A 57,671-nucleotide genomic window follows, 5' to 3' on the forward strand; every position below is an offset into this window, starting at 1 on the left:
GTCTCGAGATAGGCGCAGACCGCGCCCTTGCGCTTGCCGCCCTGGTTGACAGCGATCGCGGTATCGTTGGCGACCTTGAGGAACGGAATGATGCCCTGGCTTTCGCCGTTGGTGCCCTTGATGTGGGCCCCTAACCCGCGCACCGGCGTCCAGTCGTTGCCGAGACCGCCGGAATATTTCGCAAGCAGGGCATTGTCCTTGATGGATTTGAAGATGCCGTCGAGCTCGTCCGAAACAGTGGTAAGGAAGCACGATGAAAGCTGCGGGCGCAGCGTGCCGGCGTTGAACAGCGTTGGCGTCGAGGCCATGAAGTCGAACGACGACAGCAAGCCGTAGAATTCGATCGCTTTCGCTTCGCGATCGATCTCCCGCAAGGCCAGCCCCATGGCGACGCGCATGAAGAACGCTTGCGGCAACTCGATGCGCTTGCCGCGGACATGCAGGAAATAGCGATCGTACAGCGTTTGCAGGCCGAGGAACTGGAATTTCAGATCGCGCTCCGGCTTCAGCGCCGCGGCGATCCGGCCGAGGTCGAAGCGGGCCAGTTCGGGATCGAGCAGTTCGGCGGCGATACCGGTCCTCACATATTCCGGAAAATAGTCGGCATAGCGCGTGGCCATGTCGGCCTGCGAGGCACTGGTCGATGTCTTGTGCACATAGGACAGAACTTCGCCGCGAAGCTTGTCGAGGAGCAGACGTGCGCTGACGTAAGCGTAGTTCGGCTCCTGCTCGACCAGCGTTCGCGCGGCCATGATCGAGGCTAGCGCCAATTCATCCTGGCTGATGCCGTCATAGAGATTGCGCTGAGTCTCGGTCAGGACCGGGGCAGGGGACACGCCGTCGAGACCGGCGCAAGCCTCGGTGACGATGAGTTCGAGCCGCTTGCTGTCGAGCCTGACGCGCGATCCGTCGGTCAAGGTGACGTGAATAGCCGACTGCGGGGCTTCGGATGCTTGTGCGATAGTTTCTTCCGCGCGTTTGCGGGCGCGGTCTTCGCGATAGAGCACGTAGGCGCGGGCGACCTTTTGGTTCTCGCTCCGCATCAGCGCGAGTTCGACCTGGTCCTGCACATCCTCGATGTGGAACGTGCGGCCCTCACCGGCGCGGCGCATCAATGCGGTGACGACGTCCGCCGTCAGCTGCTCGACGGTCTCATGAACGCGTCGCGAGGCACCTGCGGTGTTTCCTTCGACCGCAAGAAACGCCTTAGTCATGGCGACCGCGATCTTTCCCGAATCGAACGGCGTCACCTTGCCGTTGCGGCGGATGATCTGCATGGCGGGCTCGCTGGGAACGGCAGCGAGCGATTCCGGACGCAAGTGGATGATAGGAGCGGAAGCATTTTCCGCGTGCAGGTCTAAAGACATCAGATGGCCCCGAAGTTCGCGTGTTGGTTTTTGACGGGGCAACAAGGGGCGCTGCAGAATTGCCCGGCAGCGATGAGCCGGACAGCGCATGCAAGCGACCGCCGGACACCCCGTCCGTGGACGTTTTTTTGCTGTCGCGGCAGGTCTCCTGACTTGCAGGTCGCTGTTGTTCCCTTGGCCTTCCCGATGCGAAACCGCATCAGTGGCGTACGGATTGGGAACAACTCACTGCTTACAGTTGCGGGGGCAGTGCCGGATTTTCGCGCCCCAAACGCGATTCACCGGCTTCCCTCTTAGCCACCAGATATTGCGATCTGATGGACCGTGACACCCATATGTGGGGATATTCGTGGCGGAGTGTCAATGATTCCTTGGAGCGCGGCAACGGTTCATTGTGGAAGGTTGTGAATTGCGAGAGCGCCCCTGTCTGCGAAGGCCCCGTTGACGAAGGTATCCACTTGCAGATATTCGGCTTCTGTTTGGGTTCTCCGGGTCCTGCTTGATCCGGAGCTAAGAGGGAAGCCGGTGCAATGCCGACGCTGCCCCCGCAACTGTAAGCGGCGAGCCGCTGTCCAACTAGCGTCACTGAAGCCATGCGGCTTCGGGAAGGCCGGACAGTAGCGACGACCCGCGAGCCAGGAGACCTGCCCCGACAACATTGTTCGTCCACGGGCGGGGTGTCCCGGTGGTGCGCCAAGCAGATGTCGCATCACGCGACGTCCTCTGCACGCATCCGCCATGGCATTTGCCCCCAGATCAAGGGGTTGAAGCTATGTCTCTTCTCAAACTTCCTGTTGCTACGCTTGGTACGCCGCGCATCGGCCCGCGACGTGAACTGAAATTCGCGCTTGAAAGCTACTGGGCCGGAAAATCCACCGAAGCGCAGTTGCTCGAAGCCGCCGCCGGTTTACGCGCGGCCAATTGGGCGCGGCAGAAATCGCTTGGCGTGACGGTTATTCCCTCCAACGATTTCTCACTCTACGACCACGTGCTCGATACCAGCGCGATGGTCGGCGCCATTCCTGACATCTACGGCTGGAAGGGTGGCCCGGTTGCGCTCACGACCTACTTCGCGATGTCGCGCGGAGCGCAGAACCAAGACCATGGCGCGGATTGCGGTCACGCCCATCACGGGCATGGCGCGGCCGCGCAGGAGATGACCAAGTGGTTTGACACCAACTACCACTACATGGTGCCTGAATTTCACGACGGTCAGACCTTCACGCTCTCCTCGCGCAAGCCGATCGAAGAATATGAAGAAGCGAAGAGTCTCGGCTATCAGACGCGCCCGGTGCTGGTCGGTCCCGTGACGTTTCTGAAACTCGGCAAGAGCGCCAACGCCGGATTCGATCCGCTCTCGCTGCTGGACCGGCTGTTGCCGGTCTATATCGAGGTCCTTCGGGAGCTCGCCAGCCGCGGCGCCGAATGGGTTCAGCTCGACGAACCATGTCTGGTGCTCGACCTCGACGAAACAGCGCGTAGCGCGCTGCGCCGGGCTTACGGACGGTTCGCACTCGAAATGCCTGGTATCAAGATCATGCTCGCGAGCTATTTCGGGGCGATCGGCGATAATCTTGAAACCGCGTTGGCGCTTCCCGTTGCAGGCCTTCACGTCGACCTCGTCCGCGCTCCCGAACAGCTGGATCAGATAGCGTCCCGTGTGCGAAAGGATCTCGTGCTGTCGCTCGGCGTCGTCGACGGGCGCAATGTCTGGCGTTCCAATCTTCCTGCGTTGCTCGAACGGCTCGAGCCTGCCGTTGCGAGGCTAGGCAAGGATCGCGTTCAGCTCGCGCCCTCGTGCTCGATGCTGCATGTACCGATCGACCTCGATCTCGAGATCGATCTCGATTCCGAAGTGAAGGGCTGGCTGGCGTTTTCGGTCCAGAAGATGAAAGAGCTCGCCACGCTCGGCCAGGCACTGGGCGGCGACCGAGCCGGTGCGTCGGAGGTGCTCGCAGCGTCCGAACAGGCGGCGGCAAGCCGCAAGGCATCGCCGAAAATCCATCATGCGAACGTCGCCCGGCAAATGTCGGCCATCAATGAATCGATGCGTCGCCGCAGAAGCGGGTTCGCCCATCGCGCCAGGGTTCAGCGCGAGCGTTTTGCGCTTCCCAAATTCCCGACCACCACGATCGGGTCGTTTCCGCAAACCGCAGATGTTCGTGCCGCCCGCGCCGCCCATACCAGGGGGACATTAAGCGATGCGCAATATCGAACATTCCTGAAAGGGGAAACCGCACGTGCCGTGCGATGGCAGGAGGAGATCGGGCTTGATGTACTGGTTCACGGCGAATTCGAGCGTAACGACATGGTGCAATATTTCGGCGAGCAACTGTCCGGCTTCGCCTTCACCAGACATGGCTGGGTGCAATCCTATGGATCGCGCTATGTCCGTCCGCCGATCCTGTTCGGCGACGTCTCCCGGCCCAAACCGATGACGGTCGAGTGGTGGCGCTATGCCCAGTCGTTGACCAAAAAGCCGATGAAGGCGATGCTGACGGGACCCGTGACCATTCTCAACTGGTCGTTCGTCCGCGACGACATTCCACGGAGCGAGGCGTGTCGTCAGATCGCGTTGGCGATCCGGGATGAGGTGATGGATCTCGAAAGCGCCGGCGCCACCATGATTCAGATCGACGAAGCTGCGCTCCGGGAAGGGTTGCCGTTGCGCAAATCCGAATGGAAAGCGTATCTTGACTGGGCGGTGGACAGCTTCCGCGTTTCGTCGTCGGGGGTCGCCGACGAAACACAAATCCATACCCACATGTGCTATTCCGAATTCAACGACATCATCGATGCCATTGCGACGATGGACGCGGATGTTATTTCCATTGAGACATCCCGGTCGAAAATGGAACTGCTGGAAGCCTTCAAGAACTACAAATACCCCAACGAGATCGGGCCGGGAATCTACGACATTCATTCGCCGCGCGTACCCGAGACCGCGGAGATGAAAAATCTGATTTCCCTGGCACGGAAGCAACTTTCGGATTCGCAGCTCTGGATCAACCCTGATTGCGGGCTGAAGACGCGGCGCTGGGAGGAGGTGCGGCCCGCGCTGGTGAATATGGTGGCCGCCGCGCGAGAATTGCGGGCGGCACCCTGACATGAGATAGTCATCATCGCAGCTCAGTGTCGCCAGCAGGTATGCCGATGCGCTTTTGGATCAAATGCACCCGGTTTGACACGGGCGAAGCCTATCACGTGAACATTTCCCTCGTTGGCGGAATGCGGCGTGATGGGGCGAAGACGATCCTCGAGTTCGTCGGAAGCAATACGCAAACTATCGATGTCAGCGAAACCCCCGAGGAGATCCTTACGATCCACCTCGGGGCAACGGGGAGTTGAAGCCGTGGATATGGAGTTGGATTCCGCCGAAGCAGCCGAAACGAATATCAGCAGCGCACCAGTGGATTTGCGCCGGGTCGGCGCGCACCCGGATCACTGGTATCCGGTGGCTTGGTCGCATGAGGTCAAAAAAGGGCAAGTCGTCGCGTCTTCTTTTGCCGGCGAGCCGATCGCGATCGTGCGTCCACAACAGGGCGACGTCTATGCGCTGGAAGATCGATGCGCCCATCGCCAGGTGCCCTTGTCCAAGGGGAGCGTGAAAGATTGCAGGGTGCATTGCTGCTATCACGGCTGGAGCTATGACGCCTCGGGAAAGTGCGATGTTCCCTATATCGGCAAGGGTAAACAGCCCAACGGCGTGCGGGTATATCCGTCTGCCGAATGCGATGGCATCATCTTCATATGGCCAGGCAGCTTGCCGGCCGCGCCGCCGCCCGCAAGCCTCGGCGCCGCCGGTGACAAGGCCTACAAGACGCGAAGCTTCGGCCGGATCGTCAATTGCCATTATACGTTCATGCATGAAAACCTGATGGATATGAACCATCAGTTTCTGCACATTCGAACGACCGGAAAGGTCACGCCGCGCTATCTCGGCAGGCGGGCGGGCGAGGGCTGGATGGAGCTCGACTATACGTTCGCGCGGCCGGACTCGAAGCAACCGCTCGGCGAATCCCTGATCACCGGAGGTTTCCGGTCTGACGCGTCCAAGCCGCGCGACCTCATGACCATCCGCACCGAATATCCGCACCAGACGCTACGTTTCTTTGCTGGGGGTGGCGACGTACCGGCCCTGTACGTATGGCTTGGCTACACGCCGGTAGACGTCGAACAGCGGAAAAACAGGTCGTTCATTCACCTTTCGGTTCGCCGGCCAAAAATCCCAGGGGTGCTGGACCTGGCATGGCCCGTCTTGACCTGGTTCACCAATCGCGTGTTCGAGGAAGATCGGATAATCGTCGAGCTGGAGCAGGCCGCCTATGATGCGCAGGGCGCCGACTGGAATCAGGAAGTGTTTCCGCCGATCAGGGAGCTGCGTGACCTGCTTTCCAGGAATGGCCGCGTGATGGCCGCACGGCAGGCCTGACCGTGTCATTCAGGTGAGTTCAGCCAAAAGCTTCTGATCGCCATAAAGCTGCAGAAAGTGCAGCAGGTCGGAAAGACCGTCGCCGAGCAGCGTGACGTGCGAGCGCATGACTTGGCTTGCTTGCGTGGCGTCGCCGCGGAAGATCGCCTGCATGATCTGCTCGTGCTCGGGGATCGAGGATTCCATCCGGCCGGGCTGGAAGGTGATGGTCCTGCGATACGGCGAAATCTTTACCGTCAGCCGGCGCAATTCGTCGCGCAGAACGCGGTTGTGGCTGGCCGCAGCGATCATTTCATGAAATTCGAGGTTGGCCTCGTAGAAGCCATCGACGTCCCGAACGCCTGCGGCGGCCGCGCAGGCCTGATGCGCCGCCTCGAGGCTGTCCCGCTGGTTCGGCCGGATACGGCGAGCGGCTTGTGCTGAAGCAAGAGCCTCCATCTCGGCTGCGACGCTGAAGGCATCGAGAAGGTCGGCGAGCGATAGCTGCGCGACCTGCAACCCCTGACGCCCGCGCGAGACCACAAGCCCGCTCGCAGCCAGCCGCTGCAACGCTTCGCGCACGGGCGTGCGTGAAACGCCGAAATGATCGGCCAGTTGTCGCTCGTCGAGCCGATCGCCGGGCTTGCGCTGGCCTTTGAGTATCTCAAGCTCGAGGCGATGAACCACGCTCGCCGACAGCGACTCCGGCTCGCCGGACATTTCGGCTGCTTCAGCGGGAAGAGAAACGTCCGAGATTGCTTTCATGGGTTTTCTGCCGAGTAAAACCGGTTGGCGACGGATTCAGCGAGCGCCACCAGACCGTAAAGCAACAGGCCGCAGATGCAGAGCACCACGATCGCCGCCATCGATATCTCTGTGTCGGCGCGCGCGGTTGCGAAAATGATCAAGTAGCCGAGACCAGCCTGGGCGGTGATGAATTCACCGATGATGACGCCGATGATCGCGAGCGTGACGGCGATCTTCATGCCGCTGAAGATGTAGGGCAGCGCAGCCGGAAAGCGTACGCTAGAAAAAATCTGCCACTCGTTGGCGGTGAGCGCACGGCAGAGCCGGAGCATGCTCTTGTCCACACTGGCGAAGCCGGCTGCTGTCGATATCACGACAGGAAAGAATGCGATGAACACCGCGAAGGCGATGCGCGACTGCGAGCCGATGCCGAGCCAGATGATGAAGAGCGGCGCGAGTGCAATCTTCGGGATCAACTGGAAGAAGACGAGATTGGGATAGAGCGCCTCGCGCGCCACTTCCGAATAGGTGATGATGATCGCGAGCCCAATGCCGAGCAACGTGGCGATCGCAAATCCCGCTGCCGATTCCAGTGTCGTCGGAACGGCATGCATCAACAGAATATCGTATCGCTCGTAGATATATTTTCCGATCGAGATCGGCGAGGGCAGAATGACCGGCGGGATGTGACCCACTGTGACTGTGATCTGCCAGGCCACCAAAACAATTGCGGCCAGGCCAAGCGGCAGCCCCGCGCTCCGCAACCGGGTCAGTCCGGTATCCTTTGTGGCCCTGGGACCGGCGATGATCGCGCCGGTTTCAGTACCCATGCCTGTTGATGGCAATCCGCCTGGGGCCATCTTCGTTCTCACTCAACCGTGGCGCCGCGCGTTTCCGGCGGCCGGATTTGCGAAGACGCGCCACCATGCGCCTCCTCGATGGTTAGTCGCAGTTTGCGGCACACGGCCGTAAATTCCGGCGTCTCCTCGATCTCGAAGCGGCGCGGCCGTTCAAACGACATTTTCATATCGAGCACGATGGTCGAGGGGCGTCCGCCCATCACCACGACACGGTCCGACAAAAACGCCGCCTCGCGGATGGAGTGAGTGACGAAGACGACGGTCTTTTTGTAGGTCTCCAGAATTTCCGAGAGCGCCACGTTCATCTGGTCACGGGTAATGGCGTCGAGCGCGCTGAACGGCTCGTCCATCAGGAGGATATCCGGGTCGTGAATGAGTGCCCGGCAGATCGCCACGCGCTGCCGCATTCCTCCGGATAGCTGCGATGGCTTCTTGTTCTCGAAGTCCGACAGGCCAACCATGGCCAGCAGTTCTCGCGCGCGCCGGCGGTAGGGTTCGATCGGCAGCTTGAGAATACGGACCGGAAACAGCACGTTGTCGAGCGCGCTTTTCCAGGGCAACAGCGTTGCATCCTGGAAGATGATGCCAATCTCGCGCCGCGGCTCTTTAACCTCCGTGCCGCTGAGCACGATTGATCCGCCGGTCGGCCGCTCCAGCCCGGCAATCATCATCAGAAGCGTGCTCTTGCCGCATCCGCTGGGCCCGAGCAGGGAGACGAATTCGCCGCGCGCCACGTTGATGGACGCCGACGCCACGGCCTGCACCTGACCCTGTCGTGTGAAATAGGTTTTCTGGACGTTGGCGACTGACACCAGCGGTTCTGGGACCGCTGGGGCGTCAGGCGCGGTTTGGGCAGCGGGCATCGATTTGCGATCCGAACTCCGCAAAAACGTCAGCTGACATATTTGCGGAACGCAGCCGCGTTCTTTTCCGCGGCCGCCAGCTCATCGTTTTTCAGCGTGGTCTTTCCGACGAATTTGTTCGTGAACAGCGTTTCGACGTCGGGCCGCGTCGCGCCGTCGCCGGCGGCGTATTTGACCACGAGATCGGCCATGGTCGCGACCTTCTTCGGATCGGCGTAGCCGAAGCCATGTTCCTTCACTTCGGGCACGAGATTGGTCAGGTTGGTCAATCCGAGGCCGATCCGCGCATACTCCTTGCCGGTCGAGGACATCGCGACTTCGTTGTTGGCCTTCAGGAAGATGTCGATCGCCTCGTCGAAATTCGTCATGGTGAAACGAATGGCTTCCATCGCACCCTCGACAAGGGCCGCGCAGAGGTTCGGGTCCTTTTCCAGCCGCTGCGGCTGCGTGGTCAGCGATTGGCCGTAGAATTCGATGCCGGCATCGCGGAACAGCATGAAGCGCACGTCGGTGCCGAGCGGGGCGAGTGAGGGTATCGTACTCGTGGCGAAGGCGGAGGCGGCATCGACCTGCTTTTCCATCAGCGAGCGTTCGCGGACCTTGCCGTCGAGTTGCACCATCTGCACCTTGGCGAGATCGAAGCCGGCTTTCTCGGCATAGAGCGGCAGGAACGGATATTCACCCGACGTGACGCTCGCGCCGAGCTTCTTTCCCTCGAGATCCCTTGGATTCTTGATCGGCGACCCCGCCAGCAGGCCGATACCCATCAACGCATCGTAGTTGATCTGGCCGATGCAGGTGATCGGCAGCTTCTTGGCCGCTTGCACAATCACGGTCGGTGTTGCCGCCATGCCGAAATCGAAGGTGCCGGCGCTGACGGCTTGCGCCGCGGCTCCTGACCCCGATCCGCGCGCGACGCTAACGTCGAGGCCAGCCTTTTTCCAAAACCCTTTATCGCGCGCGACATAGGCGAACAGGTTCGGTCCTTCCGGAATCCACGAGGTGGTGAAGGTCACTTTGGTTGCGCCTTGCGAAAGGGCGGGTGTCGCCAACGGAAGCCCAACTGCACCGAGGCTCGTCGCGCTCATTCCCTTCAACACGTCCCGACGTGAAACCATCGTCTTCTCCCGCCATGCCCCTTTGATCGCCGCCTGTGTCGATCGCAGCATCATCTTGAACGCGGCGCGAGGCAAGCGTGATTATGCCAGAAATGCAAACTTGCATATTCTTTGGCCAAGATGCTCGCAATATTGTATGCCAAAGTATCATGCGCGGCGGTTGGCGGGACCGCTCGGGCACGCTGATACGAGAAGAGGCTGAGACATGGATTTGGGGCTGAAGGGCAAGACAGTGCTCGTGACGGGCGCTTCACAGGGCATCGGCGAGGGGGTTGCGCGGGGCTTCGCCGCCGAAGGCTGTCACCTCCATCTCGTCGCCCGCTCCGAAGATCGGCTCAAGTCCATCAAGTCAGACATCGAAAAATCCAGCGGGGTGAGGGTGGTGATCCACCCGCTCGACCTCACGGCGCCTGGAGAGATCGATCCCCTGGTCGAGGCGGTCGGCGATATCGACGTCCTCGTCAACAATGCCGGCGTCATTCCGAGCGGAAGCCTCTGGGACGTCGACGAAGCGAAATGGCGCGCCGGCTGGGAGCTGAAGGTGTTCGGCTATATCAACCTGACGCGCGCGGTCTATCCGAAACTGAAAGCACGCGGCGGCGGGGTGATCATCAACAATATCGGCAACGGCGGTGAAGTCTTCGATCCCCGATACGTGGCCGGGACGACGGGCAATGCCAGCCTGATGGCCTTCACCCGGGCGATGGGCGGGCATTCGCTGGACGACAATATCCGCGTCGTCGGTGTCAATCCCGGCCCCGTCGATACCGACCGTATCTACAACATGCTGAAAAAGCGCTCCAAGGATATGTTCGGCACCGAAGAACGCTACAAGGAGTTGCAGGCGAGCTATCCGCTGAAGCGGCCGGCCCATGTTCACGAGATCACCGATCTCATCGTGTTCCTCGCATCCTACCGTTCGGGATACACGTCGGGCACGATTTTCACCGTCGACGGCGGCATCGCGTCCCGCCGCTCTGTGATTTGAGGCGCGTTCGATGAGCTTTGCCAAGACCAGCGACGGCATCAATCTGTTCTACGAGCGCGTCGGCTCAGGTACGCCGATCATCTTCGTTCACGAGTTCGGCGGCAGCCACTGGAGCTGGGAGCCCCAACTCAACTTCTTCGCTCGCCGTCATCAGTGCTTCACCTTTGCCGCGCGCGGATATCCGCCCTCCGACATTCCGGCATCCATCGACGCCTATTCGCAAGGTCGCGCGGCCGATGACATTATCGACGTGTTGAATGCGGCGGGGATCGACAAGGCGCATGTCGTGGGCCTGTCGATGGGCGGTTTTGCGAGCCTTCACGCCGCGCTCCGTTATCCCAAACGGGTCTTGTCGGTGGTTGCGGCCGGCGCCGGCTACGGCGCCGAAAAAATCCACGAGGATTATTTCAGGGGCGTCTCGGCCCAGGTTGCCGACAATTTCGAGAAACGCGGCGCAAAGGCCTTTGCGCCGGTTTATGCGGAAGGCGCCTCCCGCGTTCAGTTCCAGGAGAAGGACCCGCGCGGCTGGCGGCTGTTTGCCGACCGCCTGGCGAAACATGATGCCCAGGGCGCCGCCAACACCATGCGCGGCGTGCAGATGCGGCGGCCTTCGCTCTATGACCTCAAAGCCGAGTTTCGCGCCATGCAGACGCCGGTGCTGGTGATGGTTGGCGACGAAGACGACCATTGTCTGCAGCCCGGCCTGTTCCTGAAGCGGACGATTTCGCGATCGGGGCTCGCCGTGTTTCCGAAGACCGGCCACACGCTGAACCTCGAAGAGCCCGAGTTGTTCAACCGCCACGTCGCCGAATTCATCGCGCAAGTGGAGGCGGGAAGATGGGCGCAGCGCGATCCGCGTGCCGACCCCGCGCAGGTGATGCGCACCGGTTGACGCGCCACCGAGCCTTAAAATCGCGCAATCGCCAGCTCATCGATATTTTGCCGATTTGAATTGGGTGCGATTCCGCTGATCGCGATCCCGTGAAGGAAAAAGCTTGTCGGCCAACGCCAGCGTTTGCAAAGGATTTGCTATTCGCTCCGGTACGGAGAGTAGCTGCATTGCTATTTCAGCGGCACGCTTGCCCCGTCGCTGCTCTCGCGCCAGCTTTTCAAGCACATGCATTAATCGCGGGAGATACGCATGAGCCTGATCGAGCGGAAGATCGAGTCGCTACCCTTCGTCGAAGCAGAACTGAACTACCTGGCGCCGACCGACGGCAAGCCGCGTACCTATGCGTTCGATCCGCCGTCGGGGCAGCCCAGGTCAACCGCATTGGCCGAGCCGCATCAGGTGCCGATATTCGACGGCCGTGCTGTCGCCGGCAGCTTCTCGCTCGATCGCGACGGCTTTGCGCTGGTCCGCCATCCCACGGCCGTGCGGGATTTCTACAACGAGAAGGAAGTGCGCGACGTCTACTATCCGGCCGCGGAGGCGTTCCTCAGGGCGACCTTGCGCGCGGATCGCGTTTTCATTTTTGATCATACGGTGCGCAGGCGTGTCGAGGGCGCAGATGACGTCCGCGGCGCAGGTCCAAGGCAGCCTGCAACGCGGGTCCATGTCGATCAGACCGACCTGTCCGGCGCCAATCGCGTGCGCGAGCACCTGCCGGCCGAAGCCGAAGAGCTTTTGAAAGGCCGCGTCCAGGTGATCAACCTGTGGCGTCCGATCCGCGGGCCGGTTCGCGATACGCCGCTCGCGCTTTGCGACGCGGCGAGTGTTGCCGCCGGCGATCTCGTCGCTTCAGACCTGATCTATCCGAACCGAAACGGCGAAACCTATTCGGTGAAGTTCAACCCCGGCCATCGCTGGTTCTATTTCCCGGAGATGACGCCCGATGAAGCGCTGTTGTTGAAGTGCTACGACTCGGCAACCGACGGCCGCGCGCGCTTTGCTCCGCACACCGCTTTCGTCGATCCGACCACGCCCAAGGATACGCCGCCACGCGAAAGCATCGAATTGCGAACGTTGGTGTTTCACCGGCAGTGAGGTCACCTGACCCGCGCGATCATCTCGGTTCCATGACCGTCGCGGGTTAGTCTAGCTGTTTATATTAACCTTTGCCGAGTTGCGGCTCCCCGGTGGAATCACTTAGCGTTTCGCCGGGGTAGGCAAATGAGAGCACCGCGATGGCTTCATCTGCCTTGGAAAATGCCCTTACCGCCACCTGTGTCCTAATCGCACTCGCTGTGGTCTGGTGGGGAATAAAGATCCTCGCTGCATAACGGAGCAAGTCGCTCCCTGGAGCGAGGAGGTCGTGAAGGGCGACGCCGGCAGAGTTCCTGACGCTCGCCGGCGTCTCCTCCACCTTCTCGCCGGTGGCGGTGCCTGCAAATGCGACTGCGATCCTCTGAAGCGCATTCCGACCGATAACGCGTCGGGTTTTGCCGGGCGATATCAACGGCCAATCCGAGCCTGCTATTGACCCGCCCCCGGCTGCCCCCTACACAGCGCCTCGAGCGAGCGCGTAGCTCAGATGGTAGAGCACGTGACTTTTAATCACGGGGTCCTGGGTTCGATCCCCAGCGCGCTCACCAAAAACCCCTTCAAAACCAACCAGTTCCAAAATCGTTGTAGCCCGCAATTAGCCCAAAAAGGCCTGTGGGCTACAAGCGGGCTACAAAAGCGTTCTTGGGGCGTTTTTAGAATGTTCTTCTAGCGTGCCGAGCCCAAAGTCCCGGCCGCGCGGGACCTGCCGGTGATCTTCGCCTTCACATGGGCGTCAATCTCTGTTTCGACCCAACCGACACGGGCGTCGCCAATCTGTACCCGCTTCGGAAACCGGTTCCTCGCTTCCAGCCGGTCGATCTGTCTCCGGCCCAGCAGAACCCCGTGCTCTCTCAACTCGCCGAACATCAACAACTTCACATCAACGAATTCATTGAGGACTCAAAGGCCTCCGGCCTAATGAATCAGATCATCGAAACATTGACTATGCAAGGAGTGCGGGTCGCTCCGCCCGGAAGCTTGTCTAAGTGAAGAGATGATGGGGCCCGACTGACCGTATCGCGCCCCAAATATGTCGCCTACTGGGCACTTAACGGACTTGGCCGACCTCGCTGACGATGTCCGCTTCTGAGGGTGAACCGGACCTCATTGTCACGCGAGCCGATGTCGCCTTTTGACCCTGGCTGTGTGAAAACGCATCGCCGCTGTTATGATTCTCCAGTGATTCTTGGAGAAATCGATGAGGCGCTTCGTTGAGGAGGCGGATCGTGGGCAATGGACGCTGTTGCCCGGATGCCTTGATGATTTTATTGACGAGAGCAACCCGGTTCGTGTGATCGACGTGTTTGTCGACGCGCTCGACTTGGCCGAGATGAGTTTCGAAGGGGTAGAGCCGGCAGCAACTGGTCGGCCGTCGTACCATCCCTCGGTTCTCCTGAAGCTGTACATCTACGGCTATTTGAACCGGCTGCAGTCGAGCCGGCGGCTGGAACGAGAGGCCGGCGCAATGTGGAGGTCATGTGGTTGCTGGGTCGGCTCGCGCCTGATCACAAGACGATCGCGGACTTCCGCAAAGACAATGGTCTGGCGCTTCGCAAGGTATGTGCGCGCTTTGTCGAACTCTGCCGTGAAATGGGCCTTCTCGCGACGACGAGCGTTGCCATTGATGGCAGCAAGTTCAAGGCCGTGAACAACCGGGACAGGAACTTCACAAAAGCGAAGGTGGAGCGGCGACGCGCTCAGCTAGAGGAGAGCGTCGCGCGCTATCTGAGCCAACTCGACACCGCCGACAGGCAGGAGCCGACTGAAGCGCTGGCCGCGAAGGTGACAAGGCTCACCGAGAAACTGACGAAACTGAAGGAGGAAATGGGCAAGCTTGCGGTTTACGAGAAGCGGATGCTGGCTTCGCCTGACCAGCAAATCTCTCTGACCGATCCCGACAGCCGTTCGATGGCAACGAGCGGGCGTGGGTCTGGCGTTGTCGGCTACAATGTGCAGGTCGCGGTCGATACCGATCATCACCTGATTATCGCGCACGAGGTAACGAACACCGGCTCGGACCGGGCACAACTCGCCAACATCGCGTCTCGTGCAAAGGATGGTTCAACCGTCGCCGCTGGCCTTCATCAAGACCGGCGCGCCATGTTTCGACGGCGTCGAGGTTCTGCAAGATGAGGAAGAGCCGGTAACGCTCCTGCGCGACGATGTCGGCGAGACCGTGCTCCTGCAGCCAAGCGCCCATGGCGGCGTTGTACTTGCTGCCGACCGGCTGATTTGTTCCTGCGATCTTCAGCGCAGCGGTTCGACCCACCGGGAGCGCGCGGGCGACGGAGAGCCAGTCGTTCCAGCTTGCTCGATCATGATCTCGGAGCCGCGACCACGCTGCGACGCCGATTGCAACTGCATCGATGACCGGTTCGGTCATCCGATGCCCGCCTGTAAGATCGTGGCGGTCACCTTGCCGCCCACGCTGCTCAACACGTTCATCGTCAGGCGGATCGCAGCGACCGGCGTCGAGAACGTCGCATAGGTCGCGGTCGAGGAACCGCTCATGCTGGAAAGAACTGTCGGTGCCGAAGCACCGAGCGTCGGATTCGGAGAGCTGCCGGTCGGATCATCGACGGTGTAGTCGATCTGCCATGCGCTCGTCGAATTGCCAGCGACACGACGCTGACGCCCGCGCCCTCCACCTTTTCCGCGCGCCAATATCGCGGTGTCAGTTACGTTGAGTTGATGTTTCCGCGCGTACGTTGCTTTTCCAAGGGGAGCCGTCCGGCCGGGTGGCTCGGCCAGCTCGGGCCGTCGTCGCGATAAATCTGATCCTAGCTCGTCTCGAACTGTCCAACTTTTTCCAATGAGGTTCCTCTTTTCCAGATGGGACCCGCAAACGGGTGGTCATTGCCCATTGGGGCGGGTACCGGCGCCGCCGTCGATGTGCTAAAAGCCTGAACAGTTGCTGTTGTGCAAGGGCATCGTCCTGTGTCGCGAGTATCCGCCGACCCGGAATTGCAGCAGTTGCTTGCGCGAGCCTTTGAGCGAGCGTGGGAGCAGTATTATCTGCCTGGTCGATCCACCATCGCCCCTGACGATGCTCGACCTGCATTAGCGAAACGGCTTGTCGCACTATCGAAGGACGGGGTCCTCGATGAGGAGCGCCTTGCTGTTGGCGGCCTGATCCATCTTCGGCTGCTCGCGATCAGGGCTGAAATAGCGCGCGGCTATTGACGCTGAAGGCGACAGCGTCCAACCGCCCAAGCGGAAGCATCGCCCGCGCTGCATGCAACGGGGGTCAAATCATTTCCGCGACGGTGGTGATGAGTTCGTAGATGATAATCGAGAGACCGCTGGTCAAAATCACGAGTTCAAATATCAATCGCGCTATCATGGCCGGTCTCTCCTCCGGTTTATGGCTCGACGGACCCCAGAAGGTTGAACCAGCTCTCAGACGCTTGTCTATGACGAAAATGCAAGTCTTATCCGCAAGCGGCGAAGGGCTAGTCCATCCGCATGCCTCTCAGGTCGCTGGCGTGGCGTGTGGTTGAGTTGCGACGTTGTCTGCTGATCTGGACGTGGGCGAGAGTGATTGAAGGCATCATCCGGCATTTGTGGGGTTCATTAATTCAGGTTTAACAATGTCGCGTCGCGGCTGCCCGCCTACGTCCGCCCTGGGAACGAACGTGAAAAATGCCTGCTAATGCCTTCTCTAGCGAGGAGATCGAAGTGATGAGGATATTCACTACGGCCGCCCTAACGCTTGGGGCCTTGGCGCTATGTACTGCAGACCATGCCGCAAACGCTGAAGTCAGGAAAGCAACCGCTGAAGTCAGGAAAGTCTGGATCATCCGTAACCCTCGCGGATCATGCGGGCCGCCCGACTACAATATCGTTCCCCGCTATTGCTATGACCCTAGGGATGACCGGGTGGATACTAGTCCGTATGCCAAGCCGGTAGCGCCCGTACACGGACTAGAGTACGGCGGACCTAGTGGCTGGTGATCACACGAGTAGAGGACATGTCCGGCCGCCCTCACGATCTTGAAAAGGGGTCCGGGGGTAAACCCCCTCGGGCCTTGGGCACGATCAACGTCCGTTTATTTTAATCCCCCTTCGTCACAACGCGCGCTGCTTTCTGGAGGGACCCACTTCTGCGCCGCTGTTCTCGTGGCTCAACTGTCCCGAGGTGACGCCGATATTTTTTCAGAAAAATTCTGGAATGCCAGTAGGCGACGATCAATCGGTTCGCGCGGGATTGTCGCCGCTGTCGTCGAGAACTTAGATGTCCCAGTTGTTCATCCACAACATCATGAATCCAGCAACAAGGCCCACAGTTAAAACAAGGGCCAAAAGGATCAAACCGATTTTCCAGTATTTTCCGAAGGCCACAAAAAAGCAAAACAATCCAAACGGATCGCTGGCGGAAATCGCCGCCGCCATGGCGACGTCGGCCGAAGACCTTTTTCTTTTGCGAGGTTCTGTCATTTCCGCTTGCGCTTTCGCTTGCTGTCGCTGACCGGCCGACGTGTCACGCGCTCTGGCGGTCTTCGCGCGGGATTATCGTCTTAGTCGTCGGGCACTTGGACGTTCCGGTTTCTTTGCCACAGCGTGGATGTCGCAAATGCCACCGCGCCCAAGACGAGGGCCAAAACGATCAGACCGCCCTTCCACGATTTTGCGAATACCGCCAAAACGCCAAACCACATGAGGGGATCAAGGGCGTATGGCGCGACCTCCTTGGCGGCGTCGGCCAAAGGCCTTTTCGTTTCGCGGCCCTCCGTCATTTCCGCTCGCGCTTGCGGTCGTCGTGCTCTTTCTTCAGTTTCGTCATCTTCCCAAAGAACCAGTGAAGCGCGGCCTCGATGGGAATCCAGATCAACAAAGCCTCGGCGGCAAGCGAGATGTGCTGATGCATTGCGCGCAGGTCCTCCTCAATCATGAGTCGGAATGCGCTTACGGGGGTTCGCCGGTTCAGCGCGTTTCCCACACGGGCTTGATCTGTGAATGCCATTTTGCCGGGCCAGCCGTCGCCGATGAATGCGATGGCGTCATCGGCCGGTGTCAGAGAGCCCGTCACCGCGCGATGTTCGACCAGCGCCACGATGCCGCGCCAAGCCCGGCGGAGGTGGTCTGGATTCGTTCGCCGGTCGAGCCGCTTCAATGACCGGCCGACAGGGTCGCGCGCATGAGCAGGCTTCCTGCGGGGGTCGACTTTACAAATTTGTTATCGCAGCGTTAGCGCGAGAACATGTGTCTGCTGTTGGGGGGCGAAGCAGACATGACGACGCCGGGCTGTGACTTCTGGTAATGGCCCCCAAGATGGGGTTATCGGCCGGCCCAGCTTGTGGATAGCTGAAGATTTTGGGTGCTGCGCTTCAGGCTGATGGTGAAACGAGGTCCGTGGTAACGGCCTCAAGCATCAGAAGGAGAAGCGCAGCATGGACCATTTTGCTGGATTGGACGTATCGGTCAAGGAGACAAGTGTCTGCATTGTGGATGACACGGGCAGGATCGCGAAGGAATTAAGGGTAGCAAGCGAGCCAGACGCTCTGCTGCGGGTTCTGGGGAACCCGGCCTACCGTTTCAAGCGGATCGGATTGGAGGCTGGGCCGCTGTCGCAATGGCTTTTCGGTGCGCTTGCCGAAGCAGGCTTGCCTGTCATCTGTGTCGAGACGCGGCACATGCGGGCGGTTCTGAAGGCGCAGATCAACAAGACGGATCGCAACGATGCGCGCGGTATGGCCCAGATGATGCGGGCGGGGCTTTATCGCCCGGTGCATGTGAAGACGCTACGCAGTCAGAAACTGCGAGTGCTGCTGACCCATCGCAAACTGCTGCAGTCCAAGGCCATCGCCGTCGATAACGACCTGCGAGGGACTTTGCGCAACTTCGGCCTCAAGGTGGGCGTGGTAGGAACGGTGAAGTTCGAGGCGCGCATCAAGGAGCTTGTCGAAAGCTTCCCGGATCTTGCTGAGTTAGTCGAACCGCTGCTGATTGTCCGGCGGACGCTTCGTGAGCAGATCGGCATTCTTCATCGTCGCTTGCTGGCTATCGTTCGGAATGATGATGTGTGCCGGCGCCTGATGACCATCCCGGGTGTTGGTCCCGTTGTGGCGCTGACCTATCGCGCGACTGTCGACGTGCCCGCCCGCTTCCGAAACTCCAAGGCGGTGGGGGCGGTGTTTGGGCTCACGCCTTCCAGGTATCAATCAGGCGAGATTGACCGACCCGGCGCCATATCAAGGTGCGGCGACGAGATGATGCGGGCAATGCTCTACGAAGCGGCTCATATCATGCTGGTGCGTTTGGCGAAGTGGTCCTGGCTCAAGGCCTGGGCCATGAAGATCGCCAGGCACCGCGGGATGAAGAAGGCGATCGTGGCGCTGGCGCGCCGGTTGGCGGTGATCATGCACCGCATCTGGGTTGACGGTACCGAGTTCCGATGGAGCCGGGAAGTTACAGCGGCGTGAGGACTAGCAGGATTAAACGCGATAGGAGGACACTCGAGTTCCACCGAGCGGTGGAATGATGTCCCTCACGGGACGATGGATGAGGTGAGTTCGTGTGTCCGCTTGGACCGGCGGGTTCAACCGATCGCTGCAACACATTCTGCGAACTTCTCAGCTGGAGTCTGATAGAGCAAGGTCTTTCGAGGTCTTTCATTGAGCTGCCTTGCGATTGCGCTGAGCTTGGCCTGGCTATGCACGGATAGATTGGTGCCACGCGGAAGATACTGGCGCAGCAATCTGTTGGTGTTTTCGTTTGACCCGCGCTGCCAGGGACAGCGAGGGTCACAGAAGTAGACGTCGACCTCGGTGGCTAATGTCAGGCGCTGATGATCGGCGAGCTCTTTGCCTCTGTCCCAGGTCAGCGACCGGTAAAGTTCGCTGGGCAGTCGCTGCGATTGCTTGATGAGCGCCGAGACGACGCTTTCGGTGTCCTTGTTCGCAACCTTGACCAGCATCACGTAGCGCGAATGGCGCTCGACAAGTGTTGCGACATAGCTGTTCCTCGATCCGCCGATCAGGTCGCCTTCCCAGTGGCCTGGGACCGCACGATCTTCAACAGATGCTGGTCGTTCTCTGATGGATACGGCATCCTTGATCTGGCCGAGCCCGTTCCGTTTCAGGCTGGCGTACCTGGAACGGCGGATCGTGCGTTTTGCTCTCAGGTGCTCAAGCAACTCTTTTTTCAACACGCCGCGCGCCTGAATGAACAGGCTGCGATAGATCGTTTCGTGTGACACTTGCTTTTGTGGCTCCTCCGGATATGTGCGCTTGAGCCAGCCAGCTATTTGTTCCGGCGACCATTGTCGCCGCAGCCCGATTGATACTGTTCGCCTCAAGAACGGGTGGCAAGCCAGCTTGCAAAGCTTGGGGCGCCGCGCCCGATCCCACGCGGCCTGATCTGATCCAGCAGCCCGGTAGCGGTCCGTTCCTCCGTTGCGGTTGACTTCGCGACTGACGGTCGATGCCGATCGTCCCAAGTGGCGCGCGATCGATCGCAACGAGCGGCGCATGCTGAGCCACCGAGAAATCTCCTCTCGTTCAGAAAGACTGAGCGCCCGTTTGCCACGGCGCCGATCTGGTGGACGAATGCCACCGGTTGGCGAAATCACTGAAAAGACTGACGAAGAATCCCGGTCAAATCGACGTCCGATCGAACTCATCGGCTCGCCAGCCTGCCACCGATCCCAGATCTCAGACCGCAAAGCCGCAGAATAATGGATGCGAGGTCGCCGCTTCATGTTCACACTCCATCTTTGCTAAAAGACTAGAGTGTTGCGCCGACCGGTTGAGCCCTCCCCCACTGTCTGTAAGACGGCAAGGCCGCCCCAAAGATTGTTCCGCCTCGTCTTCGAATCCCATACTGGAAGGGCCTTGGTGCCGATTCCGAAGAGAAGCACGAGCCCGTGGGCGACACCAACACCGCAAACATGGATAGTCTGAAAGTGCTTGACCCCTAACGGCCGATTAGAGAATTCGGACATTTGATCTCGCCCGTTCTGAGCCGTTCGCAAGCCATTTATCGACGACGCCTCGCCACAAATAGCTATGGCTTTGCGCTTATTGGGCGCACCGTGCCCGGTGTGAGGGTCTTATGAGACGACGCACGTTCATCGCACTCATGGAGCGCCGCAAATGGGCAAATCTGTTTCCGGCACTGAATCCGATCAGCGGAAGTTGAACGGGCCTCAAACGTCGGGCCGCGACTACCGTAACCTGTCAAAACCTCAACAGGAGGTAACCCGCGAAGACGATGTGGCCGTGCCCATGCGTGACGGTGTGCAGCTCCTCGCCGACGTTTTTCGACCAACAACACCGGGCCGTTATCCGGTACTAATTGCGGCGTCACCGTATCCTCGCCAAATACAGGACCTAGGCGCGCCGATGGGCTTTATCGAAGCTGGCGCCAGCGACTACTTTGTGCCGCGCGGCTACGTCCACGTTATTGCCAACCTCCGCGGCACCAGCGGCTCAGGCGGGACTTTCGGCTTCTTTGACGGCCAGGAGCGGAAGGACATGTACGACCTGGTCGAATGGGCGGCGCAGCAACCCTGGTCAGACGGCAATGTCGGCATGGTCGGCATCAGCTATTTCGCCATGACCCAGTTGGAGGCCGCGGTCAAGCGCCCGCCCCATCTCAAAGCCATCATGCCAGTGGCGGGCACGTTCGACCTGTACGACTCGGCCACACACCACGGCCTTGTGAGCACTTCCTTCGTTACGCCGTTTCTTTCGATGATCGGAATGACTTCAGGACGTACCAACAAGCTGTGGCGAAGCAAGTTGCTCGACGCTGTCCGCAGTATCCTCCGCACGCCGGCCATTCACAGGAAGTTTGCCACCTTCAATGGTGAGGCGGCGATGACGGGGTTGAAAGTTCTTCTCAAGCTTCATCACGACCCGCATCCCTGGGATGACCTCTGGCGCGCCATCGTCGTGGAGCATCCGCTTCGCGATGCATGGTGGGATGATCGCAACATCCTGCCACTGCTGGATAGGGTAGAGGTGCCGGTCTATCTCGGCTGCGACTGGCAAAACGTGCCGTTGCATCTTCCATCCACGTTCCCCGCGTTCCGAAAACTTACGAACAGCAAGCATGTTCAAGTCGCCATGCTGGGCGAGCACGGTCTGGCGTGGCCGTGGGAAAGCCTGCATGTCGAGGCGCTGGCGTGGTTCGACCACTGGCTCAAGGGACAGGACACCGGCATCCTGGAGGGACCGCGTTTCCGCTACATCCTCCCAGGCGCCGAAGGCTGGCGCGCCGCCGATACATGGCCGTTGCCGGATGTGACGCATCGGTCGCTCAGGCTTTGCGCGGACGGAACGCTCGGCGATGAAGAAGGCGCGAGCGGTTCGCGGACCTTGATGGCGCTTGGTGCCGGATTGAATCGCCCCCAGCCGAGCGAGACCGATCCGCCATCGTGCCTGACATGGGATAGCGCACCGCTGGACCACGATCTCGACATGGTCGGCGAGATTGAAGTGCAACTCGACGCCATCAGCACTGCGGCCGACACGGCATGGATCGTTTTCCTGCACGATGTCGACGCCGACGGAACCGTCACCGACGTTACGGCGGGTTACCTCAGGGCCGGATTACGCGAGGTCGATGAGGCGGCCAGCCGTCCCGGCGCGCCTGACCTGCCGTGCCGGACCTTTCAGGCGGTGCCGATCGGCGAACGCGTGCACTACCGAATCCCGTTGGTAGCCAACGCCCGACGTTTTAGCGTCGGGCACCGCGTGCGGTTGTTCGTCACCAACGACGATCAGGACAGCAATATGCCTGCGATGCTGACTTTCCGTCACGCAAGCGTCGATACCAGTTGTTTGAACGTCGTCGAATCGTCATCGCGACTGCTGCTGCCCGTTATGCCGAGAGAAATGAAACAAACAACCGGCTCGTTCGCTTAATGACCGCTAATGGCACTTAGCCGCATGCCCGGTCGCGCTCGCGATGTCCGCTGTTCGGGAGGAAGCAGACACCTTGTTATCACGTCGCCATGTCGGCGAATGGCCCAACTGCGACAGTTCCCTTCGAGTGTGCTAGTTTGAGCTGCTACGATGCCATGGGCTCGGGAGAGGCAATGAAGCGGCGGGAGTTCATCACGATTGTAGGTGGTGTTGCAGCGGCCTGGCCGCTAGCAGCGCGGGCGCAGCAGGGAGAACGGGTGCGGATTGGCGTGCTGATGTCAGGGTTCGCGTCAGATCCCGAAAATCAGATCCGTATCGCGGCATTTCAACACAGGCTTGATGAATTGGGTTGGACAGATGCCAGCAAAGTGCGGATCGATTACCGATGGAGCGGTAACGATGCCGATCACCTTCGAAGCTCCGCTGTGGAGCTTGTAGGGCTTGCGCCGGACGTGATTTTTGGCGGAACAACCTCAGCTACGGGAGCGCTCTTGCAGGTGACGCGCACCGTACCAATCGTGTTTGCGCTCGTCGCCGACCCGGTGGGCGCGGGCTACGTTGAAAGTCTGGCGCGACCCGGCGGCAACGTCACCGGTTTCCTCCCCTTCGAGTATGGCATCGCCGGAAAATGGTTGGAACTCCTCAAACAGATGTCGCCGGCGGTGACGCGAATGGCAGTCATTCGCGATCCCAACTCACCAACCGGTATTGGCCAATGGGCGGTAATCCAGGCCATGGCGCCATCGATTGGGGTTGAGCTAAGTCTGATCAATATCCGCGGCGCCGGCGAGCTGCAGCACGACATCACCGCTCTCGCGCGTTCGCCTAATAGTGGTCTCATCGTAACCGGAACCCCATTGGCAACTCAACATCGCGAGCTGATCATCAAACTGGCGGCCGATCATAAGTTGCCCGCAATCTACTATGAGCGCTACTTCATCACTGGCGGGGGCTTGATTTCCTACGGGTCACATTTTGTCGACCAGTTCCGGCGCGCCGCTGGCTATGTCGACCGCATACTTAAGGGCGAGAAGCCCGGTGATCTGCCGGTGCAAGCCCCAACCAGATACGAGTTGGTCGTAAATCTGAAAACTGCCAAAGCACTCGGCATCGACGTCCCACCAGCGCTGCTCGCTCGCGCTGACGAGGTGATCGAATGAGGTCGACCACTTCCGCTGTTGGCCGATTTTGTTGCAGAAGTCGGTTGAGACAGGCCTCGAACCGTGATTCCGTTGTGTTGACGCGAATCGCGGCGAGGTCGATCCATGATGGGCCGTCTGAAGAGTGACCAAGGTCAACTGTTCTACGAGTTTCATCTTAGCGAGACGGTTCCCGAAGATCATCTGGTGCGGAAGATCGATGCTGCTCTCGATCTTTCCTGGCTTCGCAGCGAACTGGCACCTCATTATTCATCGATGGGTCGCCCATCAATCGATCCGGAGTTGATGATCCGGATGCTGGTCGTGGGGTATGTCTTTGCGATCCGCTCGGAGCGATTGATCTGCCGTGAAGTGCAGGTGAACCTCGCCTATCGCTGGTTCTGCAAGCTCGGCATCGAAGATGCCATCCCGGACCATTCAGCATTCTCGCGTGCCCGCAACGAGCGTTTCCGCGAGGGGAATGTTTTTCGCCACGTGTTCGAGCGGGTCGTCGAAGCGTGCCTCGCGGCTGGGCTGGTTGGGGGTGAAGGTTTTGCCGTTGATGCGAGCCTGATCGCGGCCGACGCCAACAAGCAGCGCTCGATCGCGGGTCAGGATTGGCGCAGGGATCGCGATCCCGCGAGGTCAGGCCGCGCGGTGAAGGAGTATCTGGCGACCCTTGACGATGCGGCGTGGGGTGCCGCCAGCGACGTCGTCCCGAAATTTGTCTCGCCGTCCGATCCGGCGGCGCAGTGGACCGGGGCTCACAAGGGGCCAGCGTTCTTCGCTTACTCCGACAACTATCTCATCGACGTGAAGTTCGGCGTCATCGTTGACGTGGAGGCATCCCGCTCCATTCGCCAGGCCGAGGCCGGCGCGGCGAAGACCATGCTCGAGCGAACAGAGGAGCGCTTCGGCCTCAAGCCGGAGCGGCTTGCGGCCGATACCGCCTACGGGACGGCTTCGATGCTGAACTGGCTGGTCGAGAAGGGCATCGCGCCACATATTCCGGTGAACGACAAGTCGCAGCGAGACGATGGCACTTTCTCACGCAGCGACTTTCGATATGACCCGGCAAGCGACATCTACCTCTGCCCGGGTGGAAAGCGGCTCAGGACGAGCGGCACGGTGCACAATGACAAGACGCTTCTGTATCGTGCCAGCAGGCGGGACTGCGGGATATGCCCGCTCAAACCCCAGTGCTGCCCAAAGGAGCCATCACGCAAGATCCCGCGCGACATCCATGAGCGCGCCCGCGACGTTGCCCGGTCTTTCGTTGGCTCCGAGGACTTTGAGCAGTCGCGGCGTGAGCGCAAGAAGATCGAGATGCGCTTTGCACACCTCAAACGTATCCTGAGGCTCGACCGGCTTCGACTGCGTGGCCCACGAGGGGCCCAGGATGAATTTGTTCTGGCCGCCATCGCCCAGAACCTGCGACGGCTCGCCAAATTGGTCGCCCGGCCGCCGCCATATGCGCTTCAGTGCATCGCGTAGCGTCACAGTTGCGTAAACATCAGGGTGGCAGCCGCTCAGGATTGAGCGGCATCAACCGCCCCGTCAAAAACCTCAATCGTAATCCTCGCCAAGCCAACCAACTACTTTCACAACAAAATCGGCACAAAACGGACATGCAGTTGCAGTCGCCGCATGTCGCCTGTTGGGGATGAACGGACGTCGGTCAGACGTCGGCTAAGGTCCGAGTTTGACCGATTGTGTTGAAAAAGTCTTTGGTTGCGCGGGGAGTGGTTCGCTGATTCAGTCGTTATGAGAGGACTGAATCATGATGGGGCATCAGCAGGTTGAACAGGCTGCTTTGTTCTATGAGTTCTCGCTTGAGCGACACGTTCCGGCCAATCATTTTTTACGGTCGATCGATCGGTTCGTAGAGCTGGGCGAACTGAGACGGGAGCTATCTGCGTTTTACAGCACCATCGGACGTCCCTCGATCGCCCCGGAATTGATGATCCGAATGCTGCTGGTCGGGTACTGCTTCGGGATCCGATCTGAGCGGCGCCTGTGCGAAGAAGTCCACCTGAACCTGGCGTATCGCTGGTTTTGCCGCCTCGGGCTTGATGGCGATGTCCCCGACCACTCGACGTTCTCGAAGAACCGCCATGGTCGTTTCCGCGAGAGCGATCTGCTGCGACGGCTGTTTGAGACCATCTTGCGCCGCTGCATCAATGAGGGGCTGGTTGGCGGAGAAGGTTTTGCGGTCGATGCCAGCCTGATCAGGGCCGATGCCAATCGGCAGAATGGCGTTGAAGGTGAGAAGGGACTACCTCCGGAAGCTGCGAGCCGCGCCATTAATGAGTATCTGGGCGTATTGGACGATGCGGCATTTGGGGCCGCGACCGAGATCGTTCCCAAGTTCATCTCTCCGGCCGATCCAGCAGCACGCTGGACGGGTGCCCATGGCGGACAGGCATTCTTCGCGTACTCCACAAACTATCTGATCGATGTTGAGCATGCGATCATTGTCGATGTCGAACCAACCACCGCTATCCGGCAGGCGGAAGTTCTCGCGGCTAAGCGCATGATCGAGCGAACCGCAAAGAGCTTTGCGCTTCACCCGTCTAAATTACTTGGTGACAGTGCCTATGGTTCGGCCGAGATGCTGAGCTGGCTGGTCGATGAACAAGGGATCGAGCCGCATGTGACCGTGTTCGACAAATCGGCGCGCAAGGACGGCACCTTCTCACGCGAGGACTTCAACTACGATCAAACCAAGGACGTTTATATCTGCCCTGGTGGAAAGACCCTGACCACCACAGGCACACGTGTCAATGACGGCGATACCTTGCTCTATCGGGCAAGCAAGGCAGATTGCAGCGCTTGTGCTCTCAGAGCGCGGTGTTGCCCGAGCACACCTGCTCGGAAGGTGCCACGCTCGATCCACGAGCACGCCCGTGATATGGCGCGCCAGATTGCCAGGTCTTGGCAAGGTCGAACATCACGACGGCTGCGCAAGAAGGTCGAAATGCTGTTCGCTCACCTCAAGCGCATTCTCAAGCTGGACCGACTGCGACTACGGGGACCAAACGGCGCCCATGACGAGTTCCTACTCGCAGCAACCGCCCAGAACCTTCGGAAACTAGCCAAGCTGATCCCAATGCCGCAACCAAAGCCGGCCTGAGAAACGGCCAGCTTGCCGCCAATTTTAGTTACTTCGATCTTGAGCCGACTTCTTCAACGGAATCGGCACTTAGCCGACACGTCCCGGGCGCGCTCGCGATTTCCGCTCCTGGCGGCCTCTTTCATTCGCGGTGTACAACTAGGACAGCACCCGTGGCCTATTTCGATCCTAACGCAGTGACCTATTTTGCCGCATTGACTCACCGTGTTGAAGGCGAGCAAAGTTGGTCATCACCGTCCTAGTCACGGCAGTTATCGGTGACAGAGAGTGTTGCGCTCCCGCCTGGTCCAGCGTGAGCATCATGCCGAAAAATCCGCCACCTCCTATTTGCATGAACTGCCGCAGGCCGATGCAATTTTTGCTGCGCAAGAATATCGGCGGCCGGAAGTTTCAGTGCCCCTATTGCGAGGGTGACGACCCGCTGCGGTCGGCCGAGGTGGCAAAGCTCCTAACTGGTGAATTGCGGCCCTTGAAGTAAGGTCGCGTCAGCTTCAGAGTGGTCTGTTTTGCTCAGATCGGACTGAGAAAACAGGGTACTGTTCACTCCGTAAGAGAGTGTCCATGACTTACACCCTCGCCATCATCTTGGCGCTCCTAGGGTTCGCCGCCAGCGCGATCACGGTCATTGCTGTGTGGGACGCGCTCCGGCGACAACGAAGAATTTAAGGCCGCCCAATTGGCGGCCTCTTTCATATCAAGCCAAGCGTCATTAATCTCCGCCAGCTTCCGCCATCAGGCAGCAGTGCGTTCATCAAGTTGGGATTGTTGGGCGGTTACGATGCATTCGATGTAGTCGCCCCACACCTGCATCGCCGCCTGCTTCTCGTCCCAGTATTGCGCGAAGTTGTAATGCTTCCTTGAACCGGCCGTCGCCTCTCCGGCGATGTGGTTCATGCATGCATCGGTGATGTGGAGCGCGATCTTCAGCTTGTCCTGACCGACGTTCTGGAAGGTGCGGCGGAAGTCGTGCAGCCAGTAATCCCTGAAGTCGTCGCCGAGCCGCTTCTTGAAGGCGATGGCGGCGTTCGACCAGCCGGAGAAGCCGCCGTCACCGCCTTCGCCGAACAGATAACCGGTGTCGTCTTGGCGGCGATCCCAGACCTTGTTAATCAGGGCGAGCGCCTGCTGCGAAAGCGGCAGCAGGAACGTCGTGCCGTTTTTCGACCGGCCGGGTCCAGACAGTTCGATTTTCATCTCGTTGCGCTTCACCTCGCTGCGCTTGAGCTGGCCGATCTGGTTCCGGCGCGCCGCAGTAAGGGCGATCAGCTTCTGAATCACATCGTAGTCGTTGGCGTCGTCGGACGCCGCCCAGATCGTCCGCAGCTCGGCTTCGCTGTGCTGCCGGTCGCGCGTCGTCGGATTGAACTTCTCGGTGCCAGCGACCGGGTTGCCACCCTCGACGAAACCTTGGGCGATGGCCCAGTTCCAGAACTTATGAAGGTGCGCGCGGCAGCGGCTCATGGCGATTGGGCCGTGGTCAGCCGCGATCTCGTTCAGCTCGGTCGCCACCATGCGCCGTGTCACATCATCAGGCGCGTGTTGATGCATCTCGCTGAAGTAGGCGTCCTGTTCGCCCTTTTTGTTGACACGGAACAGCGAGCGCCGGTTCTCATCGAGGTAGTTCGGGGTGCGGCCCTTGGCTTCTTGGGCCGCGAGGAAAAGCGGTGCGATCTTGCCGATGGTCTGCTTGGATGCGGCCTTGGCAGCTTCCTCGCGCTTCGCAGCGGCGGGGTTGCCGCCACGAGATATGTCCTCGAAATGTCGTTTTGCCCATGTTTGGGCCTCGACCAAATCGACCTTGGCGACCTTGTTGAAAGGGAGCCTCTCCGGCTTGTTCGTCTTCTTGCAGCGCCATTGGATGACGTAGGTGCCAGCACCACCGTCACGGAAGCGGATGCCAAAGCCGGGCATGGCATCATCGAAGATGGTGATGTCGCTCTTGCCCTCCGGCGGGCGCAGCGTTTTGACGTTTAGTTTGGTGAACTCCATGGGTGCCTCAAGGTTTGCGGGCTACAAGCGGGCTACAAAACCGCGTCTTTCGGCGGCTCACCGCGACCTGATAATCATGAGTCAGAATGCGAAAACGCACAATGGATGAAGGGCTTAGGACTACAAAAGACAATAAAAGACTATTGGCGACTTTTCGCTAAGTACGACTTTTAATCACGGGGTCCTGGGTTCGATCCCCAGCGCGCTCACCAATAAAATCAAATACTTATACCTGAATACTAAAAACTCGGTCAGACCGCGTGTCTGCGCTGTGTCTGCAAACCGATTGCTTGCACCATGACCCTCGGAGCGACAGCGCAGCGGTGTTGCATCAAAGCATCAACCCGGATTCAAACTAAGTCTGTGGGAAACGAGTCTTTGACTGTGCAGCCGCATAGTCGTCCGCTCTGCGCAGGGGCAGGCGACAGGTGGTGTGCCATGCGTGAAGAATTTGCTTCTTACAGCTTCCTCGCTCTGACCGTTGCCGGCGTTGTCATGCTTTTCTCTGGCGTGGTCGCTTTCGCAATTGCCTAATCCTCGTTTTTGGACAGCAGCGATTGATTGAGCCGCTCTACCCGATAGCCCGCCATGACTTAGGAAGGCCGCTGGTGAGTCCGGATTTGCTCGCTGTCATGTGCGGGCCGATCAGCGCCAGCGCAATGCGCGCGCTCCGGATCAGCCCTACCGCCGGCGGACATCGTATCGGCACGCTCGTGGGCACGGCCGGCGCTATTAAGGGGGAGCTCGCGGCCGGCCGTGCAGGTCGCGGCATCGGCGGACACCAGCGGCCCAAAAACCAATCGGGCTTTCGAGGCTAGGTTCCAATCCAGCCACTGGCGGGCTGCCCTAGGTGACTCTAGGAAGGCCGCTGGTGAGTGTTTGGTTTGCGGGCTGGACGTGCAGGCCGATCGGCGCCGCGGAATCACAACACCCTCGTTTGCTTCAGAGGGGCACGGCCGGCCTGGCTGGGGGAAGACTCGGCCGACCGACCGTGCAGGTCGCGACGAGCGAACGTCAGCGACCCCGAGAACAAGCAAGAACAAGCAAGGTTAACAGGGCGAGTTCCCTAATTCGTCAGACAGCACTCTCTCCGTAGCTGGACAGGCGATGAACCGATATCGAGGCACCCAAGCGGAGTTCCAATTCTCGATGGTCTTGCCGCACACCGCGCATTCAAAGCTGCTGATCTCGCGAGCCTCTGCAATGTGCTCGCTGCGGTTATAAACCGCGCCGCATCTACAGGATCGATGACCTGATTCGGACATGTTCCAAAGATGCGCTTCGGCCTGTCCGCTTACCAGTGAACAATCCTGCCATAATCAACCGACCATCAAAACTTGAAGGCCGGGACCTTTAGAGGCCCGCGCGCGTTGACGCTTTAGACCGGGGGCGACCGCAAAACCCGGAGCTTTTCAGTTATGAGCAATATCCCCTTGGACATCGAAAGACGGTGCGAACAGCGCTGGGCTGCCAGATTTTCGGCCGCGCGCGCACTCCGAAAGCAGCACCGCCTTGAAGGGCAGCAGCGACTCGCCACGCCCGACAACACCAAAAGAGAAACCCGCCGCGTTAAGTCGGCGGGCCTGAAGCCTGCACCGGCTGTGTGAGCGCGGGACCGAAGCCGTTACGGCCGGCTAGGGACACTAGGCCACGAAGCGCAATCTCATCCCGCTTGTGCCGATCGTCTTCGGCGAAATAGGCCTGCATATCTTTCATGAAGGCACGCGCGTATAGACGAGGCAGAGAAGCCCCTGGAGGATAAGGGCGGCGAAGAAATACTTCACGGTCTCGCCGCGCGCCTCGCGGAGTTCTCGATTGAGGTCCAGTTGCAAAGCGTTGCGAACACTTGGCGAGGCTGCCAGCCGCCGTCGGCCCACGCTCTGTGCAGGAGGTGCCTGATCTCATATTCCTTTAGAGGCCTCTTCACTTTCCCTCCGCTTTCAGCCTGAGCTCGACCATGCGGCCGATGGCCTCAATCATGAACGTTGGCCGTAGACGTTGCTCGGCCCTTCTCCGTTACGTGATATTCGACGTCGCTAATGTTGGTCTTGAATGGCGTCAGCCATCCTAGGTCCACCAGCCGATCGTATCTGCTGCGATCAATATTGCCGGCGGTGTATTTTCGTCCGCCGCCAGCTGCTATCCGTCTAAGCAACTTGATGTCCTCGTCCTGCATTATCGTTACCGTAAAGGCTTGCTCCTAGGCGGCGGAGTATTCCGCAACCTCAGGGCCGGGAGCAACGGAAAAACGCGCCGAGGCGGCCCGAAAGGAATGGACGGCAGGTCGACGCAGTCCTTTCCGAACGCCGGTAGTAGAGGTTGATCCATGTCAGACCTTGGACAAGCTCGACGTTCCACGCTTCTCGACGCTGCCTGGCGGACGGCATACCGCGTCGGCTTCCCGCTTGCCCGCATCTGGTGGCGACTGCGGCACCAACAGCATGAGGGGGCGCTTGTGGCTGTCTACGTCGGTCAGGCGCTACTGCTGGTGCGTTCGTCGTATAGGATCGAATGGAACTTCCCTGGCGGCACTATCCGGCAGGGTGAGACGCCTGAAGAAGCGGCTCGGCGTGAGCTGGCAGAAGAGATCGGCCTCGCCGGAGCATTCCCGCTGGTCGCCGTGGGCGACGCCTGGGGCCTCTGGGACGGGCGAGGAGATAAAGTGCATTTCTTTGAACTACGACTGGATCGGCTGCCCGAATTACAGCTCGACAACCGCGAGATCATCGGCGTACGGCTGATATCGCCGAGTGAGTTGCGCGGCATGCCGCTGACCGGGCCGGTTGCCGTCTATCTCGGCAGGACGATTCCGCCGGGCTAATCTTAGAGTGACCGCGCAACGCTCGCTGTATTGATTGGCGTTGTCAGTGCCAGCCTGCTCAAGGATGGTGTGCTGACTTGGACGGCAAACGCTCCGCACATTCGCATCGGGGTTCATGCAGCCGGATCACTCGTGCTGTCACTCGCCCTGTTGTTCTTGCGGTGACGGTGTTGTGGTCGCTCTATTTTCTGGCAGACGTCGCGAAGCGTAAGGCGGGTTACCACTGCCCCTTTGAGTCACTGACGCGCTGACGTTGATTCCGGCAATACTGCACGCTCGAAAAGCAGCAAGATTTGCCGAAACGAGTCGGCACAAGCAGCACCACTGACCTAACCCAATCGTTGTCTTTTTCAGTTGATCGCGCGCGGGAGGAAGCCGCTAGGGATTTCGCTAGATCAGTTCGTGAGCACCACCGATCGCCACGGGGCGATATCGACGATCAAGAAAGCTCTACTATAGGTGTTTTGCCGCTGAGTTTAGCCAGCTGCCACCCTTTCCGGAACTGGCTCCTCGTAAGTTGCCTGATGCTTGCGAGATTGGCGGCTGGAATCCGTTCGGCAACAAACGTCCTACCGGCGTCGGTCAGAAAGTCGGGTCTATTGATTTGGAACCACCATAGGAAAAGAGATTCTTCGCTTATCTGTTCCATTCCGCAAAGCTGACGGGCGACGCTCGCATACAGGATAAACCATTCGGAAAACTCAGGATCGAAATTCAGCGTTGCTTCCGGATCGCGGTCCCCGTGCTTAAAAAAATTGGCATCGCGCCTCACGAGCTTGTTCCAGTCGCTACGAAATTCATCCTTGATCAGAAACGTGTCAAAGATCAGATCGCGCCTGTAAGGGTTGCGGTGCTCGCTAATGGCATGGAAAATTTCATAAGCGGCGAAAGCAAGCGTGTGTATCGAGACGACGTCACCATCATCGTCAAACCACAAATTGATCGACGTTCGAAGCTGCCGCTGTGCAGCCACCATTTTACTTATTGTGATTGCAGTCAGATGAAAACTCTCCCATGATTCCCGGCATCAGGTAGCAATCTCACAACCTTCTATGCAGCATAACCAAGCGTAACCTCAGGTCGAAGGCAATACTGCACGCGCGAAGGCCGCCCAAGGGGCTTCGAAAAGAGCCCGCCATTCGCGACGGGTGCCAAGTTTAGGGAGAGGCCGCCAAGAGGCGGCATCACGAAGCTAGGCCGATTCGCTCGCTGGAGATGTGCCCTGCGGCCAAAATGTTGGCTAAGTCTTGGCTCTTCTATCCTTGGCTGATCGCCTATCAACTCCGGATCGGCGTTCACCTATTACTCGCTTTTCTTCTTCAGAGCGCGTGTCTATTCCAGACCGTCGTTCCTTTGTGGTTCGCCTATCTGCACCCGACCGCCTCTTAATATCGCCCATCGTGTGTCTCCGCTGGTTGCCGAGAATCGCGGCGCCTACACGCTATCTCGGGTTGCGCGCCCGCGACAAGCTTCCCCGGGGAAGGGGATAGATTTTTAAGCAAATCAGGCAGTCGGGGAGCCCGTGGTGCAGTCTGGCTTGCGAACGCTTCAGATCCTTGCCGCGTTACCAGCTATCCAGGATTCCGACCGCCGCGAAAAACACCACCGCCATCCAAGCCTGCGGGTCCGTCAGCTTGTTTGTAGCAATTGCCAGCACAGTGCGGGGAAAAACTCGCTAGTCCGGAGAAGTTGCCGAAAGGCAAGTTTCGCTAGTCGAATTGGGCGGCAAAGATGTATTCGTGCACATCTCCGCTGTCGAAAAGGCCGGTCTGACCAGCCTCAATGAGGGTGCCAAGGTGAGTTACGAAGAGACGGAGAACCGTGGAAAAACATCCGCGGAAAATCTCAGGGTTGGTTAGGAAACTGTCTTAGAGCCGGCAGGGTTACTGCCGGCGGGTCTTTGGGGAGAACGTGTGACTCGCGACCTTCCTAAAGTCAGACGAGTAGACGCATCGAGGTGGAATCACCTAGCTTCCTAGCGGGGTGGGCAATAGAGAGAAGTCCAATGAGACTCTCGGCCCTCGAGACTGTCTTGCTAACAGCCTGTGTCGTCCTTGCCGTGGTCGTCGCATACTGGGGATTGAAGATCCTTGCGGCATGAATTCAGCATCCGTGCGGATGCCGCTCCAGCAACGTCCAAAGCGTGGCAGAAAAAACTCAGGCTTTCAAAGTCCGCCGCGACGCCTGTGAAGAGTCTTGACGATAATCGGCGACGGACTCAATATCGGACCGTAGCAAATCAATCGCACATGTTGAGTGAGGAATTTTCCGGTCCCGCGGAGATACGAGGCCGACATTGTCATTTGGGCCGGGCTCGCAATGCATTTTGTCACCTATTCGATAGTAGTCACCGCCATGGTCGTGGTGCTCGTCGAGTGCGGCTATGCCTTGTATTACCTTTTTCTGTTGGTCTTATAGGTGCGCTGACGCGAAACCTGACGACCTTCAGGCACCTTTCGGCATTGCTACTCACGTTAAGAGATTGGTTATTTGTTTTCGGTCATTTTCGCGCTTCCATTATCAGGGAGGCACCATGTCTGACGTCACCATTCCCGGCGGCAAGATTCGCGCGTTCATCGAACGGATCGGAAATATTGACACCGAACTGCAAGAATTGAACGAACAGAAGAAAGAGGTGTTTGCGGAGGCCAAAGGTGAGGGGTTTGACGTGAAGATCCTCAAGGAGATCATCAAGCTGCGAAAGCAGGACCAGGAAGAGCGTGACGAGCGCGAGAGTCTGCTTGATCTCTACATGCGCGCCATGGAACAGGCGGGATCGGAGAAAGTCGCTAAGGCTGCATGATGAAATATGGCGGGTTAGCGACGGCGTGACTCGCCCTTAATCCGCGATGGATCGCGCAGACTCCTGTGGGTCGATCAACGTGAATTAGCAGGAGCCTGCGGCAATAACGGGATTTGCCTGACCCGGTGCAACATCAAGCGGCTTGTGCGGTTTGGCAAGACCAACAGTGCCGGGCGGTGTCGCGCTGTCAGCAACTCGCGTGTCCACGTCATGCAACGTCGTGGCAAACGCCAGCACAACTACCACAGCTAGGGCGACTGCAAAGATAATGACTGCTGTTCTGTGGCTGCGTCGGTGATTCATAAGAACCTCCTGCAACAAATACCAACGCATCAACAGGCGGCCGGTTCCGCCCCCAAGGGGGGATCTACGTTGGCACCCGCAGTTCGCCCCGGGTGGTTGCCGAATAGAACAGTCGTGTTCCGTTTCCTCCACTTCCTCGAAGGAATAGCAAGCTATCTACCTCTTGATAGAGGGAGCTGATTTGCGAGGGCGTTTGTTCAAAGTGCTCCGCAACGGACTAGGAAGCCGCCAGTGTCTCAGGGCACTGGCGGCTATTTATTTCAAGCCGAGGCGCCGTCGCTCATCCGTCGAAGGTCTTCGAGCGCTGGATGGGTTCGCGACTAGGCTACCATCCGATGGCTATTCATGCCCGCGAAGTCCGTTGCGACCGACCACGAGGTGAACTGCCCCTCGTACATGGCGTGACACAGGTATTGTTTATGGCCATCTTCATAGATCATTGCGAGCATGCTTTTATAGATGAGATCGTCCTGGCTCTCGACCTTGATGTTTGCCACCATTACCGCGCCAGATTGAACCGTCGCTGCGCCTCATCTTAATCCCCGGACGGCGTCAGCGCGTCCCAGCCGTGGATGTTGCCAACAGCGAGACCGCCAGTGGCATAGAGAAGCCAGTTGCCACCTGCGCCGGCTGCGTATCCGATGCGGCCGCGGAAGGTGCCGAGTGCGTCAAGGTTGGTTCCGCAAGGATGCGGCGTCACCATCAATGGACCGCAGACGTTCGAACTGCCGCGGAGATCGGACCAGGACAGATCGCCTTCCTGGCCATAGACCCAAGGCCCCTTTTGCCAGTTGGACCCCAGCGAGGCGCCGAACAATCCGCCGCGCATCTTATAGCGGCCATCAGCGGGAGAACCTTCAGTACTGCCTTCGGAGCTTGAAAATGCTGGAATGCCTGGATCGGTCTGGCTGGATGAGCCCCAGCCCTAACCGCCCTGAACGCCACCATAAGTGCCGGTCCAACCGGGAGAAGATGGTGGGGATGGAGGAGCAGCTAAAACGCTGGCCGCGCTGCTTGCGAGCAAAGCCGCTGCCACAACCGCTTTTTTCATAATAAACTCTTAAATTGTGAATCAAATAAACCGACGCATGCAGCCTAACGGGCTTTTCGATGCGCGACTGTAACCCAACCGCAACAGTTCACGACGAACGGTTCCCCTGACCGGGGCAGAGGCGCGCGCCTGTTGGCTCTCAGCTGGCCTCGGAGCGGATCTCGTTTGGGACCGGCTGAGGAGGAGCGGTGACGGACGGCAGGGCCACCGGCCGCAGGCCGATCAACTCGGCGGTGCGGACGCCTGCATCGTGCCAGAACTTGAATGAGTTGATCCGGGAGCTCTCCAGGATCGCGATCGCGACCGCCGAGAGGAACGGCAGGCTCTCGAGCACCAGCACGCCAGCGAAGATATAGATTTCGCGGATCTGCTTGGAATTGTTGGTGACCACGAGCACGGTCGCGCCAATCAAAAGCAGCACGCCGATCACGGCCTCCCAAAACGCCTGAAACTCGATCGACATCCGCGACAGGCCACCCTTGGAGGTGCGCGCGAACGGCAGATGTTCGGTAATCAGTCCCTGGGCCACCGCCCGCGAGACCGTCCACTGCACGCTCATGGCGGCGATCATGGCGCCGAACATCTGTCCCCATTTTACCGGCACGCGCAGCCGATAGAGGATGAGAAAATGCGCGAGCGTCACGACGAACGCCGCGATGATGGGTAATGTGAGAATGCGGTCGGGAATGGCGATATCGGCGAAGGCGACGATCGGCACCCAGATCAGGTTGAGGATCGCAACCACGACGCCCAGCGTCTCGGCGCCCAGCCAGTTCAGCCAGCCCAGCGAAAACTCGCGCTTCTGATCGCGCGTCAGCCGGCTCGCGCCGGGCAGGAAACGCCGCCAGTGCTTCTTAATGATCTGGAAGCCACCATAGGCCCAGCGATGGCGCTGCTTCTTGAACGCTTCATAGGTGTCCGGCAACAGGCCGTGGCCGTAGCGATAGTTCGTGTAGTGCGTCAGCCAGCCGTGCTCGATGATGTTGAGGCCAAGATCGGAGTCCTCGCATATCGTGTCGCTGGACCAGCCGCCCGCCATGTCCATCGCCGCGCGACGGATCAGGCACATCGTGCCATGCACGATGATGGCGTTCTCCTCGTTACGCTGAACCATGCCGATGTCGAAGAAGCCGGCATATTCACCGTTCATGATGTAGTGCATCAGCGAACGGTCGCCGTCGCGATGTTCCTGCGGGGCCTGCACCAGACCGACGCGCGGATCGGCAAATACAGGGACCAGGTCCTTCAACCAGTCCGGACCCACGACATAGTCCGCATCGAGAATGCCGATGATCTCGGCATCGGCAGCGGTCCGCTCCATGGCGATGCGCAGGGCGCCGGCCTTGAAGCCTTGAACCTTCTCGGCGTTGATAAACTTGAAGCGCTCGCCAAGTCCGCGGCAATGGTCCTGAATCGGCTGCCAGAACGCCGGATCGGGCGTGTTGTTGATGATGACAACGCATTCGAAATTCGGATAGTCGAGCCTGGCGATCGCATCGAGCGTCGCTTTGAGCATCTCGGGCGGCTCGAAATAGGCCGGAATATGGATCGAGACCTTCGGGAAACTCACGCTGCCGCCGATGGTCGCGGGTACGGTCGGTTCGCCCTTCAGGATCAGCCGCCGCGGCTTGTGGCCGAAGGCGACGGCTGCGATCTCTTCGACCCGCGCCATCGCAATCAGCACCAGCGGCACCAGCAGGGTCAAACCGAGCGAGAGCGCGAAAGCCGAACCGAAGACAAAATAGTGCCCGGTCCAATAGGCAAATACGGTCGCAGCCCAGGCCCCGACGCCGCTGGCCGCGGCCGACAGTGTCAGCGCTTGCAGCACGGTCGGCTGCGCCAGCCGCAGGATCGGCAGCGACATGAGGATGCCGACGAGGACGGCGATGGTTGCAAGCTTCCAGTAGTCCGGATTGACGATCGGACCGGTCCAGCTGAATTTCGGTTCACGCGCCGCGTTCAGGATTCCCCAATAGGGACCGACGCCGCCTTCGAAGAATTTCCAGGGCTGATCGATCGCCTCGACGATGTTGTAATCCATCCCGATCGCCTCGGCCCGCGAGACGAAATTGCGCAGCACGACGGCTTGCTCGAATGAGCCGGGAAAGGCGCCGCGCAAATTGTAGCCGGCGCTCGGCCAGCCGAACTCGGCGATCATGACGCGCTTGCCCGGGAACTGATCCCGTAACAGCTGATAGCGATCGACCGCCTGATCGACCGCCTGGGTGTCGGTGAAATATTCCCAATAGGGCAGCACGTGCGCAGCGATGAAGTCGACCGAGTAAGCGAGGTCCGGATAATCGCGCCAGATGTTCCAGATTTCGCCGGTCGTCACGGGAACGTTGACGGATTTCTTGACCCGCTTGATGAGCTCGATCAGGTCCTCCGGCTTTTGCTCGCCGCGGTAGACGGTTTCGTTGCCGACGACGACGCCGATGACATTGCTGTTGCGGCGGGCGAGATTGATCGCGGCATCGATCTCGCGCTCGTTGCGATCGGAATTCTTGTCGATCCAGGCGCCGACCGTGACCTTCAGGCCGAATTCGGCGGCAATCGGCGGAACAAGTTCGACGCCGCCGGTCGACGAATACAGGCGGATCGCGCGCGTGATCGACGACAGCTTTCTCAGGTCGTCGCGAATTTTCTCCACGGTCGGGATGTTGTCGACATCGGGATGCGCGGTTCCTTCGAACGGCGCATAGGACACGCTTGGCAGGATTCCGCGGAAGTCAGGAGCCTGCTTTTTTTCCTGAAAAAAGCCCCAGAGCGCGGCGTGAGCGGCGGCAACCAACAACAAGACGGCGACGACGGCGCGCATCGCAACTAACCATTAGGGGCATACAGTGGGATAGAGCGAACCCGTCCCCGAGGTTCGGCCGGCATGGAAGCGACTCTCAGGATAATCCTGCCACGCGATTTAACAACTTAACAACTGGTATGGCGCGATGGCGTTTTAAGGGCGCCAAGCCTTAAGCCATGCTGTTCGGACGTTATTTCGCGGCGGGAGCCGGGGGTGCGGCTGCGGCAGCCGGCGCGGCGTTACCCGAGGTCGTCGCAGGGGCAGGGGGTTGAGCGGCGGCGGCCTGCGGCTGGGCATTCGGATTGATCCAGCAGGCGTGCACCCGGTCATCCAGGCTCTTTGGCACCTTGTCGTCGATCTGGGCGCCGAAACGGGTCAGGCAACGGAAGGTCGCCTGCACATGGCCGCCCGGGCAGCCGAAACGGTCGTAAAGATCGAGGTGGCGGAAGGCCGTATCGAGGTCATCGCGCCACATCAGGCGAACCACGCGCCGGCCGAGCCAGACGCATTCGGGGTTGCCGGCCGGGCCGTTGATGGCCTGGGCCGCTTCGGCAAATTCGTCGGTTTTTCGCTGGCTATCCTTGGCTGCGTCCGCAGCACCCGCTGCAGGTTTGCCGGACTGGTCCGGGTTGGCGGGCTGCCCGCTCTGGGCGAGCGCGCCGCCGATCCCGAGCATCAGGGCTAGTCCCGGAACAATGAAAGTGCGCAACACCGCAAACTGACCCTGAAGCACCTGACGCATAAATTCCCCGATTTGGTTCCGGCCCAACTCTTTGCAAGTCCTCGCCTAACTCCGGCCCGGCAAGTCCTGTCGGATACGATACCGCTCGTGACGCTTGCCGCCCAAATTGGTCCCCAATGCGGCGGTCGGGCGCACCGGAATCCCATGACGGAGATTTTGGATTTTGGCAAGCAAACCCACAACTTTATCGTAGTTTGGTAAAATCCGACGAGGCAAGGGACCGCCTCCGGCCCTTACCGCTCTTGGCAGACAGCCAATGACGGGTTAATCGACGATCCCTGCCTAGTGTCCCGGTTCCGACATTCGTATCATATCGCGGCGGGCACGTTACGACGCCAGTGTCGCCAAACGAGAGGATGGAACCGATTTCTTTTCGCACGCCGCTGGCGCTTCTCATACTATCCTTAGGTTCGATTGCCGCGGTGTGGTGGTGGCTTGCCACGCCGATCTCGCTGGTGCGCGCGCCGATCGATCCCAACGCCAAGCTTCAATGTGTGTCCTACGCGCCGTTCCGCGGCGAGCAAACGCCGCTCTCACCCACGACCCATATTTCGGCGGAGCAGATTTCCGAAGATCTCGCCCAGCTCGCCAAGGTATCGGACTGTGTCCGCACCTATTCGATCGACAGCGGTCTCGATCAGGTGCCGGAACTCGCAGCCAAGGTCGGGCTGAAGGTCATCCAGGGAATCTGGCTCAGCGGCAATCGTCAGAAGAGCGCGGTTCAGATCGCCACCGGCGTAAGGCTGGCGAAGGAATTCCCTTCGACGATTACAGCGCTTGTAGTCGGCAACGAAGTGCTGTTGCGCGGGGAAATGAGCCAAACCGATCTTGCCGCCACGATCCGCCAGGTCAAGGCGCAGGTGCAGGTCCCTGTGACCTATGCCGACGTCTGGGAATACTGGCTGCGCTATCGCGAGGTCTATGACGCGGTCGATTTCGTGACCATCCACATTCTGCCCTTTTGGGAGGACTTTCCGATCCGCGCCAAGTATGCGGCGGCTCACGTCGAACAGATCCGGCGCCGAATGGAAGTGGCTTTTCCGGGCAAGGAAATCCTGATCGGGGAGACCGGCTGGCCGAGCGCGGGGCGCATGCGCGATGCGGCTTTGCCTTCACGCACCAACCAGGCGCGCGTGGTTTCGGAAATTCTCGATCTCGCCAAGCGCCAGAACTTTCGCGTCAATCTGATCGAAGCCTATGACCAGCCGTGGAAGCGCCAGCTTGAAGGCACCATGGGTGGCTATTGGGGATTGTTTGATTCCGTCCATCGCGCGCTGAAATATCCACCGGGCGTCGCCATCAGCAACTATCCCTATTGGAAGTTGCACATGGCTGCCGGCATGGTGCTGGCGGTGCTGGTGTTCGCTGTGGCCTGGCTGACGTTACGGCGCAAACCCTGGACGCCCCGGTTCACCTCCTGGCTCGCCGTCGGCCTGTCCGCCACATCCGCCGGCGCGCTGCTCGGGGTGGCCTATGACAAGATGTTTTACGAGAGCTATGGCATCGGCGGTTGGCTGTTTTGGGGCTTCCTGCTCGCAGCCGGCATCGCTTCGCCCTTGCTTGGTTCATATGCTCTGATGTCGGGCAAGCCGCTTCCGACTTTCATCGAGTTGCTCGGTCCCTCCGACTATCGCGGAAAATCGTGGACGGCGGTGATCCTGGGATTTGTCCTGATGGTCACGGCGGTGATCGGCGCCGCTACCGCTGTCGGCTTCGCGTTCGATCCCCGCTACAAGGATTTTCCGTTTGCGGCGCTCACCATGGCCGTGGTGCCGTTTTCGATGCTGAGCCTGCTCAATCGCCCGAAGGAAGGCGTTCGCCCGATCGCCGAGGCAACCTTCGCGGGGCTTCTGGTCCTGACCGCGATCTACGTCGGATTCAACGAAGGGCCCGACAACTGGCAGTCGCTCTGGAGCTGCGCGATTTACGTGCTGTTGGCCGCTACGCTGTGGCGGGCGCGGGCCGCGCAAATCCCAAAATAAGCACGCCGATCGCAAGGCCGGACAAAACGACATTGTAGAGCACGATGCCGAAGCCGGCCGCGACCAGGCCGAGCGTCAGCAAAACGATCGATGGCCGGATCAGATGTAGCACCGCGATGACGACGGCGGTAATTCCGAAAACGGAATTGCGAAAGAGGCTGGTGGCCAGCGCTCGCGACCTGCATAGCAGGGTTTGCAGACCGGCATCGCAGGCCAGCGACGTGCTGGATAATTCGATCGCCATATAGCGCACGTAAATCGCATATCCGACCGTGAGGAAACCCACGACGAGCAGCCATTGCACCTGATAGGGAGTGAGGCGGAACGGAGTTTTCTTCACGGGCAAATCCTTGAGCGGCAAAAGCCGGTTTGACGCTTTTGGCCCTGCCGCGCAAGACCATTCTCGAACCTCTTGAAAGCGTTTCAAGAACCGCCGTCAACCAACTGGAATACAGGGCTTTTCTGGCACGCCCGTCGGGTCGTTTCGATCCGGTTGGATTACTGGCGCTTGCCGAAGATCAGGGACGAAAAGGTCGACTGCTCCGGCTTCGCAGGTGCATCCTCAGTCTTGGGCCGCTTCGTCGAATAGTAATGCCTGTGCGACGACGAGCGCAAAGCGCCCGACGCAGACTTGTCACCGCTCTCCGGCTTGACGGCCTCGAACTTGCTCACGTCGGCCTCGTCGGCGCCGAAGGCCAGTCGTTGGCCCTCGAACACGGCTGTCGAGCAACCGCGATCGCTCACCGTCAGCGAGGCGCAGATTTTTGCCGCCGCAGCCGCATCGTTGATCGGGCCGGCGACCAGCCTGAGCTGCATGCCAAGCCCGTTGTTATTTTCCTTGATGACGATCATCGGCCGCAGCTTCGTCAACGCGCCATTGGAGCGCGACTTCAGAAGTCCGCGCCAGAGTGCGCGCAAGCCGGGGATCGAATTGGCGCCGCCGACATCGACGCCAAACTCGGTGCGCGAGACCACGAGTTCAGGTGCCGCCGCAGACGAAGCGGATTCCGGCTCGTCGGACGCCTTTGGCGCCACCGAGGCGACTTGGGGCGTCGACGCGGACGGTGGTATCTTCGGCAGCGAGGGCGGTTCGAGCAGTTTTCCGGCCGCGGGATCGGGCGGAGCCATGATCGATTTCGACGCCACCAGCGAACCCGACGGTTGGGCCGCGTTAGCTTGTGGCTCGATCGCCGATTTCGCCGATGAGCCCGGTTCGGATGTAACTGCCGTCGCCGCCTGCTTGTCCTGCTTGGCCGTCGTCGCCGCTTTTTCCGCAACCGCAGGCGCTGTCGTGGCCACCGCCGCCGCCATCGGAGCTGGCGTTGGCTTCACGACCGTGGCCGAAGGGTCGATCGACGCGGTCGTCGCAGGCGCAGCCGGGAGAGGTGGGGTCGTCTGGGCCGCCAGTGCCGAAGGCGCCGAGATCGTCGGCGCGGCCGTGCTCGCAATGGATTGAGTGGCAGTTCCCTGATTTGCACCAGCCTGACTTGAACTGCCCTGACCTGCGCCCGCCTGGTTCGCACTGGTTTGGCCAGCACCGATTTGGCTTGAACTGACTTGACTTGAACTGACTTGACTTGCACTGACCTGGCTCGCGGCGGCTTGCGGAGCCGGCGATGCGGAGCTCTGCCGCGAAATGGCACCCGTGACTGAATCCAGTCCCTGCTCGAGAACCGCGACGCGGGAGTAAAGCCGGTCCCGATCACTGTTCAGCGTGTCAACTGCAGAGGACAGCCGCCGCGTCTCGTTCTGGCTTTCCCTGGTGGTGAGTTGAAGTTGCTGCGCCTGCTTCAGCAGATCGGCCGAGGCGGATTGCTCGTGACGCACGCCGACCGAGGAATGGTTGGCGATGAGGGCGACAATCACCGCGCCGACCGAGGCGGCCGCCCATGTTCCGAGCCGCCAGAGCGCACCACGGTCAAGTTCTTCTTCGTCGGCGAGCAAGCCCGAAAGCGCGCCACCGGTCTCGCCGACGTCGAAGCCGCCGCGCCGATTGTCGGTACCCTTCGCCATGAGATGTCTTCGGCCCCCCTTAAGGCCCCACCGAATCATTCGGTAAACCTTAACAGGAAATGGGCAGTTCCCACCCGGACTCGTCACGAATCCCGATTTCCATCGGAGCTGAAATGGCTTTATGAGGGCAGACGGCGATGTAACGACTCGGTGCAGGAAAGTAAGGTAATTCTGATGAGCGGCGGGACCAGCCTGACCATCGTGCTCGCAGCCGGCGAGGGAATACGGATGCGGTCGTCGCTGCCGAAAGTCCTGCATCCTGTAGCTAACCAGTCGTTGCTGGCGCATGTGCTGATGGCTTCGCCCAAAGGCGAGGGGGCATCGCTTGCCGTGGTGGTTGGACCGGATCACCGGGCGGTGATCGAAGAAGCCAGACGATACCGGCCCGACGTAGAGACCTTCGTGCAGCACGACCGCAAGGGAACCGCGCATGCGGTGCTCGCGGCGCGCGAGGCCATGGCGCGGGGAGCCGACGATCTGATCATCGCCTTCGGCGATACGCCGCTGATTTCGTCCGCCACGTTTGATCGTTTGCGTAGCGCCCTGAAGCAGGGCGCCAGCCTGGCCGTGCTCGGCTTTGAGGCCGCCGACCCGACCGGCTACGGGCGGCTTCTGGTCGAGAACGGCCGGTTGATCGCGATCCGCGAACAGGCAGATGCGAGTGCGGCCGAGCGCGCCGTCACGCTCTGCAACGCAGGCATCATGGCGTTTGACGGCCGCAAGGCGCTTTCGATCATCGAAAAAATCGGGAATGCCAACAGCAAGGGCGAATACTATCTGACTGACGCGGTGACAATCGTTCGGGATCTTGGCTTGGAGGCTGTCGTGATCAAAACCAGCGAGGATGAAGTGCGCGGCATCAACACCAAGGCGCAGCTCGCGGAGGCCGAGCAGGTCATGCAGGCAAAGCTTCGCAAGGCCGCGCTTGATGCTGGCGTAACCTTGATTGCGCCGGAAACGGTCTATCTCGCCGCCGACACGACCTTCGGTAACGACGTTACCATCGAGCCGTTTGTCGTGATCGGCCCGGGTGTCTCGATTGCCGACGGCGCCGTCGTCCATTCTTTCTCGCATATCGTGCAGGCCTCGATCGGAAAGAACGCGTCGATCGGGCCCTATGCGCGCTTGCGTCCCGGGACGTCGCTCGGCGAGGGTGCAAAAATCGGCAACTTCGTCGAGACCAAGGCCGCCACGCTGGAAGCCGGCGTCAAGATCAACCATCTCAGCTATGTCGGCGACGCCCATGTCGGGGCGAACGCCAATATCGGCGCAGGCACCATTACCTGCAATTATGACGGCTTCAGCAAGCACAAGACCGAGATCGGTTCTGGCGCGTTTGTCGGCACCAACTCGTCGTTGGTCGCGCCTGTCAAAATCGGCAAGGGCGCCTATATCGGTTCCGGGTCGGTGATCACGCGCGACGTGCCGGATGACGCCATGGCGGTCGAGCGCAACCAGCAGACCAACCGCGAGGGCGGCGCCAAGCGCTACCGTGAGATCAAGACAAGGGCAAAGACACAAAAATAGCTGCTAGGCAGATCGGCAGTCCCGTTTATAGCTGTCTCAATCGGCAATAATTATTGAGTATCTCGGCGCGGCCGAGTTTCGTTAAGAGACGTTTGGGCTTTTGGATCAGGGGATAATAACCGCATGTGCGGCATCATCGGCATTCTCGGGCGCGGGCCGGTCGCCGAGCAATTGGTGGATTCGCTCAAGCGTCTCGAATATCGCGGTTACGATTCGGCCGGCGTCGCCACGCTGGAAGGCGATCATCTCGATCGCCGCCGCGCGGAAGGCAAGCTGAAAAATCTCGAAGCCCGGCTGCGAGAAGCACCGCTCAAGGGCCACACAGGTATCGGACATACGCGCTGGGCCACGCACGGCAAACCGACCGAAGGCAATGCGCATCCTCACGCCACCGATAACGTGGCCGTGGTTCACAACGGCATTATCGAGAATTTCCGCGAGTTACGGCAACGGCTCGAGAAGGGCGGCGCGAAGTTTACCAGCGAAACCGATACCGAGGTGATCGCGCATCTCGTCAACTCGTATCTTATCAAGGGCGCCTCGCCCCAGGAGGCCGTGAAGGCGGCATTGCCGCAGTTGCGCGGCGCGTTCGCGCTGGCATTCGTCTTTCGCAATCACGGCGATCTCCTGATCGGCGCGCGGCGGGGTTCGCCGCTCGCTATCGGTTATGGCAAGGGCGAGATGTATCTGGGTTCGGACGCGATCGCGCTCGCGCCCTTTACCGACACCATCAGTTATCTCGACGACGGCGACTGGGTGGTGCTCACCCGTGAGACCGGCGTGATCTATGACGCGCAAAACGCCGCCGTGAATCGCGAGGTATTGAAGTCCGGCGCTTCGTCGTTTTTGGTCGACAAGGCGAATTATCGCCACTTCATGGCCAAGGAAATTCACGAGCAGCCGGAAGTCGTCGGCCATACGCTGGCGCGTTACGTCGACATGGCAACCGAGCGGGTATCCTTGCCGCAAAAGCTGCCGTTCGACTTCAAGAACATTCAGCGGATTTCGATCACGGCCTGCGGCACCGCGAGCTATGCCGGCTATATCGCCAAATACTGGTTCGAACGGCTGGCGCGCGTGCCGGTCGAGCTCGACGTCGCATCCGAGTTCCGATATCGCGAGCCGCCGCTGCACAAGAACGATCTCGCGATCTTCATTTCGCAGTCGGGCGAGACCGCCGACACGCTGGCAGCGCTGCGTTATGCGAAGTCGCATGGCCTGCACACGCTCTCCGTCGTCAACGTGCCGACCTCGACGATCGCGCGAGAGAGCGAAACGGTGCTGCCGACGCTCGCCGGTCCCGAGATCGGTGTGGCCTCGACCAAGGCCTTCACCTGTCAGCTCATGGTGCTGGCGGCACTCAGCGTCGCCGCCGGCAAGGCCCGCGGCGCGTTGTCCGATGCGGATGAGACCAAGCTTGTACACGCGCTCATCGAAATTCCGCGGCTGATGGCCTCGGCCCTTGCGACGGAGCCGCAGGTCGAGAAGCTTGCCCGCGACCTTTCGAAGTGCACCGACGTGCTCTATCTCGGCCGTGGCACCAGCTATCCGTTGGCGCTCGAAGGCGCGCTGAAGCTCAAGGAAATTTCCTACATTCATGCGGAAGGCTATGCGGCCGGCGAACTCAAACACGGGCCGATCGCACTGATCGACGAAAAGATGCCGGTCGTGGTGATCGCGCCTTACGATCAGGTTTTCGAGAAGACCGTATCCAACATGCAGGAAGTGGCGGCCCGTGGCGGCCAGATCATCCTGATGACCGACGCCAAGGGCGCCGCTGAGGCAACCATCCAGTCGCTGGTGACAATCGTGCTGCCGGATATGGGAGCGATTTTCGCCCCGATGGTCTACGCCGTCCCGGTACAACTTTTGGCCTATCACACGGCCGTCGTGATGGGCACCGACGTCGATCAGCCTCGAAATCTCGCCAAATCGGTAACCGTCGAATAACGCCTTCGCCGGTTTGACCCTTTGACGACGACGGGATACGTCCGGGGGTCTTCAAAAGTCTGCTAGGATGGCTTAGCTGGCATATAACCAATGCTGCTTCGACTGACCTGGAACCCCGATGAACCTCGACGCTTCGCCACCGCCTGGACCGCCGGCTGAACCCGCGCCGGACGTCCATAGCGGCTTTGTGGCGCGCTTTCGCAACTATTTCCTCACCGGCCTCATCGTCGCCGGTCCGATTGCGATCACCTTCTATCTGACCTGGTGGTTCGTTACCTGGGTCGACGGTCTGGTGCGGCCGTTCGTGCCCGTCGCCTACCGGCCCGAGACCTATCTGCCGTTCGGCTTGCCAGGTTCGGGGTTGGTCGTTGCGGTGTTTGCGTTGACGCTGCTCGGTTTTCTCACCGCCAATCTGATCGGGCGTTCGCTCGTCGACCTCAGCGAACGGTTGCTTGGCCGCATCCCCGCCGTGCGCGCGATCTATCGCGCCATGAAGCAGGTATTCGAGACGCTGTTCTCGGGCAAAGGATCTAGCTTTCGCCGCGTCGGCCTCGTCGAATTTCCATCGCCGGGCATGTGGTCGATCGTGTTGATCTCGCAACCGCCGAACGAAGAGATCGCCGGCAGCATTCCCAGTCAGGAGGAGCACATCTCGGTGTTCCTGCCTTGTGCACCGAACCCGACCACGGGGTTCTTCTTTTATGTGCCGAGGAGCAAGGTCCTCGAGGTCGAGATGAGCGCGGAGGATGCCGCAACCCTCATCATGTCCTGTGGTGTGGTGCAGCCGGGCTCCGACTCGCAAAAGAAGATGGCCGCGCTCGCCGGAATGGCCAATGCCGCAAAGGCGGCGAATTCCACGACGCTGCTGCCGGAGCCGGCCAAGGCGGACTGAACCTAACTAGCCTGTGAACCCACCTAGCCTGCACCCATCAGCGGCAGCGCCTCGCCGCGCTCATACAGATAGAGCAGAGAACGCAAGGCCTCGCCGCGCGGCCCCGTCAGCTTCGGGTTTTCCTTCATGATGCGCAGCGCCTCGTCGCGCGCCTGCGCGATCAGTTGACCATGCACCTCCGACCGCGCGATGCGATAGCCGGGAAGGCCGCTTTGCCTGATCCCGAGCACGTCACCTTCACCGCGCAGTTTCAGATCTTCCTCGGCGATACGAAAGCCGTCGGTGGTTTCCCGGATCACGGTCAGGCGCGCCTTCGACATTTCGCTTAGGGGTTCGCGGTAGAGCAGGAGACACGTCGACGCTTCCGATCCGCGGCCGATGCGCCCGCGCAACTGGTGCAACTGCGCCAATCCAAAGCGCTCGGCATTCTCGATCACCATGATGGAGGCCTCCGGCACGTCGACGCCGACTTCGACGACGGTTGTCGCCACCAGAAGGCTGATCTCGCCGGAGGCAAATTGCGCCATGATGCGGTCCTTGTCCGGCCCGCGCATTTTTCCGTGCACCAGCCCGACCTTGTCGCCAAAACGTTCTTGGAGACTCGCAAACCGCTGCTCGGCGTCGGTGAGGGTTACTTCCATAACCTCGGACTCTTCCACCAAGGGCACGATCCAGTAGACGCGCTTGCCCTTGTCGATGGCGCGACCGACCGCATCCATGACCTCGCCAAGGCGGCTCATCGGAACCGCCCGCGTGTCGATCGGCTGCCGTCCGGCCGGTTTCTCGCGCAATTCCGAGACGTCCATGTCGCCGAAATAGGTCAGGACCAGCGTGCGCGGGATCGGCGTAGCGCTAAGCACCAGTACGTCGACGGCCTCGCCCTTGTCGGTGAGCGCGAGGCGCTCGCGCACCCCAAAACGGTGCTGTTCATCGACGACCGCCAGCGCCAGCGATTTGAAGATCACGTCGTCCTGGATCAGCGCGTGAGTGCCGACCAGGAAATCGATCTCGCCGGCTTCGAGCCGCGTCAGAATATCCCGACGTTCCTTGCCCTTTTCGCGTCCAGTAAGGATGGCGACCCTGATGCCGGCGCGCTCGGCGAGCGGCGTGACGGTCTTGATGTGTTGCCGGGCCAATATCTCTGTCGGCGCCATCAGCGCGGCCTGGCGGCCGACTTCGGCAACCGCGGCGGCGGCCAGAAGCGCGACCACGGTCTTGCCCGAGCCGACATCGCCTTGCAGCAGCCGCAGCATGCGCAACGGTTGTTGCAGGTCGTGGGCGATCGCGGCCGCCGCCTCGCGCTGCGACGAGGTCAGCGCGTAAGGCAGCGCATCGATGATTTTCCGTCTCAAGTGACCATCGCCGGCGTGGCGATTGCCCGCGGGCCGCCGCAACTGCGAGCGCACCAGCGCGAGCGCCAGTTGGCCGGCGAGCAGTTCATCGAAGGCAAGCCGCGACCAGAAGGGCCCGTCGGGGAGGATATCGGCCAGTTCGACCGGAACGTGGACGCGGTTCAGCGCCTCCTTGATCGGCGGGAAATGGCAGCGGCGGATCACCTCCGGGCTGATCCACTCGGGCAAATCCGGCAACTTTTGCAGCGCCTGTGCGATCGCCCGCCGCAACGAACCCAGCGCCAATCCTTCCGTGAGGGGGTAGACCGGGTCGATTCCCGATAATTTGGCAAAACCGGCTTCATCGACGACGCGATCGGGATGAACCATCTGCGGCACGCCATCGAACATCTGCAAGGTGCCCGAGACATAACGCTTCGAGCCGACCGGAAGCAGCTTCTCGACATAGTCGGCCTTGGCGCGGAAATAGGTCAGAACGACGTCACCGGTGTCGTCGCTGGCATAGACCAGGTAAGGCGCGCGGGCGTTGCGGGGTGGCGAAGGCCGATGGCGATCCACCGTCACTTCCAGCGTGACGACCGTGCCGGGCACCGCATCGCGAATCTTCGGCCGGGCACGGCGGTCGATCACGCTTGCGGGCAAATGCAGCAGCAAATCGATCAGCCGGGGCGTCTCCTCGCGCCCGAGCAGGTATCGGAACAGCTTGTCCTGCTTCGGACCGACGCCGGATAGGCTCGTGACCGGCGCAAACAAGGGATTGAGCAGAGCAGGGCGCATCGAAGCTCGCGATCAAATCGACATGACTGTTGATAATCGGGAACAAGATGGGCTGACAACCGCCATTCGGATCGCTATATCAGCGCCGCCCGGCACGTCCGGGCTTTTGGTGTTGGACGGAAATCGAAAATGACGGGTACGACACGGTCGAGCGGGGGCCTCGACGACCGCCGCAAGCGGCTCTTGTTTCGCTGCTGGCATCGCGGCACGCGGGAGATGGACCTTATCCTCGGCCGCTTTGCCGACACCACCATCGCCAGCCTCACGGACCAAGAACTCGCGGAACTCGAGCAGCTGATCGAGGCGCCTGATCCCGACCTCTATGCTGCGCTCTCGGGAGACGCGTTGCTGGCTTCGCAATATGCCGGCCCGCTGTTCGATCGTATCAAGGCGTTCCGCCCCGGAGAGCAGGGCGAATGAAGCAGTCAGGCCAATCTCCGGCGTTATCGCTCGCCCCCGGTCGCGCCTTGACGTTTGCCAACGTCGCCGAAGGCGCCGAAGGGCTCGTCATTTCGGACCTGGCGCGCGCGATCGCGGCGCGGCCAAAGCCGCCGGCCGTCAGTCTCGCGGTCGTCTGCCGCGACGGGCCGCGTTTGCAGCAACTGGCCCGCGCGCTCTCGTTCTTCGCACCTGATTTGTCGGTGATGCACTTCCCGGCCTGGGACTGCCAGCCCTATGACCGGGTGTCGCCCCATGGCGGCATCCTTGCGCAACGGATGACGACGCTCGCGCAACTGTCGCGCCTCGCCGGCAGCGACAAGCCGCTGATTGTACTGACGACCGTGAATGCCATCGTCCAGCGCCTGCCGGCGCGTGAACTGGTCGCAGCCCAGGCTTTGTCAGTCGCGCCTGGCCATGTGGTTCCGATGGATTCCATCGTCGCGTGGCTGGAGCACAACGGCTACAGCCGCTCTTCGACCGTCCGCGAACCCGGCGAATATGCGGTACGCGGCGGTATCCTCGACCTGTTCCCGGCCGGGCTCGAGCAGCCGGTGCGATTCGATTTCTTCGGCGACAGCCTGGAATCGATCCGTAGCTTCGACGCCGAAACCCAGCGCACGCTGCTCGACATGCGCTCGCTCGACCTGGTGCCGATCTCGGAGTTCCAACTCACCACCGAAACCATTCGCCGTTTCCGCATGGGTTATGTCGCCGCCTTCGGCGCGCCCGAGCGTGACGATCAACTTTACGAAGCGGTCAGCGAAGGCCGCCGGCATCCCGGCATGGAACATTGGCTGCCGCTGTTCCAGGATCGCATGGATACGTTGTTCGATTATCTCGGCGACGCGCCGATCGCGATCGAACCGCAAAGCGAGGACGCGGCGACCGAACGCTTCAAGCAGATCGCCGACTATTACGAAGCCCGGCGCGAGGCGCTCGACCATCCCGGCGGCGGCGCGATTTACAAGCCGTTGTCGCCAGATCGGCTCTATTTGACCGAAGAAGAATGGCGCAAGCGCCTGCAAGAGGCGGCGCTGGCGCGCCTGACGCCGTTTGCGGTGCCCGAAGGCAGCACTGATACCGTCGATGCTGGCGCGCGTCAGGGCCGCAGCTTTGCGCCGGAGCGCAACGATTCTGCCGTCAACGTGTTCGAGGCGGTCGTTGGCCATGTCGGCGCACTGCAATCCGAGCGCAAGAAGGTCGTGATCGCGCTGTGGAGCGAAGGCTCGCGCGACCGCATGGAAAGCATGCTGCGCGACCACAAGCTGCTGAACCTCACCAGCGTCAATACCTGGCGCACGGTGCAGGCGACGCCGCGCAACGAGACCATGCTGGCGGTCGTCGGCATGGAAACCGGATTTGTGACCGATCAGGTTGCCGTCATCACCGAGCAGGATATTCTCGGCGATCGTCTGGTGCGGCCGCGCAAGGCGAGCCGCAAGCTCGATAACTTCATCTCGGAGGTGACGAGCCTCGCCACCGGCGACATCGTCGTTCACGTCGAGCACGGCATCGGCCGCTTTGTCGGGTTGCAGACACTGGACGTCGGCGGCGCGCCGCATGACTGCCTTGAGCTGCACTATGCTGCCGACACAAAACTGTTCCTGCCGGTCGAAAACATCGAACTGTTGTCGCGCTATGGCTCCGACAGCGCCAATGTCGAGCTCGACCGGCTCGGTGGCAGCGGCTGGCAGGCCCGCAAGGCCAAGCTCAAGAGCCGCATCCGCGAAATGGCCGGCGAACTGATCAAGATCGCAGCCGAACGGCATCTGCGTGAAGCGCCGAAACTTCCGGTGCAGGCGCATGTCTATGACGAGTTCTGTGCGCGTTTCCCCTACGAGGAAACCGAAGACCAGCTCACCGCCATCAACTCGACCTTGAAGGATCTCGAGCTGGGGCGTCCGATGGATCGGCTGATCTGTGGCGACGTCGGGTTCGGCAAGACCGAGGTGGCCTTGCGCGCGGCGTTCGCGACCGCGCTCGACGGCAAGCAGGTCGCCGTCGTGGTACCGACCACGCTGCTGGCGCGTCAGCATGCCAAGACATTTACCGAGCGGTTTCGAGGATTCCCCGTGCATGTGGCGCAAGCATCGCGCCTGATCGCAGCCAAGGAGCTGACGCAGGTCAAGAAGGGACTGACCGACGGCTCGATCGATATCGTGGTCGGCACCCATGCGCTGCTCGGCAAATCGATCAAGTTTCGCGATCTCGGTCTCCTGATCGTCGACGAGGAGCAGCATTTCGGCGTCAGCCACAAGGAGCGGCTGAAGCAACTGCGCGCCGAGGTGCATGTGCTCACGCTGAGCGCGACGCCGATCCCGCGCACGCTGCAACTGGCGCTTACGGGTGTGCGCGAACTGTCGATCATTGCTTCGCCGCCAGTCGATCGGCTGGCGGTACGCACCTTCGTCGCCCCGCACGATCCCCTGATGATCCGCGAAGCGCTGCTGCGCGAGCGCTATCGCGGCGGGCAGGCGTTTTACGTTGTGCCACGGATCGAAGACCTCGCCGGCGTCAAGGACTTCCTCGACAAGAATGTCCCGGAGATGAAAGTTGCGGTCGCCCATGGCCAGATGCCGCCAACCATGATCGAAGACATCATGTCGGCCTTTTACGACGGCAAGTACGATATTCTGCTCTCGACCACCATCGTCGAGTCCGGCCTCGATATTCCAAACGCCAATACCCTGATCGTGCACCGCGCCGACATGTTCGGGCTTGCACAACTCTATCAATTGCGCGGGCGGGTGGGACGGTCGAAACTGCGCGCCTATGCGCTGTTCACGCTGCCTGCGCAGCAGAAGATCACGGCGCAGGCGGAACGGCGCCTCAAGGTGTTGCAATCGCTGGAAACGCTCGGTGCCGGCTTCCAGCTCGCCTCCCACGATCTCGATATCCGCGGCTCGGGCAATCTGCTCGGCCAGGAGCAATCCGGCCACATCAAGGAGGTCGGCTTCGAGCTGTACCAGTCGATGCTGGAAGAGGCGATCGTCAATCTCAAGGCCGGCGTGGTCGAGCCCGCGGCTGATCGCTGGTCGCCGCAAATCACGATCGGCATGCCGGTGCTTATTCCGGAAGACTACGTCGCCGATCTTTCGGTGCGGCTGTCGCTGTATCGCCGGCTTGCCGATCTCGAGACCGACGACGAGATCGACAACTTTGCCGCCGAATTGCGCGACCGCTTCGGCAAACTACCGGACGAAGTCCGCTATCTCTTCAAGGTTGCTGCGATCAAGAACTATTGCCGCAGGGCTAATGTCGAAAAGGTCGACGCCGGGCCAAAGGGCGCGGTGATCACCTTCCGCGACAACAAGTTCGCGCAACCCGACCGGCTGGTGTTTTTCATTCGCCAGCATGGCCAGGCGGCACGTGTGCGGCCGGACATGAAGGTGGTGTTCTTCCAGGACTGGGAAACGGCCGAGGAACGGCTTTTGGGCACGACCGAAATTCTGCGCCAGCTCGCCAACCTCGCCGAGGACCGCAAGGCGGCATAATGAAGCCGCCGGCACTGCTGCCGGCGGCTGATCATGCGTCAAGCCCGACGATTACTTCGGGTACTTGAACTCCGGCGCCTCCTTGAGCGCTTCCTTGGTGGTGTTCATCGACGCCAGCCATTTGTTGTTCTTGGTGTCGTAGCGCACGTTCACCGCCGACGGTGGCACCGCGACGTAGCGTTCACCCATCCCGAGGAAGCCGCCGACTGACAGGATCAAGGCGTCGACCTGATGGTTCTTGATTGCAAGATCGGTGATCTCGCCGATCGTTTCATCCTTCTGATTGGTGATATTCAGGCCCTTCAGCTTCGAACTGAACATCTCGTCCTTCGACACTGTCGAGAACTTCGCTTCAGCCGGAGCGGTACCCGTCGTCTTGGCGTCCTGGGCAAGTACGGGCGTAGCCAAGACAGCGAGCGACGCCGCAATCAACGCAAGTTTCTTCATAAGTTCCTCCTCCAATGCATATGTGACGACAATGCGAGGTTGGAACGAACGTTCCGCGATTTAAATTTGGAACCTTTACGACGCCGCGCGGTGGCCTTTGTCGTCGAGGCGGGCCAGCAGGGATTGTACGGTATCCTGCGGCATCAGCGTCGCGACCGACACCGTCGGCTCGTTCCGCCGCGCGCCCTCGTTGTCGTAAGCGGTATGCCGCATGACGCTGAAGAGGCGGCGGGCGATGACATGCGCCGTGCGCAAATCCGTCTCCGCGAACGCGACCAACGCCGATCCATCGTCCCGGAGCGTTCCGTAATCCATTTGCCGCATCAGCCGGCTGAGCAGCCGCGCGCCGTCGAACTTCGCGCGTGAATTGGCGGGATCGAAAACAAAACGCGCCACCGACAAACCGCCGCCTTCGGCGAGTGTCTGGCGAACGGCCGTTGCGAGGTCGCGATCGAATGCGGCTGTCGTCAGCAGGCCCGTCAACGGGTCCAGCAGCCCGCCGGCATCGATCGACCGCAGCGCGCGGCTCAAATGGGTTTCGAAGGCGTGCTGGCGGATCAGCGGCAGGGCATTGGCTGCCACATAAGCGGGATCGCCGGCAATGACTTCGAGGTTCGGCAACTCGTAGGATGGCACCAGACCCGCAAGGGTCGCCACGACGGGCAAATGGCGAAAGCGCGGATCTTCGCCAAGCACCGTCAGGAAGGCATCGGCCACACGGTCGGTAAAGCCTTCGCCGAGCACGACGCCGTCGATATCGCGGGTATTGAGATGTTTGGCGGCGGCCTCGATGCTCAACGCGCCGACAACGCCCATGCGCTCGCCGAGCGCAACGGAAAGGGCGGGATAGGCGCCGGCGCGTCCAACCAGAAGCACGGTTGCATCGCGCACCGGATCGATTTCGGGAATCGCCGTTTTCGTCGCCCGAGCGTCCTGCCGGCGCAGGACGGTCGTGTGGAGAGTTCGAACTCGGAGCGCCGCCCGCAGACGCGGCAGCAGGCGGTCCCAACTGCCATGTCCTTTCGAGAACGGAATAGCGTTTTCCGGCAAAGTGCCCTTTGGCTCGATCACGAGCAGCGGAAGATAGGGCGTGATGTCACCGACCTGTCTGGCGAGCGCGTCGAGTTTGAGGCCGGCACTTTCCGTTGCGGCGGCGAGAACGATCGCCGGATGGAGTTGCGCAACCGCAAGCGAAGCCTCGGCCCAGGTCGTCTCAACGACCGGAAACGTCGTGTCCTCGCCAAGGGCGGCCATGAACGCCGGCCGCTTGTCATCGGACACGACAATGATCGGACCTTGCTGCATGGACATGTGGGATCAACGCTGTTGCCTGGCGCGATCCTAGTTTGGCGGTCTTAATGCCTTGTCAACAAACGGCCGAGGCTAGTGGAGTGGATTTGACATTCGCTACCCTGCTGTCCGCGGATCTGTTAGGCGAATGTCAAATCTTAAACTCCACTAGAAACATATGTTTGCTGGTGGTCTTTTGATTCTAACATTCGCAAAAGTGCCCGCCGAGCAGGGGTGCGAATGTTAGAATCGGACCGCCAGGGATCAGCCAACGATCGTGCGGTCCCGAAAAGCTTCCGCCATCAGCGGGTTAAGCCCGAGTTCGGTCAATGCCTCGCGGCCGCGCGCATTGTCCTGGGCGCGTCCGGCGAGACGAAAGCCGCAGAGGCGATCGGGCAGGGCCGTGAGCAGCGCGCCCTGTCCCAGACGCTTGGCCCATTCCTGAAGATCCTGCGACAGGAAGCGGTAGCCACCAACGGAGACGATGCCCGATGGAGGCGACGTGATGCAGATGGCGCCCGAGGAGCGATCGAGGCGCACCGCGTAGCCGGTGTCGGCATAGTCGGGAGGCGCGGGCTGGCTGATCAATGAATCGGCTGCCGGAGGCGGGGGTGCATAGGCTGCCACCGTCACCATCGGTCCCCGCAGGGCCAATGTGCCCTTGGGCGTCAGCAGCGTCTCGCCAGCGGTCGCGGTGCCGGGCACGTCGCGTGGCGCGCCATGCGGCCCCGGCATGATCGGGACCGGCGTGCCATCGGCGGTCCGGCGCGCTGCGAACAGTCCGACCTCGCCGAATAGATAAACGTCGGTGAACCTTGCATGCTCGGCGGTCCATTGCGAGCTGGAGGCGACCTGTTCCGGCATGCGCCACAGACCGATCACATGGCGCAACGCCGGCAGGCGTGCGGCCATGTCGGCATCCGTGAGCCGCAGCGCCATTGCGGCTGGCGCCACCAGCGTGTCGCAAGCACATTCGTTGATCTGCCGTTCCAGCACTTCGCCGTCATAGGGATGATGCAAAGCGAGCGTCCCGCCGGACAGTAGCCAGAGCAGCAGCGACGACGTGATTCCTGCAAAGGAGGTTGGCGCGAATGCAGACATCAGCCGCGCGCCCTGGGGTATTCGGCTCTCCAGGAAAACGGCGAGGCCGCCGGCAATCAGGTTGAGGTGGGTGCGTGGCACCGCACGCATGCCGTCGGCAGTGACGTCGAAGGAGATCAGCGCGGCCTTGCGCCCGTCCTGAACCACGGGACGCTCGGTCAACGATCCATTCCTCAAGGCGAGGTCGAGCGAGGCCATGCCCTCGGGCAAATCTTCGCCAAAGCCGCAGACATGGCGGATCGAAAACGCCTCGGCGGCGGCGTTCATGGCAAGGTCGGCGTGGCTGACGCCGTCGATCTTGGCCGAGGTCACGATCGCCCGCGCGCTGGTGCGGTTGAGTGCCGCCGTCAGCTCGGCCTGCCGCCAGAGCTGCGGCAGCAACGCCACGATCAATCCGGCACGATGAGCGGCAAGCACCGTCAGCATGAATTCGATCGTGTTCGGTAATTGTACACCGATCACCGAGTTGACCGGCAGGCCGGCTTCGATGAAATGGGCAGCCAATGCCGAAATCGCGCGGTCGGCCTGCGCAAACGTCATTCGCCGCGGCGCCTGGCCGGTGATGCGGGCCCTGTTGATGGGATCGATCAACGCCAACGCGTCGGGCTGACGCGCCAGGATTCTCTGGAACAATCCGTCGAGCGTTGGCGATACGTGGGTCTGAATCACGGAAGTCTGTTCGGGTGCGAATCGGTATCTACGAGCCTACTTCGATTGCTGCGCCCGATACCACCAGGTTTCCGGAAGATAGCCTGTCAAAGCTGTGATTCCCGGACGCTCAATCCGATTCCACCGCGCGACCCACTGTTCCCGGACATTGAAGATGGGGATGGCGTAGAAGCCCGAGATCAGCACCCGATCGAGCGCGCGCACCGCCGAAACGAACGCGCTGCGATACCGTGCGGCCAGCATGCCGTTGATCATGGCATCGATCGCCGGATCCCGGGCGCCCATATAGTTTCGCGTGCCCGGGTTGCCGGCCGCTTCGCTGCCCCAATAAAAGAACTGCTCGTTGCCCGGAGACAGTGACTGATCCCAGCGGTTCTGGATCATGTCGAAATCGTATCCGAGGCGGCGCTGGTCGAACTGCACGGCGTCGACCGCGCGGACCTTGGCCTCGATGCCGGCGCGTTTGAGGTCGCGTGAAAACGCCAGCGCGATGCGCTCCTGATCGCGCGTATTCACCAGGATTTCGAAAGTCAGCGGCGTTCTCGTGGCGCGTTGCCGAAGGATGGTGCCGTCGAGTTCGTAACCTGCCTGCGACAGCAAATTCAGTGCCTCGCGCAAGGATGTGCGATCGCGCCCCGAGCCGTCGGTGGCCGGCAGACGGTAGGTGCCGTCGAGAATGTCTGGGGGAATCTGCGACGCGTAAGGTTTCAGGAACGCAAGTTCGCGGTCATCGGCGGCGCGGCCG

Annotated in this window: 43 protein-coding genes, 1 tRNA gene, 2 pseudogenes and 2 riboswitches (2 of these 48 only partly in view); of the genes and pseudogenes, 22 read left to right on the forward strand and 24 right to left on the reverse strand. The window is 60.6% G+C overall.

What is annotated here, in order from left to right; translation table 11 throughout:
* Positions 1 to 1,367 carry the 5' end (the start) of a ribonucleoside-diphosphate reductase subunit alpha gene (locus BUA38_RS32425; RefSeq protein ID WP_072824506.1) on the reverse strand. Its footprint begins 1,528 nt before the window's first position, so 1,367 of the gene's 2,895 nt are visible here — the first part of the coding sequence; it begins with the start codon at positions 1,365 to 1,367; its stop codon lies off the left edge, out of view.
* Between the two features lie 121 nt (positions 1,368 to 1,488).
* A riboswitch (cobalamin riboswitch) is annotated at positions 1,489 to 1,709 on the reverse strand.
* 122 nt (positions 1,710 to 1,831) lie between these two features.
* A riboswitch (cobalamin riboswitch) is annotated at positions 1,832 to 2,033 on the forward strand.
* A gap of 106 nt (positions 2,034 to 2,139) precedes the next feature.
* Between BUA38_RS32425 and metE the strand changes: the two genes are divergently transcribed.
* Positions 2,140 to 4,473 carry a 5-methyltetrahydropteroyltriglutamate--homocysteine S-methyltransferase gene (gene metE / locus BUA38_RS32430; RefSeq protein WP_072824508.1) on the forward strand — a complete coding sequence of 778 codons (2,334 nt, stop codon included), beginning with the start codon at positions 2,140 to 2,142 and terminating at the stop codon, positions 4,471 to 4,473.
* A gap of 258 nt (positions 4,474 to 4,731) precedes the next feature.
* The gene (locus BUA38_RS32440; RefSeq protein ID WP_244553117.1) at positions 4,732 to 5,799 is read left to right on the forward strand and encodes an aromatic ring-hydroxylating oxygenase subunit alpha; all 1,068 of its coding nucleotides are present in this window, start codon (positions 4,732 to 4,734) and stop codon (positions 5,797 to 5,799) included.
* Between the two features lie 9 nt (positions 5,800 to 5,808).
* On the opposite strand, the gene BUA38_RS32445 is transcribed toward BUA38_RS32440, so the two are convergent.
* From BUA38_RS32445 to BUA38_RS32460, 4 genes are read right to left on the reverse strand one after another with little or no spacing between them, the layout of a single operon-like run.
* Positions 5,809 to 6,543 (reverse strand): GntR family transcriptional regulator, encoded by a 735-nt coding sequence (locus BUA38_RS32445; RefSeq protein WP_083587856.1) that lies wholly within the window; start codon positions 6,541 to 6,543, stop codon positions 5,809 to 5,811.
* Complete coding sequence (locus tag BUA38_RS32450; RefSeq protein WP_072824513.1) at positions 6,540 to 7,355, reverse strand: ABC transporter permease; 816 nt, start codon at positions 7,353 to 7,355, stop codon at positions 6,540 to 6,542. Before BUA38_RS32450 ends, BUA38_RS32445 begins: the two co-directional genes overlap by 4 nt.
* Positions 7,356 to 7,393: 38 nt before the next feature.
* Entirely contained in the window at positions 7,394 to 8,248 is an 855-nt protein-coding gene (locus tag BUA38_RS32455; RefSeq protein ID WP_072824515.1) for an ABC transporter ATP-binding protein, read from the reverse strand.
* A gap of 29 nt (positions 8,249 to 8,277) precedes the next feature.
* Entirely contained in the window at positions 8,278 to 9,366 is a 1,089-nt protein-coding gene (locus BUA38_RS32460) for an ABC transporter substrate-binding protein (RefSeq protein WP_172806126.1), read from the reverse strand.
* A 205-nt stretch (positions 9,367 to 9,571) separates the two neighbouring features.
* Between BUA38_RS32460 and BUA38_RS32465 the strand changes: the two genes are divergently transcribed.
* The 4 genes from BUA38_RS32465 to BUA38_RS32485 all read left to right on the forward strand — a co-directional run bounded on the left by BUA38_RS32465 (position 9,572) and on the right by BUA38_RS32485 (position 12,889).
* Positions 9,572 to 10,354 carry an SDR family oxidoreductase gene (locus BUA38_RS32465; RefSeq protein WP_072824519.1) on the forward strand — a complete coding sequence of 261 codons (783 nt, stop codon included), beginning with the start codon at positions 9,572 to 9,574 and terminating at the stop codon, positions 10,352 to 10,354.
* Between the two features lie 10 nt (positions 10,355 to 10,364).
* Entirely contained in the window at positions 10,365 to 11,246 is an 882-nt protein-coding gene (locus BUA38_RS32470) for an alpha/beta fold hydrolase (protein WP_072824521.1), read from the forward strand.
* Between the two features lie 249 nt (positions 11,247 to 11,495).
* The gene (locus BUA38_RS32475; RefSeq protein ID WP_072824523.1) at positions 11,496 to 12,341 is read left to right on the forward strand and encodes a CmcJ/NvfI family oxidoreductase; all 846 of its coding nucleotides are present in this window, start codon (positions 11,496 to 11,498) and stop codon (positions 12,339 to 12,341) included.
* A 472-nt stretch (positions 12,342 to 12,813) separates the two neighbouring features.
* Positions 12,814 to 12,889: transfer RNA gene (locus tag BUA38_RS32485), tRNA-Lys, on the forward strand.
* Positions 12,890 to 13,007: 118 nt separating this feature from the next.
* Here BUA38_RS32485 and BUA38_RS38900 read toward each other — a convergent pair.
* Entirely contained in the window at positions 13,008 to 13,208 is a 201-nt protein-coding gene (locus BUA38_RS38900) for an AlpA family phage regulatory protein (RefSeq protein WP_072824527.1), read from the reverse strand.
* 331 nt (positions 13,209 to 13,539) lie between these two features.
* Between BUA38_RS38900 and BUA38_RS38360 the strand changes: the two are divergent.
* Positions 13,540 to 14,399: pseudogene (locus BUA38_RS38360) on the forward strand (IS1182 family transposase); the annotation flags it as partial.
* On the forward strand, positions 14,398 to 14,829 hold the full coding sequence (locus BUA38_RS37735) for a hypothetical protein (RefSeq protein ID WP_072824529.1): 432 nt from the start codon (positions 14,398 to 14,400) through the stop codon (positions 14,827 to 14,829). The pseudogene BUA38_RS38360 and the gene BUA38_RS37735, both read left to right, overlap by 2 nt.
* 1,742 nt (positions 14,830 to 16,571) lie before the next feature.
* Here the strand turns inward: BUA38_RS37735 and BUA38_RS37300 are convergent.
* The 3 genes from BUA38_RS37300 to BUA38_RS32520 all read right to left on the reverse strand — a co-directional run bounded on the left by BUA38_RS37300 (position 16,572) and on the right by BUA38_RS32520 (position 17,394).
* On the reverse strand, positions 16,572 to 16,778 hold the full coding sequence (locus tag BUA38_RS37300) for a hypothetical protein (RefSeq protein ID WP_156898835.1): 207 nt from the start codon (positions 16,776 to 16,778) through the stop codon (positions 16,572 to 16,574).
* Positions 16,779 to 16,858: 80 nt separating this feature from the next.
* Positions 16,859 to 17,047, reverse strand: coding sequence for a hypothetical protein (locus tag BUA38_RS32515; protein WP_172806127.1), 189 nt, complete (start codon positions 17,045 to 17,047; stop codon positions 16,859 to 16,861).
* Between the two features lie 26 nt (positions 17,048 to 17,073).
* Positions 17,074 to 17,394, reverse strand: a complete 321-nt coding sequence (locus BUA38_RS32520) for a hypothetical protein (protein ID WP_072824537.1) — start codon at positions 17,392 to 17,394, stop codon at positions 17,074 to 17,076.
* A 337-nt stretch (positions 17,395 to 17,731) separates the two neighbouring features.
* On the opposite strand from BUA38_RS32520, the gene BUA38_RS32525 reads away from it, so the two are divergent.
* Positions 17,732 to 18,763, forward strand: a complete 1,032-nt coding sequence (locus BUA38_RS32525) for an IS110 family transposase (protein WP_072819215.1) — start codon at positions 17,732 to 17,734, stop codon at positions 18,761 to 18,763.
* Positions 18,764 to 18,879: 116 nt separating this feature from the next.
* Here BUA38_RS32525 and BUA38_RS32530 read toward each other — a convergent pair whose 3' ends face one another.
* Positions 18,880 to 20,040 (reverse strand): IS30 family transposase, encoded by a 1,161-nt coding sequence (locus tag BUA38_RS32530; RefSeq protein ID WP_072821286.1) that lies wholly within the window; start codon positions 20,038 to 20,040, stop codon positions 18,880 to 18,882.
* 394 nt (positions 20,041 to 20,434) lie between these two features.
* Between BUA38_RS32530 and BUA38_RS32535 the strand changes: the two genes are divergently transcribed.
* The 4 genes from BUA38_RS32535 to BUA38_RS32550 all read left to right on the forward strand — a co-directional run bounded on the left by BUA38_RS32535 (position 20,435) and on the right by BUA38_RS32550 (position 26,482).
* Entirely contained in the window at positions 20,435 to 22,210 is a 1,776-nt protein-coding gene (locus tag BUA38_RS32535; protein WP_072824539.1) for a CocE/NonD family hydrolase, read from the forward strand.
* 173 nt (positions 22,211 to 22,383) lie between these two features.
* On the forward strand, positions 22,384 to 23,370 hold the full coding sequence (locus BUA38_RS32540) for an ABC transporter substrate-binding protein (RefSeq protein ID WP_072826611.1): 987 nt from the start codon (positions 22,384 to 22,386) through the stop codon (positions 23,368 to 23,370).
* 105 nt (positions 23,371 to 23,475) lie between these two features.
* Positions 23,476 to 24,843 carry an IS5/IS1182 family transposase gene (locus tag BUA38_RS32545; RefSeq protein WP_072824542.1) on the forward strand — a complete coding sequence of 456 codons (1,368 nt, stop codon included), beginning with the start codon at positions 23,476 to 23,478 and terminating at the stop codon, positions 24,841 to 24,843.
* A 286-nt stretch (positions 24,844 to 25,129) separates the two neighbouring features.
* Complete coding sequence (locus BUA38_RS32550; RefSeq protein WP_072817541.1) at positions 25,130 to 26,482, forward strand: IS5/IS1182 family transposase; 1,353 nt, start codon at positions 25,130 to 25,132, stop codon at positions 26,480 to 26,482.
* A 732-nt stretch (positions 26,483 to 27,214) separates the two neighbouring features.
* On the opposite strand, the gene BUA38_RS32555 is transcribed toward BUA38_RS32550, so the two are convergent.
* Entirely contained in the window at positions 27,215 to 28,471 is a 1,257-nt protein-coding gene (locus tag BUA38_RS32555) for an integrase arm-type DNA-binding domain-containing protein (RefSeq protein ID WP_072824544.1), read from the reverse strand.
* 1,972 nt (positions 28,472 to 30,443) lie between these two features.
* Complete coding sequence (locus tag BUA38_RS32565) at positions 30,444 to 30,647, reverse strand: hypothetical protein (RefSeq protein ID WP_072824548.1); 204 nt, start codon at positions 30,645 to 30,647, stop codon at positions 30,444 to 30,446.
* Positions 30,648 to 30,797: 150 nt separating this feature from the next.
* Here BUA38_RS32565 and BUA38_RS32570 point away from each other — a divergent pair, with 150 nt between their 5' ends.
* On the forward strand, positions 30,798 to 31,292 hold the full coding sequence (locus tag BUA38_RS32570; protein WP_072824550.1) for an NUDIX domain-containing protein: 495 nt from the start codon (positions 30,798 to 30,800) through the stop codon (positions 31,290 to 31,292).
* Positions 31,293 to 31,731: 439 nt separating this feature from the next.
* Here BUA38_RS32570 and BUA38_RS32575 read toward each other — a convergent pair whose 3' ends face one another.
* Positions 31,732 to 32,268 carry a hypothetical protein gene (locus tag BUA38_RS32575; protein WP_072824552.1) on the reverse strand — a complete coding sequence of 179 codons (537 nt, stop codon included), beginning with the start codon at positions 32,266 to 32,268 and terminating at the stop codon, positions 31,732 to 31,734.
* A 745-nt stretch (positions 32,269 to 33,013) separates the two neighbouring features.
* Here BUA38_RS32575 and BUA38_RS32580 point away from each other — a divergent pair.
* Positions 33,014 to 33,151: pseudogene (locus tag BUA38_RS32580) on the forward strand (cold-shock protein); the annotation flags it as partial.
* A gap of 674 nt (positions 33,152 to 33,825) precedes the next feature.
* A complete protein-coding gene (locus BUA38_RS32585) occupies positions 33,826 to 34,095 on the forward strand; it encodes a DUF2312 domain-containing protein (protein WP_072824556.1) in 270 nt (89 codons plus the stop codon).
* Between the two features lie 623 nt (positions 34,096 to 34,718).
* Here the strand turns inward: BUA38_RS32585 and BUA38_RS32590 are convergent.
* The 4 genes from BUA38_RS32590 to BUA38_RS32605 all read right to left on the reverse strand — a co-directional run bounded on the left by BUA38_RS32590 (position 34,719) and on the right by BUA38_RS32605 (position 38,991).
* The gene (locus BUA38_RS32590; protein ID WP_072824558.1) at positions 34,719 to 34,898 is read right to left on the reverse strand and encodes a hypothetical protein; all 180 of its coding nucleotides are present in this window, start codon (positions 34,896 to 34,898) and stop codon (positions 34,719 to 34,721) included.
* Positions 34,899 to 34,933: 35 nt separating this feature from the next.
* Positions 34,934 to 35,227 carry an outer membrane protein gene (locus BUA38_RS32595; protein ID WP_072824560.1) on the reverse strand — a complete coding sequence of 98 codons (294 nt, stop codon included), beginning with the start codon at positions 35,225 to 35,227 and terminating at the stop codon, positions 34,934 to 34,936.
* Between the two features lie 361 nt (positions 35,228 to 35,588).
* On the reverse strand, positions 35,589 to 38,267 hold the full coding sequence (locus BUA38_RS32600; RefSeq protein WP_072824562.1) for a glycosyltransferase: 2,679 nt from the start codon (positions 38,265 to 38,267) through the stop codon (positions 35,589 to 35,591).
* A gap of 172 nt (positions 38,268 to 38,439) precedes the next feature.
* Positions 38,440 to 38,991, reverse strand: a complete 552-nt coding sequence (locus tag BUA38_RS32605) for a beta-1-3, beta-1-6-glucan biosynthesis protein (RefSeq protein WP_072824564.1) — start codon at positions 38,989 to 38,991, stop codon at positions 38,440 to 38,442.
* Positions 38,992 to 39,347: 356 nt separating this feature from the next.
* Between BUA38_RS32605 and BUA38_RS32610 the strand changes: the two genes are divergently transcribed.
* Positions 39,348 to 40,973, forward strand: a complete 1,626-nt coding sequence (locus tag BUA38_RS32610; protein WP_072826613.1) for a beta-(1-6) glucans synthase — start codon at positions 39,348 to 39,350, stop codon at positions 40,971 to 40,973.
* Here the strand turns inward: BUA38_RS32610 and BUA38_RS32615 are convergent.
* Together BUA38_RS32615 and BUA38_RS32620 are read right to left on the reverse strand one after the other, a co-directional pair.
* Positions 40,933 to 41,313 (reverse strand): hypothetical protein, encoded by a 381-nt coding sequence (locus BUA38_RS32615; protein WP_072826612.1) that lies wholly within the window; start codon positions 41,311 to 41,313, stop codon positions 40,933 to 40,935. The genes BUA38_RS32610 and BUA38_RS32615 overlap by 41 nt on opposite strands.
* A gap of 158 nt (positions 41,314 to 41,471) precedes the next feature.
* Positions 41,472 to 42,986, reverse strand: coding sequence for a hypothetical protein (locus BUA38_RS32620; RefSeq protein ID WP_072824566.1), 1,515 nt, complete (start codon positions 42,984 to 42,986; stop codon positions 41,472 to 41,474).
* Positions 42,987 to 43,160: 174 nt separating this feature from the next.
* Here BUA38_RS32620 and glmU point away from each other — a divergent pair, with 174 nt between their 5' ends.
* The 3 genes from glmU to BUA38_RS32635 all read left to right on the forward strand — a co-directional run bounded on the left by glmU (position 43,161) and on the right by BUA38_RS32635 (position 47,355).
* A complete protein-coding gene (gene glmU, locus BUA38_RS32625; RefSeq protein WP_072824568.1) occupies positions 43,161 to 44,513 on the forward strand; it encodes a bifunctional UDP-N-acetylglucosamine diphosphorylase/glucosamine-1-phosphate N-acetyltransferase GlmU in 1,353 nt (450 codons plus the stop codon).
* 123 nt (positions 44,514 to 44,636) lie between these two features.
* A complete protein-coding gene (gene glmS, locus BUA38_RS32630; RefSeq protein WP_072824570.1) occupies positions 44,637 to 46,463 on the forward strand; it encodes a glutamine--fructose-6-phosphate transaminase (isomerizing) in 1,827 nt (608 codons plus the stop codon).
* A 118-nt stretch (positions 46,464 to 46,581) separates the two neighbouring features.
* Positions 46,582 to 47,355 carry a DUF502 domain-containing protein gene (locus BUA38_RS32635; protein ID WP_072824573.1) on the forward strand — a complete coding sequence of 258 codons (774 nt, stop codon included), beginning with the start codon at positions 46,582 to 46,584 and terminating at the stop codon, positions 47,353 to 47,355.
* A 23-nt stretch (positions 47,356 to 47,378) separates the two neighbouring features.
* Here BUA38_RS32635 and recG read toward each other — a convergent pair whose 3' ends face one another.
* Positions 47,379 to 49,484: an ATP-dependent DNA helicase RecG gene (recG, locus tag BUA38_RS32640; protein ID WP_072824575.1), complete on the reverse strand. Its 2,106-nt coding sequence runs from the start codon at positions 49,482 to 49,484 to the stop codon at positions 47,379 to 47,381.
* Positions 49,485 to 49,613: 129 nt separating this feature from the next.
* On the opposite strand from recG, the gene BUA38_RS32645 reads away from it, so the two are divergent.
* Complete coding sequence (locus tag BUA38_RS32645; RefSeq protein ID WP_072824577.1) at positions 49,614 to 49,904, forward strand: succinate dehydrogenase assembly factor 2; 291 nt, start codon at positions 49,614 to 49,616, stop codon at positions 49,902 to 49,904.
* Positions 49,901 to 53,419 (forward strand): transcription-repair coupling factor, encoded by a 3,519-nt coding sequence (mfd, locus tag BUA38_RS32650; RefSeq protein WP_072824579.1) that lies wholly within the window; start codon positions 49,901 to 49,903, stop codon positions 53,417 to 53,419. The genes BUA38_RS32645 and mfd overlap by 4 nt, the downstream gene beginning before the upstream one ends.
* Positions 53,420 to 53,470: 51 nt before the next feature.
* Here mfd and BUA38_RS32655 read toward each other — a convergent pair whose 3' ends face one another.
* From BUA38_RS32655 to BUA38_RS32670, 4 genes are all read right to left on the reverse strand, one after another.
* On the reverse strand, positions 53,471 to 53,866 hold the full coding sequence (locus BUA38_RS32655; protein WP_072824581.1) for a PRC-barrel domain-containing protein: 396 nt from the start codon (positions 53,864 to 53,866) through the stop codon (positions 53,471 to 53,473).
* A 75-nt stretch (positions 53,867 to 53,941) separates the two neighbouring features.
* Complete coding sequence (locus tag BUA38_RS32660) at positions 53,942 to 55,177, reverse strand: GGDEF domain-containing protein (protein WP_244553119.1); 1,236 nt, start codon at positions 55,175 to 55,177, stop codon at positions 53,942 to 53,944.
* Positions 55,178 to 55,420: 243 nt separating this feature from the next.
* On the reverse strand, positions 55,421 to 56,926 hold the full coding sequence (locus tag BUA38_RS32665; protein ID WP_072824582.1) for an AMP-binding protein: 1,506 nt from the start codon (positions 56,924 to 56,926) through the stop codon (positions 55,421 to 55,423).
* A 36-nt stretch (positions 56,927 to 56,962) separates the two neighbouring features.
* A protein-coding gene (locus BUA38_RS32670; RefSeq protein WP_083587861.1) for an extracellular solute-binding protein crosses the window boundary here: on the reverse strand, positions 56,963 to 57,671 show its 3' end. The gene runs 1,073 nt beyond the window's last position; only the last 709 of its 1,782 coding nucleotides appear in the window; its start codon lies off the right edge, out of view; it ends in the stop codon at positions 56,963 to 56,965.

Origin of the sequence: Bradyrhizobium erythrophlei (genome assembly GCF_900142985.1) — a bacterium.
Lineage (GTDB): Bacteria > Pseudomonadota > Alphaproteobacteria > Rhizobiales > Xanthobacteraceae > Bradyrhizobium > Bradyrhizobium erythrophlei_B.

Coding starts and splice junctions, on each gene's coding strand:
- BUA38_RS32635 (WP_072824573.1), top strand. CDS start 46,582: ATGAACCTCGACGCTTCGCCACCGCCTGGACCGCCGGCTGAACCCGCG.
- BUA38_RS38900 (WP_072824527.1), bottom strand. CDS start 13,208: ATGTTCGGCGAGTTGAGAGAGCACGGGGTTCTGCTGGGCCGGAGACAG.
- BUA38_RS32465 (WP_072824519.1), top strand. CDS start 9,572: ATGGATTTGGGGCTGAAGGGCAAGACAGTGCTCGTGACGGGCGCTTCA.
- BUA38_RS32645 (WP_072824577.1), top strand. CDS start 49,614: ATGACGGGTACGACACGGTCGAGCGGGGGCCTCGACGACCGCCGCAAG.
- BUA38_RS32570 (WP_072824550.1), top strand. CDS start 30,798: ATGTCAGACCTTGGACAAGCTCGACGTTCCACGCTTCTCGACGCTGCC.
- glmU (WP_072824568.1), top strand. CDS start 43,161: ATGAGCGGCGGGACCAGCCTGACCATCGTGCTCGCAGCCGGCGAGGGA.
- BUA38_RS32450 (WP_072824513.1), bottom strand. CDS start 7,355: ATGGGTACTGAAACCGGCGCGATCATCGCCGGTCCCAGGGCCACAAAG.
- mfd (WP_072824579.1), top strand. CDS start 49,901: ATGAAGCAGTCAGGCCAATCTCCGGCGTTATCGCTCGCCCCCGGTCGC.
- BUA38_RS32545 (WP_072824542.1), top strand. CDS start 23,476: ATGATGGGCCGTCTGAAGAGTGACCAAGGTCAACTGTTCTACGAGTTT.
- metE (WP_072824508.1), top strand. CDS start 2,140: ATGTCTCTTCTCAAACTTCCTGTTGCTACGCTTGGTACGCCGCGCATC.
- BUA38_RS32475 (WP_072824523.1), top strand. CDS start 11,496: ATGAGCCTGATCGAGCGGAAGATCGAGTCGCTACCCTTCGTCGAAGCA.
- BUA38_RS32600 (WP_072824562.1), bottom strand. CDS start 38,267: ATGCGCGCCGTCGTCGCCGTCTTGTTGTTGGTTGCCGCCGCTCACGCC.
- BUA38_RS32445 (WP_083587856.1), bottom strand. CDS start 6,543: ATGAAAGCAATCTCGGACGTTTCTCTTCCCGCTGAAGCAGCCGAAATG.
- glmS (WP_072824570.1), top strand. CDS start 44,637: ATGTGCGGCATCATCGGCATTCTCGGGCGCGGGCCGGTCGCCGAGCAA.
- BUA38_RS32620 (WP_072824566.1), bottom strand. CDS start 42,986: ATGGCGAAGGGTACCGACAATCGGCGCGGCGGCTTCGACGTCGGCGAG.
- BUA38_RS32565 (WP_072824548.1), bottom strand. CDS start 30,647: ATGCAGGACGAGGACATCAAGTTGCTTAGACGGATAGCAGCTGGCGGC.
- BUA38_RS32530 (WP_072821286.1), bottom strand. CDS start 20,040: ATGAAGCGGCGACCTCGCATCCATTATTCTGCGGCTTTGCGGTCTGAG.
- recG (WP_072824575.1), bottom strand. CDS start 49,484: ATGCGCCCTGCTCTGCTCAATCCCTTGTTTGCGCCGGTCACGAGCCTA.
- BUA38_RS32535 (WP_072824539.1), top strand. CDS start 20,435: ATGGGCAAATCTGTTTCCGGCACTGAATCCGATCAGCGGAAGTTGAAC.
- BUA38_RS32655 (WP_072824581.1), bottom strand. CDS start 53,866: ATGAAGAAACTTGCGTTGATTGCGGCGTCGCTCGCTGTCTTGGCTACG.
- BUA38_RS32525 (WP_072819215.1), top strand. CDS start 17,732: ATGGACCATTTTGCTGGATTGGACGTATCGGTCAAGGAGACAAGTGTC.
- BUA38_RS32610 (WP_072826613.1), top strand. CDS start 39,348: ATGGAACCGATTTCTTTTCGCACGCCGCTGGCGCTTCTCATACTATCC.
- BUA38_RS32540 (WP_072826611.1), top strand. CDS start 22,384: ATGAAGCGGCGGGAGTTCATCACGATTGTAGGTGGTGTTGCAGCGGCC.
- BUA38_RS32660 (WP_244553119.1), bottom strand. CDS start 55,177: ATGTCCATGCAGCAAGGTCCGATCATTGTCGTGTCCGATGACAAGCGG.
- BUA38_RS32470 (WP_072824521.1), top strand. CDS start 10,365: ATGAGCTTTGCCAAGACCAGCGACGGCATCAATCTGTTCTACGAGCGC.
- BUA38_RS37735 (WP_072824529.1), top strand. CDS start 14,398: ATGGTTCAACCGTCGCCGCTGGCCTTCATCAAGACCGGCGCGCCATGT.
- BUA38_RS32555 (WP_072824544.1), bottom strand. CDS start 28,471: ATGGAGTTCACCAAACTAAACGTCAAAACGCTGCGCCCGCCGGAGGGC.
- BUA38_RS32575 (WP_072824552.1), bottom strand. CDS start 32,268: ATGGTGGCTGCACAGCGGCAGCTTCGAACGTCGATCAATTTGTGGTTT.
- BUA38_RS32460 (WP_172806126.1), bottom strand. CDS start 9,366: ATGGTTTCACGTCGGGACGTGTTGAAGGGAATGAGCGCGACGAGCCTC.
- BUA38_RS32595 (WP_072824560.1), bottom strand. CDS start 35,227: ATGCGCGGCGGATTGTTCGGCGCCTCGCTGGGGTCCAACTGGCAAAAG.
- BUA38_RS32585 (WP_072824556.1), top strand. CDS start 33,826: ATGTCTGACGTCACCATTCCCGGCGGCAAGATTCGCGCGTTCATCGAA.
- BUA38_RS37300 (WP_156898835.1), bottom strand. CDS start 16,778: ATGACAGAACCTCGCAAAAGAAAAAGGTCTTCGGCCGACGTCGCCATG.
- BUA38_RS32455 (WP_072824515.1), bottom strand. CDS start 8,248: ATGCCCGCTGCCCAAACCGCGCCTGACGCCCCAGCGGTCCCAGAACCG.
- BUA38_RS32550 (WP_072817541.1), top strand. CDS start 25,130: ATGATGGGGCATCAGCAGGTTGAACAGGCTGCTTTGTTCTATGAGTTC.
- BUA38_RS32590 (WP_072824558.1), bottom strand. CDS start 34,898: ATGGTGGCAAACATCAAGGTCGAGAGCCAGGACGATCTCATCTATAAA.
- BUA38_RS32605 (WP_072824564.1), bottom strand. CDS start 38,991: ATGCGTCAGGTGCTTCAGGGTCAGTTTGCGGTGTTGCGCACTTTCATT.